Below are 54,116 nucleotides of genomic sequence, written 5' to 3'. Positions count from 1 at the left end.
CCGGGACCCGACATCGCCCAGGCGAGCCAAAGCCGTGGGGAGGGGACCGAGAAGGGGCATGCGCATGACGGCGCTGACCCGGACGATCACCCGCACGGCTCCGGTCAGGCGGATCACGACCATGCCGGCCATGATCATGCCGGCCAAGACCTTGCCGGCCAAGACCATGCCGGCCATGACCATGGTTCGGCGGAAGGCGTCATCACCCTGACGCCGCAGCAGATCGAATCCGCCGGCATCCGGGTGGCGCCCGTGAGCGCTGGGGTTCTGAGCCGCCGCCTCGTCGTCCCGGGGGTCGTGACGCCGGATGCCGAAAGGGTTGCGCGGGTCGCCGCCAAGGTCGTCGGCACGGTGGCCGAACTGCGCAAGCGCCTCGGCGAGAGCGTCCGGAAGGGCGATGTGGTCGCGGTCATCGACAGCCGCGAGGTGGCGGACGCCAAGAACGACTACATCGCGGCCCTTGTCGGCCTCGACCTGCAGGAGATGCTGTTCGCGCGCGACCACGCCCTCTGGGACAGGAAGATCTCCGCCGAGCAGCAATTCCTGCGCGCGCGCACCTCCCTGGTCGAGGCGCAGCTCAAGGTGAACCTCGCACGCCAGAAGCTCTCGGCTCTCGGCGTTCCCGAAGCGGAGGTCGCCGCCCTTGCGGAGACGCCCACCACGAAGCTCGCCGCCGGCGAGGACGAGCATATGGCCGGTCTGCGCCGGGCGCCCCTGGACGGTCTCCAGCGCTACAACCTGCGCGCGCCGATCTCCGGGCAGATCATCGAGCGGCGCGTCGATCTCGGTGCGCCAGTCAATGACGAGGGGCAGGAGAAGGAGATCTACACGATCGCGGACCTGTCGCAGGTCTGGGTGGAACTCGCGGTTCCGGTCTCCGACCTCGGCGCCATCGCGGAAGGGCAATCGGTTGCTCTGACGCGATCAGGATCCGCGACGGCGACCCCGGGACGTATCGTCTTCGTCAGCCCGATGCTCGATCCGCAGACGCGCGCCGCGAAGGTGATCGCCGTCATCGCGAATCCGGACCTCGCGTGGCGGCCCGGTTCCTTCGCGACGGTCGAGGTCGCGGTCGGCGCCGAAGCCGCGCGCGTGCGCGTGCCGCGGGAAGCGATTCAGACTGTCGAGGGCGAGAGCGTCGTCTTCGTGCGGAGGCCGGATGGTTTCGCCAAGCGCGTCGTAAGCCTCGGCCAGGGCGACCGTGAGGCGGTCGCGATCGTGTCCGGGCTCATGCCCGGAGAAGTCGTGGCGATTGCGGGCAGTTTCATCCTCAAGGCCGAGCTCGGCAAAGCCGAAGCCGAGCACGCTCACTGAGGGGGCCGCACCATGATCGAGACCATCCTCGCCTTCTCCATCCGCCAGCGCTGGCTCGTGCTCCTGGCGTCGCTCGCGGCCGCGGCCTTCGGATTGTTCGCTGCCCTTCGCCTGCCGATCGATGCGGTTCCGGACATCACCAACAATCAGGTTCAGGTGAACGCGGTGGTGCCGCAACTCTCGCCCTTCGATGTCGAGAACCAGGTCACCTACCCGATCGAGACCGCGCTGGCCGGCATCCGTGGCCTTGAGGTGACCCGCTCGCTCTCCCGCAACGGCTTCGCTCAGGTCACGGCGATCTTCAACGATGCGACCGACGTCTACTTCGCGCGCCAGCAGGTGAGCGAACGACTCGGCGAGGTGAAGACCCGCCTGCCGCCCGGAACCGACGTGCATCTCGGGCCGATCTCGACCGGTCTCGGTGAGGTCACGATGTGGAGCGTTGCCTTCACCACGCCCCATCAGACGGTTCCGGCCGGGCAGCCCGGCTTCCAGCCGGATGGCAGCTATCTGACGGCCGAGGGGCAGCGTCTCCGGCCCGGCTTCGAGCAGGCCGCCTACCTGCGGACCCTTCAGGACTGGGTCATCGGCCCCCAGCTCAGAACCGTGCCGGGCGTGGCCGGCGTGGACGTCATCGGGGGCTACCGCAAGCAGTACCAGATCGAGCCCGACCCCGCGAAGCTGATCGGCCTCGGGCTCACGCTCGGCGACATTGCCGAGGCCCTGGAGCAGAACAACCAGAATCGCGGCGCGGCTTACATCGAGCGCAACGGCGAGGGGACCGTCGTTCGTTCGAGCGGCCGCATCGAGAGCATGGAGGAGATCGGTCGTGTCGTCGTCGCCACGCGGGGCGGCGTGCCGGTTCGGGTGGCCGACCTTGCGCAGGTGAAGATCGGGCGGGAATTGCGCACCGGTTCGGCGAGCGCGAACGGGGAGGAGACCGTCATCGGCACGGCTCTGATGCGGATCGGCGCCAACAGCCGCACGGTTGCGGCAGCCGTCGATGGGCGGTTGCGGGAGGTGGCCCGGACCCTGCCTCCGGGCATCGTCGTGCACACGGTCCTCGACCGTACGATCCTGGTCGATGCCACGATCCGGACCGTCGCGACGAACCTCGCCGAGGGAGCGCTTCTCGTCGTCGTCGTGCTGTTCCTGCTCCTCGGCAACCTGCGTGGTGCCCTGATCTGTGCCCTCGTCATCCCGGTCGCCATGCTGATGACGATCGCCGGCATGGTGCAGGGCCGGATCAGCGCGAACCTGATGAGCCTCGGGGCCCTCGATTTCGGCCTCATCGTGGACGGCGCCGTCATCATCACCGAGAACGCCCTGCGCCACCTCGCCGAGCGGCAGGCTATCCTCGGCCGCGTGCTCCGAACGGAGGAGCGTCTCGAGGCCGTTCGCAGCTCCGCCGAGGAGATGATCCGACCGACGGTCTACGGGCAGGCGATCATCATGCTGGTCTACCTGCCGTTGCTCACCTTCTCGGGCATCGAGGGCAAGATGTTCGCCCCGATGGCCCTGACGGTGCTCATCGCGCTGGCCAGCGCCTTCCTCCTCTCCCTCACCTTCGTGCCGGCTCTGATCGCGATCCTGATCACGGGGCGCGTGGCGGAGGGCGAGAACCGTCTGATCCGTGGGCTGAAGGCGCTCTACCGGCCAATCCTCGCGGGAGCCTTGCGGTGGCCGTCCGCGGTCATCGGCCTCGCGATTCTGCTCGTCCTGGCCAGTCTCGTGCTGGCCGATCGGCTCGGACAGGAATTCATGCCGCAACTCGACGAGAAGAATGTCGCGATGCACGCCATGCGCATTCCCTCGACGAGCCTCACCCAGTCGCAGGAGATGCAGATCGCGGTCGAGAAGGCCGTCCTGGGCTTCCCGGAAGTGGCCTTCGTCTTCTCGAAGACGGGGACAGCCGAGATCGCCTCCGACCCGATGCCCGTCAACGTCTCCGATACCTTCATCATGCTGAGGCCGCCATCGGAATGGCCCGACCCCCGACTGACGAAGGAGGCGCTCGTCGCGAAGCTTCAGACGGCGGTCAACGGCGTGCCCGGGAACGCCTACGAGTTCACGCAACCGATCCAGATGCGCTTCAACGAGTTGCTGGCCGGAACCCGCGGCGACCTCGCCGTCAAGGTCTTCGGCGAGCGTTTCGAGACGATGATGCCTCTGGCCAACCGGGTGGCCGCGGTCCTGCGGAGCACGCCCGGCGCGGAGGACGTGAAGGTGGAGCAGGTCGAGGGGCTGCCGACCCTCGACATTCGCATCGACAAAGGTGAGATCGCGCGTCTCGGCCTGCATCATCGGACCGTGCAGGACGTGATCGGTGCGGCGATCGGAGGACGGGACGTCGGCGTCGTCTTCGAGGGGGACCGCCGGTTCGACATCGTCCTGCGCCTCGCGGACGGGACACGCGACGACATCGACGGCCTGACGATGCTTCCCGTTCCGCTCACGCCTGGTCCGGGAGGACGGGCCGCCTTGGTGCCGCTCCGACAGGTCGCGAGCTTCGTCCTGGAGGAGGGGCCGAACCAGATCTCTCGCGAGAACGGGAAACGACGCGTCGTCGTGACCGCCAACGTGCGCGGGCGCGACATCGCTTCCGTGGTCGCGGCGGCCAGGTCGCGCGTCGACGCCCTTCAGCTGCCGGCCGGCTCCTGGATCACCTGGGGCGGACAGTTCGAGAATCTCGCGGCGGCCCGTGATCGCCTGAGCCTCGTGGTGCCCGGCTGCTTCGCCCTGATTTTCCTCCTGCTCTACGCGGCCCTCGGCTCCGCGCGCGATGCCCTCCTGGTGTTCAGTGCCGTGCCGATGGCTCTGACGGGGGGCGTTCTCGCCCTCTGGCTGCGGGGCATGCCGATCTCCGTCCCGGCGGCCGTCGGCTTCATCGCCCTCTCGGGCGTCGCGGTCTTGAACGGCCTCGTGATGCTGAGCGCGATCCGGCATCGGATCGAGACCGGTGTCCCGGTCAAGGAGGCTGTCCGTGCCGGTGCATGCGCACGATTGCGGCCGGTCATGATGACGGCCCTCGTCGCAGCCCTCGGCTTCGTGCCGATGGCGCTCGCGACCGGCACGGGCGCCGAGATCCAGCGCCCTCTCGCCACCGTGGTGATCGGCGGCCTCCTGAGCGCAACGCTCCTGACCCTCTGTGTTCTCCCGGCACTCTTCGCGCGCTTCTCGGTATCGCCTGTCCACCGGGCCGCTCCGAAACCGGCATCCGCAAGCGTCGCGGCGGCCGAGTGAGGATGCGATGGCGGAGGAGGCCGGGACGCTGGAGGCCGCGACCGCTGAACCGGAGGAAGGATCACGCAGGCTGCCCAGTGCCGGGAGGATCATCCTGCGACCGTCTCCGAACCCGGGAGACCGGTGTTAGGCGACATCCCGCACACGATGCTAGAAGGCCCGCCATGCCTCGGCCCCGGGCCGGGCATGACCGGGAGGACGTACATGGCCGATGTCATTCAGGCGGATTTCGGCGGTGCCCCGGCAGCCGAGGGCCTCGAGCGCGTCTTCGGGGAAGCGTCGGGTCTGCGGGTTGGCCTGCGGCGCATCGCGGCTCCTTACGGCGACGAGTTGCAGGTGACGGTCAGTGCCGAGGCTCTCGCGGTGCCGAGGGCCGTGGCGGTCGTTCTGGCCAATCCCGCGGGAGAAGATGAGGCCGATCGCATCGGGAAGGCGGTGCTCGAAGCGCTGCAATTTGCGCAAGGTCTCGGCAGAGCCGGCGCATAGGCCTTTCGGTGGCCGGCCTCTCCTGCCAGACAGGACATTCGACGCGGCGACGATGCGCGATCGCGACGACCTGCCGACACGGTCGCGGCGTTGATGCGGCCGCGATGAACAGCGCAAGGTCGCGGTCGTGCCTTGCTGATCGGATTTCTCGCGTAAACACGGTTCGGGGCTGAGTCGCCCGTGAGGTCGATATTCCGGCACCTTCTGATCGTGATCGTATTGCTCTGTGCTGTTTGGATTGCCTATCGGCTCAGATGAGGCGCTGCCAGGATTGATTGTTGCCCTCTCGGACGCATGAGCAACTTGCACAGACAGTGAGTCGCCTCTGTGCCGAACGGAATGCGTCGTTGCGCCTGTTTCACCCTCGAAGGGACGGATAACACCTATGACCGCACACGAGATCGTCGACCTGAACCGCGCGCGTGCGGCGTTGGCGAGGCAATGTCACGCCATTACGAAGCGCATGGGGGCCATCGACCTTGCCCCGGTCTCGATGGCGGAAGATCTAACGCGCATCCTGCTCGCGATCGAGGCCGTCGATCGCGCGCTCGTGGTCGCAGGACATCCGTATCTTCCGCCGGAGCTGCAGGCGGGAACATGAACGTTCAGGCTTTCGCGGGGCGGGCGACGAACCGCGATCGATCGGGTCTCGCTCGGCTCAAGGGCCATCGATCCCTGTCTCAGGGGCGAGGTTTGCCGGACTCACCCGTGAGAATGCCGTCGGCGCTGCACTAGCGCCCGTAACCGCATGACGGCTGGCCGTGGGCGAGAAGTTGGAACAGATCGTAGCTGTAGGTGCAGAGCGCGTATCGCTGCCGGGTGGAGGTCCGTACCGGCGTGTTGCGGCCCCGCTCCATCGCCCTGCTTCCCCGGAGGGAGACGAAATTCGCCTTGGCGGTGATCCTGAGCCGCGCCGCCGGCAGGCTCGGAAGAGCCCGCGCCATCCTGCGGATCGTGCGAAGATGGGCGCGTGCGTAATGCTTACGCCGCCACGCTCGAGACTGGGCCGTGTGGGCGCGGCGGCGGATGGCGGCATCTGCCAATCGCGTCTGGCGCAGGAGTTGCCGCCGCAATTTCACGTAGCGGACCTTCGGGCGTAGGACGCTTGCGACCAGGGTCGGCCGCGAAGCCTCCGCTTGCGCAACCGTCCGCGCCTCGCTGACCTGGTTTCGACTCGGCATCGAGGATTTCGCGAGCACGTCGCCGGGGGTCACGCGCCCCTGCCCGGAGGAATGGGACGGGAGCCCGCATCCCGCGCAGATCGAACTGGTTAGCCGTTTCCAGTTTCGCTCGTCCTGCTCGATCTTCTGGCTCAGCCTGTGTTGCTTCTCGGAGAGCGCGTTTTCCGTGACGAGGGACCGATACCGCTCAAGCGGATCGTCCTTCCCCTGGCCACCGAGTGCGGGCCCATTCTCGGATGGCGTCGGAGTTTGCCCTTCGGCGCGCAACGGCAAAGCCTGTGCCGTGAGCCAGACGGGCAGAGCGGCGACCAGAAGCGCTCGAACGATCTTACACATGGGCCCTCCAGAGCGCATGTTGGTCTGCCATCACGACACGAAGCTACCGCTGTCGCTTTGTCAGCGTTATCGCATCAGGGCCCGAATTGCGAATTCGTAACAGGAGTAATACTAAATGATTAGACGCCTCCCTGTCGAATTATCCCATTCGTGTGGCGTAATATTTAGTCATTAAGCTGATAATTATGCTTTTAGTAAAGATAAGTATTTCAAAATTACTCTCTTGATATCTGGAAGTACGAAAATTTTATCTGATTTACTGTTTCGTTGAACGCTTGTTTATTGAAAACCATGCGTGCTGAATAGTTGCGGTTCACAGCCTATTGAGAAGCGGGCCCAACTTCATCAATGCCCGGGATCAGGAATGTCAACGCCTGAAATATGCGCCAAGTCGGCATTACCCAGAAGCGCAATGGTCCGGCAGCCCTGACGGCGAACGCCGCTCGGGGTCTCGCGAGGCATTGGCGAGGATGGACCGCTCATGCGCCCGCGTCAGGGCTTATCGGGGGCTTCGTTTCGCGCCACGCGTCTGAGGCGCCCTTTGCGTTTCTCGTAGTGAAAAATAGAGGCGAGCGATGCGCCGTCGGTTTGTTCGGCCGGATCGACCCGGGTCGTCGCCTGGATTTCGGACGCGTCGCTGAGGGGCGCTTCCGGGTTTCCTGGGTTGATGAGCCCACGCGATCGCGCCTGCTGCACCACTTCGCGATCATTGCAGATGAGGTGGAAGACGCTCGCACTGGTCGAGATGACGATCTGGGTGCCGTCGTCGAAGCCGGCGTCCAGGATGGCTTCCGTCCGAATGGCGCGGTCAATCAGGCCGAGGCCCCTGCTGGCGCCGATGGCGGCAAGGCGCAGGGGCAACGGGAGATGGACCGTGGCATCGACGGCGCCGCGGATTCCTCCGACGATCTCGCCCGCCCACCGACCTTCGAGCGCCATCGCGTTGCGAATGACGAAGGTTTCGAGACGTTCCACCCCAATCTCGCGGCCGTCGGGCAACGTGAACAGGCCGGCCTCATAGCGACCGAATCCTGCGCCGCACGCCCCCTCGATAATGCGAATCTCTGCCACGTCCTACGACCGTTCACGCCGCAATTGCCCGATTGATCAGGTGCAATCTTCGTGTGTCTGAAACAGGGCCGGTCAACGAGACCTGGTTGAGAGGAGCAGGCCGGGCCGCGGACATTCGATCTGGCGCGAGATCGGAGAACGAGGGCGGGCCTACTCCGGGTTTCACCGATATGGGATTTGAGTGCGACGCCGAGGCCGGAAACATCCTCCGAAACGCCGCACGTTCGGGAATGCGTTGAGGATCGGGGCCGCTCTCCGGGTCAGGCAACACAGGCTGAGCGTCGCACAGCCGGCACGTTAGGTCGGGCAGAGGACAGCAGGCTTTGCTGTTGTCCTAGCCCTCTGCGATCATTGGATGTTTTGGGAGGCGGTTTAGCTGGCGGAGGGAGCGGGATTCGAACCCGCGATACCGTTTCCGGTATACACACTTTCCAGGCGTGCGCCTTCAACCACTCGGCCACCCCTCCGGACCCGGACAAGATCGGCAGGCGCCTGCGCGCCTTGTCCGATCCGGACGTTCCGGGTGGCGTGCTGTACTCGCCCGACTCGCGCTGTGCAAGGCGTCAGCGGGCGTCACAGCGCCCAAAATTCGTCGGCGTGGCTGTGACGCCGCGTCGAATGCGGAAGGATGCAGTGGCGGGCGTCAAAACTGGGGTGGGACGAGATCGAGCGGCTGGTCGATCCTGGCTGCGCAAGATCGCATCAGGTTGAGGCAGCGCAACCGATCCCGCGGGTCCCGGATCCGGATCCAGAGATCCAACATCTCGCGGGCGCCCTGGTCCGCTGCGGGCGAGATCGAGGGATCGGTGTCATCGCCGAAGAAATCGGACACCGGAACGCCCAGATACCACGCGATCTGCTGGAGATGAGCCTCGGTATGGCCGTTCATCAAGGCAGCCTCGTTGTGCATCTCAGCGCAGGTCAGACGAATCCCGCTCGAACGCGCGGACGTCCGGTGATCGGGTCGGATCCCTATGAGTGAAGGCACGGTGTTGGCAATCAAAATCGAGGCTGTCTGTCGTCAAGCACCATCCTTGGCTTGGCATCAGGACTTTCGTGACGGGCAACAGGACAGCGCCTATCGTTCGATTGAACCCGTTGCACGCCTGTCCAGCACCACCCGGTCTCCCGCGAGCTTTGCGATGCCCCGCTACACCTTCACGGTCGTTTTCGGAACGGAGGCTGTCGAGCAGCCCTTTGTCCGATCCCTCGGCGACGCGGATGCGGCGTGGCAGGCGGCCCGCGTCATGATCCGTGAATTGATGACGGCAACCGCTGACGCGCGGCTCATCTCGGCCGCGATGATCGTGACGGATGCGGCCGGTGAGATCGTCTTCGAGTTGCCGTTCGCCGAAGTGATGACGTGACGGATTACAGAGGCGCATGGGCGCGTCAATTCGGGTGTCGCGTCCTATCCGGTCCCAACCGGCGCGACAGGCGGGCTGGCCGGTTTCCCCCCGATCCTGGCCAGCCCGCTCTCTCGCCCCGGCTTGCCGGGCGCGACGCCTCGGCCGTCGCGGCGACGTTGAGGCGGGGTGCGCACGATTTGTGATGGACCGCACCGATCCCGCGGGCCGCCGCTGCGACGGCGCGCGGGTGACGGTGTCGCTCCGGTCGATGGTCCTGGTCTCGCGTCGAGCCGGCCCCTCTCTTTTGACGACCCCCTTGCGCATGGTATCTCGTGCCGCCGCCCGTCCTCGGCCGCGCAACGATGGTCCCCATCCGCCCCTGCCTCTTGGCCCGCCATGCGCCCGAGGGACCGGATCGCCGGGCCCTGGATCACGCGGGAGGCCCTGAGAGGCGACGAGGCAAGGGTGCCGCACCAGATGGACGACCAGTGACCGTCAGCGAACGATTATCCAGCGATCTCAACGGGTGGCGGTTCAGCGTTGCGCCCATGATGGACTGGACCGACCGGCATTGCCGGGCATTCCATCGCGTCCTGTCGCGGCGCGCCCGCCTCTACACCGAGATGGTGACGACGGGCGCGGTGCTGCACGGGCCGCGCGAGCGCCTGCTCGGCTTCTCGGATCGCGAGCATCCGGTGGCGGTGCAGCTCGGCGGCTCGAACCCGGGCGACCTCGCCGCGGCGGCGCGGATCGCCGAGGAATACGGCTACGACGAGATCAACCTCAATGTCGGCTGCCCCTCCGACCGGGTGCAGGAGGGGCGCTTCGGCGCCTGCCTGATGCGCGAGCCTGCGCTGGTCGGCGATTGCGTCGCGGCCATGAAGGCGGCCGTGTCGGTGCCGGTGACGGTGAAGTGCCGCATCGGCGTCGACAATCAGGACGCCGAGACGGCCCTCGACTGCCTCGCCGACACGGTGGTGCGGGCCGGAGCCGACGGGCTCGTGGTCCACGCGCGCAAGGCCTGGCTGCAGGGCCTGTCGCCGAAGGAGAACCGCGACGTGCCGCCCCTCGATTACGGGCGGGTGGTGCGCCTCAAACGCGCCCGGCCGGATCTGCCGATCGCCGTCAACGGCGGCATCGCCACGGTGGCGCAGGCCCGCGCGCATCTCGACGCCGTCGACGGCGTGATGATGGGCCGCGCCGCCTACGGCGAGCCGGCTTGCCTCATCGCGGTAGACCCTGAGCTTTTCGGCGTGCCGGCCCCGGTCGCCGACGCCTTCGAGGCGATCGAGGCCTACGCGCCCTACATCGCCGAGGCCTTGGCCGGAGGCACCCGCCTGCACAGCCTGACCCGGCACATGCTCGGCCTGTTCAACGGCCGACCCGGCGCCCGGGCCTATCGGCGCCATCTCGCCACCCACGGCATTCGGGCGGAGGCCGGCCTCGCGACCCTGCGGGAGGCCGTGTCGCTGGTCTCGCGCGAGATGCCGGAGGCGGCCTGATCCGGGGACCCGACGGGGCGCTCAGCGCCCCTGCAGGATCAGCCGGTCGCCGCGCACCTCGTAGGAGGGCAGGCGGCTCAGGAAGCTCTGGCCGAGGAGATTGTCCGAGAGGGCGCCGGGCCGGCTCACCATGGCGGCGACGCGCCGCTCGGTGATCGGCCCGATCCGGAGGCTGTCGAGGTAGATCGGCGCCGCGAAGGTGACGCCGTTGGCGGTCGTGACCCGGGTCGAGAAGTCACGCTCGGCCGGGCGGATGCCGAGCGCGGCCGCGTTCTCGGCGGTGAGCACCACGGCGCTCGCCCCCGTGTCGAAGGTGAAGCTCTGGGCCTGCCCGTTCACCTCGGCCCGGACCGCGAAGGGCCCGTCCGCGCGCCGCGTGATCGTGACGGTGCCGCCCGGGCCGACCGACGCGAAGCCGGGCCGCAACTCGCCCATGACGCGGGCCCCGACCTCCCGGAACTGGTCGCGGTAGGAATAGGCGGCCAGGCAGGCGAGGCCGAGGAGCGCCCAGATCAGCAGGTATCGCAGGTTTTGGCCCATCCGGTCGCGGAACTGGTGCCAGAATCCCGCCACCACGAGGGCCAGGATGGTGCCGCCCCAGGCGAGTCCGGCGAGCTGGTCGGGTTCGATCACGCCTCCGATGCGGCTGCTCCCGTCCATGGCGACCAGGATGACGAGCACCAGAGCGAGAGCGATGAGCCCGAGATACATCATGTGGCCGCCGGCACCTCCGCACCTTCGAGATAGGCACGCTGCAGCCGCGCTTCGAGGCCCGCCATGATGCTGCGGCGCTGCGCCTCGGACAGCGATCCCCAGAGGGCGATCTCGTCGCGGGTGCGTCCGCAGCCTTCGCAGAGGCCGGTGGCCGCGTCGAGGACGCAGACCTTGGTGCAGGGGCTGGATGGTTTCGGGCGTGGCGGCAGGTTCATAATGCTCGTCCATGCCCGCAACGCCGCATCCCGATCAAGCCCACCGCGAGCGGACGCGTCATGTCGGAACGGCCAGGATCAGCCCGAGCAGGGCCGCGATCTCGGCGACCTGCTGGCAGGCGCCGATCACGTCGCCGGTCTGGCCGCCGATCTTGGCCTGGGCGATCCCGCTCAGGACGAGGGACGCGGTGAGCGCCAGGAGCGGCATCAGCACGAGCCCCGCGAGCGGCAGACCGACAGGAAGGCCGAGGAGCGCCAGGGCGAGGCCGATCCCGGCCGCGATCCCGACACTGGCCTTGCTGGGCCGCCCCACGGCGGCACTCGCGCCCCCGGGCCGGGCCGGCGCGAGGAGCACCATCGGGGCGAGGGCCGCGACCCGCGACAGACTCGCGGCCAGGACGAGCGCGACGGCCGACGAGACGGCGCCGGTCCGGTCGAGGAGCGTCGCCAGGGCGCCGATGCGCAGGGCCAGGCTCAGAACCAGCGCGACGCCCCCGTAGCTCCCGATGCGGCTGTCGCGCATGATCTCGAGGCGCCGCTCGCGGGTTGTCCCGCCCCCGAACCCGTCGGCGAGGTCGGCCAGCCCATCCTCGTGCAGCGCGCCGGTGACGAGGGCCGCAAAGGTCACCGCGAGGGTGGCGGCCAGGAACGGTCCGAGGCCCAGCCCCTTGGCGGCGACGAGGACGAGGGCCGCCGGCAGCGCGAGGATCACCCCCGCGACCGGCAGCATCCGGGGCACCCTGCGGAAATCCGGGGTCGCGTGCGGGTCGGGCTCGCCGGGGAGCCGGGGCACGGGCAGCCGCGAGTAGAAGCGCAGGCAGGCGGCGAGGTCGTAGGCGAGGTCGATGCCCGGCAGGTTGCCGTCGCCCGGGCCGCCCGAACTCTCGCCCATCACGCCTCGCCTTCACCCCTGTCGCCGGCCCCGTTATAGCTCCCGTCCGGGGCGGCCCTCGATCGGGGCGGCGATGCCCACAGGTTTGTTCGGGCATCGTCGCCCCCAAGCCGACCCTGAACCCTTACGATCCCATGACCCAGAGAGCGCCATGACCGAGGAGAGCCCGTTCGCCGACATCCGCCGCCTGATCGCGTCGATGCCCGGACCGGATCGCGCGGCGGCGGAGATGATCGCCGAGCGCGAGGCGAGCCTGACGAAACCCGCCGGCGCGCTCGGGCGCCTCGAGCACCTCGTCGCGTGGCTCGGCGCCTGGCAGGGCAAGGGCGGCCCGAGCCTCGATCGGCCGCTGGTCTGCGTCTTCGCGGGAAGCCACGGCGTCACGGCGCGGGGCGTCTCGGCCTTTCCGGACGCGGTGAACCGCCAGATGCTCGAGAATTTCGCGGCCGGGGGCGCTGCGATCAACCAGATCTGCGCCGCCTACGGCCTCGGCTTCAAAGTGTTCGACCTCGCCATCGACCTGCCGACGGGCGACATCACGCTGGGGCCGGCCTTCGACGAGAAGGCCTGCGTCGCCACCATGGCCTTCGGCATGGAGGCGGTGGCGGCCGGCACCGATTGCCTCGCCGTCGGCGAGATGGGCATCGGCAACACCACCATCGCGGCGGCGATCTACGCGGCCCTGTTCGGGGGCGAGGCCGCGCACTGGGTCGGCCGCGGCACCGGCGTCGACGCGGCCGGCATCGGCCGCAAGGTCGCGGCCGTCGAGGCGGCGCTCGCCCATCATGCGGGCCATCTCGACGATCCGCTGGAGGTGCTGGCCCGCCTCGGCGGGCGCGAGATCGCCGCGATGGCGGGCGCGATCCTGGCCGCGCGCCTCCAGCGCGTGCCGGTGGTCCTCGACGGCTACGTCGCGACCGCGGCCGCCGCGATCCTGCACGCGATCGACCCGTCCGCCCTCGACCATTGCCTCGCGGGCCACGTCTCGGCCGAGGGCGCGCATGCGGACGTGCTGGAGCGCCTCGGCCTCGTGCCGCTCCTGGCGCTCGGCATGCGCCTCGGCGAGGGGTCGGGCGCCGCGATGGCGCTCGGCCTCCTCAAGGGGGCGCTGGCCTGCCACCGCGACATGGCGACCTTCGCGCAGGCCGGAATTTCCGGCCGATCGGAGGGATGAGGCACGCCGCGGCCCGGAGCGCCGATAGGGCGGCCGGGCGGCGGATCAGGCGCCGATCAAGCCGCCTTGGCGGCGGCCTTTGCCGGGAGGTTGCCGGGCTCGACGCTCATCGCCGGCAAGGTGTCCATCACGCGGGTCGCCGGCAAGGTGACGATCACCTCGGTGCCCTCGCGCGGCTTCGACTTGAGCTGGAACTGGCCGCCGTGGAGATCGACCAGGCCCTTGACGATGGGCAGCCCGAGCCCGGAGCCCTGTTCGGCGGTCTTGATGGCCAGCGAGCCGCGTCCGAAGGAGGACATCACGGTGCCGAGCTCGTCCTCGGGGATGCCCGGCCCGCTATCCTTCACCGCCACGTACTGGCCGCCCGAGCTGGTCCAGCCGACCTTGATGGTGATCTCGCCGCCCGGCGGCGTGAACTTCACGGCATTCGACAGGAGGTTCAGGACGATCTGGCGCAGCGCGCGCTCGTCGGCCCAGAGGCGCGGCAGCGAATCGTCCACGAAGTCGAGGAAGATCTGGCCCTTCTGGCGGGCGCGCAGGCCCATCATGTGGCGGCATTCCTCGACGATATGAGCGAGCTGCAGCGCCTCCTCGTTGAGCTCGTAGCGCCCGGCCTCGATGCGCGAGAGGTCCAGGATCTCGTTGATCAGGTTGAGGAGGTGCATCCCGCTGTCGTGGATGTCGTTGGAATATTCCTGGTAGCTCAGGGCGGTGTGGGGCCCGAACACCTCGTTCTTCATCACCTCGGAGAAGCCCAGGATCGCGTTGAGCGGCGTGCGCAGCTCGTGGCTCATCGTGGCGAGGAAGCGGGACTTGGCGAGGTTCGCCTCCTCCGCCCGCCGCCGCGCCTCGTCGGAATTCGCCTTGGCCTGCTCCAGCTCCCCGAAGATCGCGTCCTTCTCGGCCCGGGATTGGAGGGCCCCGACCGTCGAGGTGTAGAGCCGGCGGGCGAGACCCATGAAGAAGAGCTGCGAGCCGAGCGCCATCGCGACGAGCAGGATCGCGTCCGGCTCGCGCGAGAACAGGAGGAGCGAGAGGGTGGCGAGCACGAGGGGGCCGAGGCCCGCCACCGCCGCCGCCGGCACGGTGGCGCCCAGCATGGTGGCGACCGCCGCCGCGATGACGAGGCCGAACAGCGCGAAGATGCGCCCCCCCGTGGCGCCGAGGCCGATCATCAAGGACCAGCACAGGCTCTGCATGCCCTCGCTGAGGACGAAGAGCCGGCGCCAGCGCGCGAGCGAGACATCCCCGGGATTCTGTCGCAGGAAGTGCCGGCTCAGGGTGGTGATCAGCGTGATGGTGGCGAAAACGCACAGCGCCCAGACCGCCGCCACCACCGGAGGAACCCAGAAGACCGAGGCCGCCGCCAGGGCGACGGCGAAGAGCCCGAGGGGGATGCCCGCCCCGACCCGGTACTGGGCATAGAGACGCAGCAGCTCGTAGTCGAAGGCGCGCTCGAGACCCGTCGTCGAGGTCAGCTTCTCCCGGGCCGAGCGGATCTCGCGGGCGATCCCGCGACGCCGGTTCGCCTCCTGCGTCGAGGGCCCGCGCCCCCGCTGCACCATCTCCACAGTCAGGTCGGACATCAGGTCAGGATGCTACGCGTGAGGAACCTGGGATCGGGCAATCGCAGAGGTGTCGAGGCGCGACACCGTTCAGGATGGGACGGATGTGTTAAGAACGGCCTGCCGGGATCGGCGGCATTCTCAACAGTTTCGTCACCGATGCGCGCCGGCCACGATCCTGGGCGTGCAAGGTGCGACGACGCACATCTTCAACTTGCGTCGCGGGACTAGCGCTGATCGGTCAAGGCTCGATCCGGAGGGGCATGCGATGCTGAAGCTGACCGTCAACGGGGTCTCTCACGAGGTCGATGCCGACCCCGAGACGCCGCTCCTCTGGGTCCTGCGCGACCACCTCGACAAGACGGGCACCAAGTATGGCTGCGGCATCGCCCAGTGCGGCGCCTGCACGGTCCATCTGGACGGGCAGCCGGTGCGCTCCTGCCAGACCGCGATCAAGGATGTCGGCGAGGCCAAGGTCACGACGATCGAGGGCGTGTCTGGTCGGGTTGCCGAGGCGGTCCAGGGCGCGTGGCGCAAGCTCGACGTGGTGCAGTGCGGCTACTGCCAATCCGGCCAGATCATGTCGGCCATCGGCCTCCTGAGCGACAACCCGAAGCCGACCGACGCCGATATCGAGGGGGCCATGGACGGCAATATCTGCCGCTGCGGCACCTACCAGCGCATCCGCGCGGCGATCCACGAAGCCGCGCGCACCCTCGCCTGATCCCCGCATTCGCCCTGACTGGAGCAACCCCATGCTGACACTCGGTCGGTCGAAGGCCGGAGCGCGCACACCGCGCGTCTCCCGCCGCAGCTTCCTCGGTGGTGCCGCCGCCGCGACGGGCGCCATCGTCATCGGCTTCCGCCTCGATCTGAAGAATCCGGCCCGGGCGGCCGGAGCGCCCGATCTGTCGAGCGTCAAGGCGATGCCGAACGCCTTCGTGCGGATCGCCGCCGACGACACCGTCACGGTGATCATCAAGCATCTCGACATGGGCCAGGGCAACACGACCGGCCTCGCGGCGATCCTGGCCGACGAACTCGACGCCGATTGGTCTCGCGTCCGCACCGAATTCGCGCCCGCCGATGCGGCGCTCTACAACAACCTGCTGATGGGGCCCGTCCAGGGCACCGGCGGCTCGACCGCCATCGCCAATTCCTGGTTCCAGCTGCGCAAGGCGGGCGCCGCCGCCCGCGAGATGCTGGTGGCGGCCGCGAGCTTCCAGTGGAAGGTTCCGGTCTCCGAGATCGTGGTGGTGCGGGGCGTGGTGCGCCACGCCGCCTCGCAGCGCGAGGCCCGCTTCGGGGCGCTCGCGGTCTCGGCCGCGACCCTGCCGGTGCCGCAGGAGCCGCGCCTCAAGGACCCGAGCCAGTGGCGCCTGATCGGCACGAAGGTCGCGCGCCTCGACTCGGTCGCCAAGACCGATGGCAGCGCGATCTATTCCCTCGACATCCGCCGCCCCGGCCAGGTCACCGCGCTGGTGGCCCACCCGCCGCGCTTCGGCGGCACCGTGAAGAGCGTCGACGACAAGGCCGCGCGGGCCGTGAAGGGCGTCCTCGACGTCGTGACGATCCCGAGCGGCGTCGCGGTGATCGCCAAGGACACCTGGACCGCGCGCAAGGGCCGCGACGCCCTCGTGGTCACGTGGGACGATGGGGCGGCCGAGGCGCGCTCCTCCGACGCGATCCTGGCCGAGTATCGCGAGACGGCCAAGCGCCCCGGTCTCGTCGCCTCCGAGCGGGGGGATCCGGAGGCCGGCATCAAGGGGGCCGCCAAGGTGCTGGAGGCGGAGTTCAGCTTCCCGTACCTCGCCCACGCGGCGATGGAGCCCCTCAACGCCACGATCGAGCGGGCGGCGGACGGCAGCTACGACGTCTTCGCCGGCTGCCAGCTCCAGACCATCGAGCAGGCCGTGGTGGCGGCGATCCTCGGCGTCACCACCGACAAGGTCCGGCTGCACACCCAATGGGCGGGCGGCTCCTTCGGCCGCCGCGCGACGCCGACCGCCGATTACCTCGCCGAGGCGGCGCACATCATGAAGGCGACGGGCGGCAAGGCGCCGGTCCACCTCGTCTGGACCCGCGAGGACGACATGACGGGCGGCTATTACCGCCCGACCGTCTTCCACAAGCTGCGCGCCGGCCTCGATGCCAAGGGGGCGATCACGGGCTGGCAGCACGTGGTCGTCGGCAAGTCGATCATGATCGGCTCGCCCTTCGAGGCGATGATCGTCAAGAACGGCATCGACGGCACCACCGTCGAGGGCGCCTCGGACACCCCCTATGCCCTGCCGGCCTACCGCTTCGAGGTGCACAATGCCCGCGAGGGCGTGCCGGTTCTGTGGTGGCGCTCGGTCGGGCACACCCACACGGCGCAGGCCATGGAGGTGTTCATCGACGAGCTCGCCCACGCGGCAAGCGTCGACCCCCTGGCCTACCGGCTGTCCCTGCTGGCCTCGGCGCCCCGGCTCTCCGGCGTCCTGAAGCTCGCCGCCGAGAAGGCGAACTGGGACGCCGTCAAGGCCGACAAGGGCCGGGCGCTCGGCATCGCCGCGCACGAATCCTTCGGCTCCTATGTCGCCATGGTGGCCGACGTCTCGGTGGAGACCGGCAAGATCAAGGTGAACCGCATCGTCGCGGCGGTCGATGTCGGCATCGCGGTGACGCCGGACGTGGTCCGGGCGCAGGTCGAGGGTGCGGTCGGGTTCGCGCTCTCGGCGGTTCTGCGCAACCGCGTCACCCTCACGGACGGCGTGGTGCAGGAGCGCAACTTCGACACCTACGAGCCGACCCGGATGAGCGAGATGCCGGTGGTCGAGGTCCACATCATGCCCTCGCAGGCCGCGCCCACCGGCATCGGCGAGCCCGGCGTGCCGACGCTCGCGCCCGCGATCTCGAACGCGATCTACGCCGCCACCGGTCAGCGCCTGCGCTCGCTTCCCCTCGATCTCGCGAGCCTCCGGGGCGTGTGAGGAAACGCACAGACGCCTGGGCGCGCCGGGCGCAGGTTCGGGGTTCCCCAAAGGTTTCGACCCAACTCACGACGGCGCGGCTTCCACCGCGCCGTCTTTTCGTTCGGGGGCGGCGAAACGCGCCGTGGGCAGGGGGGGCCCCGCGCCCCATCTCAGGCGGACATGCCCGCCCTCGGAACATCCTTCGACGACACCGCCGCCCGCCTGCGGGCCTGCCGCCTCTGTCGGGATGCGCCGCGCTACGGCGCAGCTCTGCCGCAGGAGCCGCGCCCGATCGTGCAGGGAAGCGCCACGGCGCGCCTCTGCATCGCCAGCCAGGCGCCGGGCACGCGGGCGCATCGCAGCGGCACGCCCTTCATGGACCCGTCCGGCATGCGCCTGCGCGCCTGGCTCGGCCTCGACGAGCCCGCCTTCTACGATGCGGCCCGCGTCGCCATCGTGCCGATGGGCGCCTGCTTTCCCGGCCTCGACGCGAAGGGCGGCGACAAGCCGCCGCGGCGCGAATGCGCGGAAACCTGGCGCGGCGCGCTGTTTGCCGGGTTGCCGAACCTCGATCTGATCCTCGTCATCGGGCAATACGCTCAGGCTTGGCATCTCGGCCGCCGCCAGGACGGTCTCACCGGCACGGTCCTGCATTGGCGGGAGATCCTGCGCGAGGAGCGGCGCCCGCGCATCCTGCCGCTGCCCCATCCGTCCTGGCGCAACAATGGCTGGCTCAAGCGGCACCCCTGGTTCGAGGCCGAGCTGCTCCCGGTGCTGAAGGGCGAGGTGGCGCGGGTGATGGAGCCGCAGGCCCCTGAACTCCCCCGCGGCCGCGCATTGACACCGGCGCGCTGCGCGTGAATCGGTGCCCGGCGTTTCCCGGAGCTTGCCCATGACCGATCCCCGCGACCGCCTCATCGTCGCCCTCGACCTCGGCGACCCGCGGGAGGCGGAGGCCCTGGTCGAGCGGATCGGCGACGGCGCGACCTTCTACAAGATCGGCTACCGGCTGGCCTATGCGGGCGGCCTCGCGCTGGTGCCGAAGCTCGCCGCCCGCGGCCTCAAGGTCTTCCTCGATCTCAAGCTCCACGACATCGGCAACACGGTCGAGGAGGGCGTGCGCGCGCTCACCGATCTCGGCGCGACCTTCCTCACCGTGCATGCCTACCCGCAGACCATGCGGGCCGCCGTGCGGGGACGCGGCGCGGCCGGCCCCAAGATCCTGGCCGTCACGGTTCTGACCTCCTACGACGCCGCGGATGCGCGCGAGGCGGGATACGCCCTGCCGGTGCCGGACCTCGTGGCGCAGCGCGCGCGTCAGGCGATGGAGGCCGGCATCGACGGCATCGTCTGCAGCGCCATCGAGGCCGGTTCCGTCCGGAGCGTGATCGGTCCGGAACGGCTCATCGTCACGCCGGGCATCCGCCCTGCCGGCGCCGAGACCGGCGACCAGAAACGCGTGATGACGCCGGGCCAAGCCCGCGCGGCGGGAATCGACCACGTGGTCGTCGGTCGCCCGATCACGGGCGCGGCCGATCCGCGGGCCGTGGCGCAACGCATCGTCGCCGAGATGGCGTGATCAGGAGGGAAACGAGATGGCGCGAGGCTACTGGATCGTTCGGGTCGATGTGCGCGACGCGGAGGCCTACAAGGATTACGCGGCGGCGAACGGCGCCGCCTTCCAGGCGTTCGGCGGGCGCTTCCTCGTGCGCGGCGGCCCGTTCGAGGCGGTGTCGGGCGGATCCCGGGCCCGCAACGTCGTGATCGAGTTCCCGACCTACGCGGATGCCCTGGCCTGCTGGCACTCGGAGGCCTACCAGGCCGCCCGCGCCAAGCAGAAGGGCGGGGCCGAGACCGACCTCATCGTGATCGAGGGCTATGACGGCCCGCAGCCGAGCGAGGGCGTGCCGCCGCAGCCGGCAAACCCCGCATCGGAGTAGCGCCGGATCCGGCCAGGGCCGGCAGCCCGTGATCCCCCGATCACAGGATCATGGGGTGCCGGCGCGTCCGGGATCGCGGGCGCCGAGCGCGCGCTGCAGGAAGGCGATCATCGTCTCCAGCGGCGGGGCCGGCGCGTTCGGGTACTGGCTCACCAGGACCGGGTGGCAGTAGCGCACGATCGCCACATGGACGCATTGCGCCGCCATGTCCGGATCCTCGACTACGAACTCGCCGGTGCGCGCGCCCTCCGTCACCACGCGCACCAGCACGTCGCTGATCCGCTCCACATGGTGGCGGCAGACGTTCCAGCTCTCGGTCATCGCCGCTTCCACCATCTCGTGGATGCGCGGATTGTCCTGGCAGCGCTCGAGGCAATCGTGGTGAAGCGCCCGCACGATCTCGGCGAGGCGCGCGGAGGCAGTCATGCCGGTGCGAGCCGCGATGCTGGCGATCAGCGCCTCGATGTCGCGCGTCACCCGCTCGACCACCGCCTCGTTGATCGCCTTCTTCGACTCGAAGAAGCGATAGACGTTCGCCGGGCTCATCCGCAGCGTCTTGGCGATGTCGGCCACGGTGGTCTTCTGGTAGCCGATCTCCCGGAAGAACCGCTCCGCCGTTTCCAGAATGCGGCAGCGTGTGGTGGGAGCATTCTCCTCGACGAGGACGAGGGCCTGATCGGCGTGTTGGTTCATGGCCGGAACCTAAGCCGGGGTGGACCCGGCGTCAAAACGATCTCATGTCGAATTCAACGCACGAAGCCGCCCGATCGGCCACTTCATCGACCGATGCGTGTGATCCGCGGAACAACGCGACCGGGGCGGGATTGGCTGAGGAAACGGGGCTCTGCGCCCGTCCGTCCCGACCCTTCCGCGGACACGAGAATCCATGAAGCTGCAAGGCAAGCGGGCGCTGATCACGGGCGCCGATTCCGGCATCGGCCAGGCGACCGCCGAGCTCTTCGCCCGCGAGGGCGCGGATGTCGCCATCACGTATCACACCGACGAGGCCGGCGCGGCCGAGACGGCGCGCCGGGTCGAGGCCGCGGGCCGAAAGGCCATCGTGACGCAGACCGATGTCGGAGATCCGGCCTCGGTCGCGGCGACCTTCGACCGGATCGCCAGCGCGCTTGGTCCCCTCGACATCCTCGTTAACAATGCCGGGCAGGCGATGAGCGGCATGGCGGTGGCGGACATGGAGGATGCCAAGCTGGAGCAGATTCTGCGGGTGAACCTGATGGGCCCGCTCTTCTGCTGCAGGCCCTTCATCAAGCTCCGGCGGGCCCAGGGCGGGCGCGGTCGCATCGTCACGATCTCGTCAGTGGCGCAGCACCTGCCGACCCCCGAGAGCGCGCCCTACGGCATGTCGAAGGCGGGCGTCGGATCCCTGACCCGCAGCCTCGCGCGGGAACTGGCCGAAGACCGGATCAACGTGAACAACATCGCCCCGGGACTGATCCAGACTCCCATGACGCAGGAACGCTTCGAGCATCCGGAGAAGATCGAGGCGTCCCTCGAGAAAATCCCGTGGCACCGCGCCGGCCAGCCCGAAGAGATCGCCAAGGTCGCGCTGTTCCTCGCTTCCGACGATGCTGATTACGTGACCGGCCAGACCTGGGTCGTCGATGGTGGTCTGACCATGCAGTGGGGCGGCGCCTGAGAGGTCAGTCCTCGTTCGGGTAACCTTCGTGGAGGGATGTCGACCTCCCCGAATGACCTTCGTTTTAACGCGATCTTAGGCGTCGGGGCGGCTTGATCATCGCCATGATTTTCGCCCTATCCCCCCGGTCGCAATCGCTTGCCGTGCCACCGGCGGCCACCGTCGCGGTTCCGGCCGGAGAGCCGAGCGCGGTGGCTGTCCCGATCGCGCGCACCCCGAACCCTGACATCCTCGATGGGATCGAGGAGGACGTGTCGGCCGCGATCGGCGGCGTGGGGGCCTCCATTGCGGCGGCACGCGGCGAGGTCGTGGAGATGCAGGCGGGGCTTGCGGGCATCCGCGCGCAGATGCGGGAGCTCGCGTCCGCCGCCGAATCCGCCGCGAGCGCCAGCACCGGGCTCGCCGAGCGGACCGGCCTTCTGTCCGCCACTTCCGCCCGCATCGCCGGGGCGATGAGCGAGGCCGGCGGCCATCTCGACCGGGCGGGCAGCCGCGGCGACGAAGCCCGCGCCCTGGTGGCGGCGCTCGCCGAGGCGGGCAACGAGATCGCCGGCATCGTCGAGACGATCTCCGCCGTGGCGCGCCAGACCAACCTTCTCGCCCTCAACGCCACCATTGAGGCGGCGCGAGCCGGCGAGGCGGGGCGCGGCTTTGCCGTGGTGGCGAACGAGGTCAAGGCGCTCTCCGTCGAGACCGCGCGCGCCGCCAACGAGGTCCGTACCCGGATCACGCGCCTGCGCGAGGGCGCGATCGCGTCCGGCCGGGCAATCGAGTCGGTGGCCGGGGCGATCGAGGCCATCCGACCGGCTTTCTCCACCGTCCGGACCATCGCCGACGAGCAGGCCGAGACCGTGTCGGGCGTCGTCTCGGAGGCGGCCCGCACCTCCGATCTCGTCGCGACGGTGAGCACGGAGGCCGGAGAGGTCAGCCTCGCGACGGTCGCCCTCGACGGACAGGCGGAGGCCATGGAGGCCGCAGCCGGCCGCGCGGCCGAGCAGGCGGAGGGCCTCGGTCGCCGCTTCGTCGCGGTGATTCGCCAAAGTGAGATCGGGGACCGGCGCCGGTTCGACCGTTATCCCGTGGATCTCGCGGTCGATCTCGCCGGCGGGCATCGCACCCGCACCATGGATATCAGCGAGGGCGGCGTGCTGCTCGCGACCCCGGATGGCGGCGTGCCGCAGCCGGGGCAAACCCTCACCCTCGCGATCGAAGAAATCGGACGGCTGCCCGTCACCGTCGCGGCCGTCAGCCCGATGGGCGTTCACTGCGCCTTCGGGGCCCTGGACGCCGGGGCCCAGGAGCGCCTGCGGGCCAAGCTCAGCGAGGTCCAGACGGCCTACGCGCCCCTCGTCAACAAGGCGCAGGCACTGGCCCAGCGCATCGGTCAGCTCATGGAGGCCGAGCTCGCCGCCGGCCGCATCAGCGCGACGGACCTGTTCGACACGGATTACCGGCCGATCGCCGGGACCAATCCGCAGCAATACCGCACCAACTCCGTCCCCCCCCTTCGAGGCCCTGCTCCCGGAGATCCTCGAGCCCGAGCTCGTGCGCGACAACGGCATGCTGTTCTGCATCGTCACCGACCGGAACGGCTTCCTGCCCGTGCATAATCGACGCGTGTCGCAGCCGCAGCGTCCGGACGATCCGGTCTGGAACAACGCGAATTGCCGGAACCTGCGCATCTTCGACGACCGCACCGGGATCACGGCGGCCCGCTCGACGCGGCCTGCCACGGTGCAGGTCTATCGTCGCGAGGTCGGCGGACAGATCGTCATGGTCCGGGAAGTCGATGCGCCCATCCGCGTCGGGGGCCGCCACTGGGGCGCCTGCCGCACCGCCTACCGCCTCTGACCAAGAGAAAACCCTCCCGGTCCCGAGCGGGACGGAGAGGGTTGATCAGCCTTGGCCGATGAAGCGGCTCAGGAGCCGAATTGCGAGCCGAGCTGTTCCAGATATTCCGCGAGATCGACGCCGCCGATGCGCTTGCCGTAATCGAAGCGCATGCCCTGGCGGATATCGACGCTGGCGCTCTTCGTGGTGAGCGTGAAGGGCTTCACGCAAATCCAGGCGCCGTCCCGGCGATGCTCGAAGAAGCCGAGAATCTCGTGCTTGGCCATGTGCGCCTCCGAATGAACCTGAGCTTATAACGGCGCTCCGCAAGAACGGTTCACCGCTGCCCAAGCTTTTCGGTCAGATTTCGACCAAGCTTGGCCGTAGAGGGCCGGGCCCCGACTACTTTGCACTGCAAAACAGTAGGTTTCGCGGGAGCGTCCGGCTCCGTCGTCAGTCGCTGCGCCGCTGGGCGGATCCGTTCCGATCCGCCACTCCCGACCGGCCGAATGGGCTCGAAGGACGACTCCGGCATCCTGCGGGATGTCCGGAGTTCGCCTTCCAACCAGCCGCTTGGCCTCAGGCGGCGCTCTTCAGCGCTCCGGTTCCGTCGTGGAAATCCGGGCCGTTGGTGGTCCGGGCCACGTAGCCGGCACGGATCAGGAAGTCGCCGAAGCGCTCGCCCGCGCTCTTGCCCTTCGCGTAGGCGCCGAAGAGCGGGTCGAGCACGGTCTTGATCTCGGCGGCCGTCACGTCCTCGGCGTAGAGCTTGCCGAGGCGCGAGCCGTCGAAGGCGGCGCCGAGATAGAGGTGATAGCGCTCGGGGCCGCGACCGACGAGACCGATCTCGGCGATGTAGGGACGGGCGCAGCCATTGGGGCAGCCCGTCATCCGGATCGTGATCTCGTCGTCCTGGAGCCCGTGGCGGGCGAGGCTCTCCTCAAGCTCGGTCAGGAGATCGGGCAGGTAGCGCTCGCTCTCGGCGAGCGCGAGGCCGCAGGTCGGCAGCGCCACGCAGGCCATCGAATTGCGCCGCAGGGCGCCCGCGCCCTCGGTCAGTTCATATTCGGCGACGAGCGCCTCGATCTCGGGCCGCTTCGCGGCGGGCACGTTGGCGATGATCACGTTCTGGTTGCCGGTGAGGCGGAAATCGCCCTCGTGCACCTCGGCGATGCGGCGCAGCCCCGACAGGAATCGCGGGCCGTCCGGGATGTCCTTGATCCGGCCCGACGGCACGTAGAGCGTCAGGTGATGGCGCCCGTCCTCGCCCGCCACCCAGCCGTAGCGGTCGCCGTTGCCGGTGAACTTGAAGGGCTTCGGCTCGGCGAAGCTCTTGCCGACCCGCTTCTCGACCTCGGCCCGGAACGCCGCCAGGCCGTAGCGCTCGATCGTGTACTTGAGGCGCGCGTTCTTGCGGCTCTTGCGGTTGCCCCAGTCGCGCTGGACCGTCATCACGGCCTCGGCCACCCGCACGGCGTCGTCGGGTTCGCAGAACAGCATCAGGTCGGCGGTGCGCGGGAAGGTGTCGGTCTCGCCATGGGTCATGCCCATGCCGCCGCCCACCGTGACGTTCCAGCCGGTCACGCGGTTCTTCTTGTCGAGAATCGCGATGAAGCCGAGATCGTGGGCGAAGATGTCGACCTCGTTCGAGGGCGGCACCGCGATCACGATCTTGAATTTCCGCGGCAGGTAGGTCTTGCCGTAGACCGGCTCGACGAAGCTCTCTTCCTCGCCGCCGACGACGCGCTCGCCGTCGAGCCAGATCTCGCGCCAGGCGCCGGTCTTGGGCAGCAGCGTGTCCGAGATGGTCCGGGCGAGGTCGTAGGCGGCCTTGTGGGCGCCGGTCTGGGCCGGGTTCGTGGCCGCCATCACGTTTCGGTTCACGTCGCCGCAGGCCGCGATCGTGTCGAGAAGCGCCCCGTCGATCGCCGCCATGGTCCGGCGCAGGTTCGACTTGATGACGCCGTGATACTGGAAGGTCTGGCGCGTCGTCGCCCGCAGGGTGCCGTTGGCGTAAGTCGTCGCGATATCGTCGAGGGTCAGCCACTGCTTCGGCGTCACGACGCCGCCCGCGATGCGCAGGCGGATCATGAAGCTGTAGGCCTTGTCGAGCTTCTTCTTGGTGCGCTCGGGGCGAAGGTCGCGGTCGTCCTGCAGGTACATCCCGTGGAATTTCACGAGCTGGCCGTCATCGTCCGAGATCGCGCCAGTGGCGTGCTTCAGGAGCCCGTCCGCCAGCGTCCCCCGGAGATAGCCGCTGGCGATCTTCAGGTGCTCGTTGTGTGCGAGCCCGGCGGCGCGGGCCGCCTCGGCCTCGTCGATGGGGCGTTCGGTCGGCGGCGTCTCGTAGACGCGCCCGGGATTCGGCTTGCGGTCGTCCATGGTGGTGATCCGGTCTTCTCTTGGGGCAACCGGGCCTTGCGGCCCGTCGCGCCCGGATTGCATCAGCCTGCGCTGTGTCCTGGTCCGCGTTGGGGGCGTCCCCTCATCCATCCTGGCCCCCCATCCTGAGGTGCCGGGCGCGGCCCCTTGCGGAGCCTGCCTGCGCGGCCCGCCCGATCTCGGATCGCGGGCCTGCTCCTCAGGGTCGAGGGGGAGAGGGGGGCGCCTGCCGTCTCAGTAAACGTCCTGCTGGTAGCGATGGGCCTGTTCGAGCGCGGCCACCGCGGCCTCGGCATCGGCCTCCGACAGGCCCTTCACGTCCTGGTAGGCGCGCACGACCGCGCCGCGGACATCCTTGGCCATCGCCTTGGCGTCACCGCAGACATAGAGATGCGCGCCGCCGTCGAGCCATTCCACGAGATCCCGACGGCGCTCGTAGAGGCGGTCCTGCACGTAGATCTTCTCGGGCTGGTCGCGGGAGAAGGCGACGTCGATCTGCGTCAGCGCGCGCTCCTCCAGGGCCTCCTGCCATTCGAGCTGGTACAGGAAGTCGTGGGTGAAGTGCCGGTCGCCGAAGAACAGCCAGGATCGGCCCGGGGCCTCGGTGGCGCGGCGCTCCTGCACGAAGGCCCGGAACGGCGCCACGCCGGTTCCCGGCCCCACCATGATGATGTCGGTGGCCGGATCCTGCGGCAGGCGGAAATGGCGGTTCGGCTTCAGCTTCACCCGGAGCTTGGCGCCGTTGCGGATGCGGTCGGCCACATGCGTCGAGGCGACGCCCGCGCGGGCGCGCCCATGGGTCTCGTAGCGCACCGCCGCGATCACGAGGTGGACCTCGTCGCCGACTTCCCGGCGCGACGAGGCGATCGAGTAGGCGCGGGGCGGCAGCGGGCGCGTGATGGTGTTCAGGTGCTCGGCCGAGAGCGCGGCCGGGTAGGTCTCGATCAGGTCGATGAAATGGCGGCCCTCGATCCAGGCGCGGACCTCGCCGCTCTCGATCAGGCGCTTGGCCTCGGCATGCCCGGTCGCCTTGGCGAAGCGCTCGACGGTGGTGGCCGACAGGGTGGTGATGTCGCGCTCGGCGAGCAGCGCCCGGCGCAGGGCCTCGTCGCCCGTGAACCCCGTGGCCTTCAGGATTTCCTCGACGAGCTGCGGGTCATTCTCGGGGTAGATCTCCAGCGAATCGCCCGGCTCGTAGGCCGGGGCGCCGTCCTCGAAGGCGAGGGCGAGGTGGATGGTCTCCTTGTCGGAGCGCGAGGAATTCAAGTTCACGTGATCGACCACCTCGACCACGACGGGGTCGCGACTCGGCTCGGCATCCTCGTCGGCAGCAAGGCCGCGGGCGAAATCCACCGCCACCACGTTGTCGGCCGCGGAAGCCGGCGGGGCGAGCGCCTCAAGGGCGCCCTTGATCCAATCGGCCGCCGGCTTGTCGAAGTCGAGGTCGAGGTCGGCCCGGTCATAGGCGCGCTTGCCGCCGAGTGCCTCGAGCCGGGCGTCGATCGCCTTCCCGATGGCGCAGAACTCCGCGTAGCTCGTGTCGCCGAGCGCCAGGACGCCGAACTCGACGCCGTCGAGACGCGGTGCCCCGTCCGCCATCAGCGCGTTGTAGCTCCGCACGGCGCGGGCCGGGGGCTCGCCCTCGCCCCAGGTCGCCGCGATCACCACGAGGCGCTTGTCCTTGCCCAGCGTCGACAGGTCGAGATCGGCGAAATCCACGACCTTCGGCTTGAAGCCGCTCTTGCGCGCCCGCTTGGCGACGTCGCCCGCCAGCTTCTCCGAGTTCCCCGATTCGCTGGCGTACAGGATGGTGAGCGGCTCCGCAGCCTTCGGGGGCGCGGCCGGCAGGGCGGCCGGCTGGCCACCGGCGGCGTCGAGGCCCGCCAGGAAGCCGGCGAGCCAGGCGCGCTGGATCGGCGTCGCCGTTCCCAGGACGGCATCGAGGCTTGCCCGTTCGGTCTCTCCGAATGGCGCGGTGCGGGGGAGGAGTGCGTGTCGTGACATCAAGGGACCATGTCGTCTCGGGCGAACCTCCTGTCAACGGGGGAATGTTCTTTTTACAGAACGCCGTCTCGGGAGAAGGAGCTGCCTGCTGTTGCAGTGCAAAAGAGAAAACTATTCTCCGACCACGGCCAGGGTCGGCATGTGACGGCCGTTGGTGGGCGGCGCGGGAAGCGGGAGCGCGGTGGTGGACTTCACCTTCTCCATGGCAAATCGCGACGTGACGTTCTTCAGCGGCAGCGTCGCGATGAGTTGCTTGTAGAAGGTGTCGTAGGCCCGCATGTCCGCCACCACGACGCGGAGCATGTAATCGACGTCACCGGCCATGCGGTAGAATTCCAGCACCTCCGGCATGGCCGCCACCGTGGCGGCGAAGCGCTCCAGCCACTCGCGCGAGTGGTCGGCGGTCTCGATGGAGACGAACACCGTCAGGCCGAGGCCGAGCTTGACCGGATCGAGCACGGCGACGCGGCGGTCGATCACGCCATCGGCCTCGAGGCGCTGGATGCGCTTCCAGCAGGGCGTCTGCGAGAGGCCGACCTTCTCGCCGATGGCCGCGATGGAGAGGGTTGCGTCGTGCTGCAGCAGCGCGAGGATCTTCAGATCGATCGAATCCAAGCCGGACCTCGTAACGTTCGGGGCGCGGAAAACGGGCTGCCGAGCGCCCCGATCGCATGAGAAGGATTTTCCTTCCGCGCGCAACCGGCCCGGCGCTTCGTCAGTTGCCGATCCACCCTTTGACGCAATGCCGGAATGCTCCGGCCGGGTGGCCCCCGCCTTGACACCGTTCGTTATAGCGAACATTTCAGGGGTCCGACAAGCAGGTATCCATCACCACCCATGACCCTCGAACTCGCAAAGGCTGCGGAGGCGCTCGCCGCGGCGATGGCAGGCTTGGATCTCCGGCAGCGCATCGCCCTTGTCGAGGCCGAGATCCCCGGCCGCCTCGTCTTCACCACGAGCCTCGGCATCGAGGACCAGGCCCTGACGCATGCGCTCGCGCTCGCGAAGTCGCGCACCGAGATCGTCACCCTCGATACCGGTCGCCTGTTCCCCGAGACCTACGACGTATGGGCCGAGACCGAATCGGCCTACGGCATCCGCATCCAGGCCTACGCGCCGGAGCGCGAGGCCGAGGAGCGATTCGTGCGGGAGGAGGGGATCAACGGTTTCCGGCATTCCGTGGCCGCACGGCAGGCCTGCTGCGGCTTCCGCAAGGTCGAGCCGCTGGGCCGCGCGCTGAACGGGGCGTCCGTCTGGTTCACGGGCCTGCGCGCCGGGCAATCGGCGAATCGCGCCGAGACCCCGCTCGCCGAGGCCGACGAGGCCCGCGGCCTCATCAAGGTGAACCCGCTCGCGGACTGGACGCGGGCCGATGTGGATCACTTCGTGCGGGACAACTTCATCCCCTACAACGCGCTGCACGATCGCGGCTTCCCGTCGATCGGCTGCGCGCCCTGCACCCGCGCCATCCGGGTCGGCGAGTCCGAGCGCGCCGGACGCTGGTGGTGGGAGCAGGAATCCAAGAAGGAATGCGGCCTGCACGTGCACGTGCCCGATTCCAGCGTGCAGCCCGGCCAGGAAGCGGCCGCCTTCGAGACGACGCAACACAAGACCCCGGAGCTGGCCCGATGAGCGCCTCCCCCGCGACCACGGCCGCCCTGACCGGCACCGATCGCATGACCCACCTCCAGCGCCTCGAGGCGGAGAGCATCCACATCCTGCGGGAGACGGTCGCCGAGACCGAGAACCCGGTGATGCTCTACTCGATCGGCAAGGATTCCTCCGTCCTGCTGCACCTCGCCCTGAAGGCGTTCGCGCCGGGGCGGCTGCCGTTCCCGCTGATGCACATCGACACGACCTGGAAGTTCCGCGAGATGATCGCCTTCCGCGACAGGCGGGCGGCCGAGATCGGCGCCGAACTCATCGTGCACACGAACCAGGAGGGGCTGGCCAAGGGCATCGGTCCGATCAGCCACGGCTCGGAAGTCCACACCGACGTGATGAAGACGCAGGCCCTACGCCAGGCGCTCGACAGGCACAAGTTCGACGCGGCCTTCGGCGGCGCGCGCCGCGACGAGGAAGCCTCCCGCGCCAAGGAGCGCATCGTGTCGCTGCGCACCGCGCAGCACCGCTGGGATCCCAAGCGCCAGCGCGCCGAGCCCTGGCACCTCTACAACATGAAGAAGAAGCGCGGCGAGAGCTTGCGCGTCTTCCCGCTCTCGAATTGGACCGAGCTCGATATCTGGCTCTACATCGAGCAGGAGCAGATCCCGATCGTGCCGCTCTACTTCGCCAAGCCGCGTCCCGTCGTCGAGCGCGACGGTCAGCTCATCATGGTCGATGACGAGCGCCTGCCGCTCGAGCCCGGCGAGACCCCGCGCAATCTGCAGGTGCGCTTCCGGACGCTCGGCGATTACCCGCTCACCGGGGCCGTGGAGAGCCCCGCCGCGACGCTGCCCGAGATCATCGGCGAGACGCTCGCGGCCCGCACCTCCGAGCGTCAGGGGCGCGTGATCGACAAGGACGGCGCCGGCGCCATGGAGCGCAAGAAGCAGGAGGGCTACTTCTGATGACGATCCATCAGTCACCCGAGGCATTCGGCTACGAGGCCTTCCTGGCCGCGCACCAGAGCAAGGAAGTCTTGCGCTTCATCGCCTGCGGCTCCGTCGATGACGGCAAGTCGACCCTGATCGGGCGCCTCCTGCACGACACCAAGCAGATCTTCGACGACCAGATCACGGCCCTGCAGCGGGATTCGCGCAAGCACGGCACGCAGGGCGGCGAGGTCGATCTGGCGCTCCTCGTCGACGGTCTGCAGGCCGAGCGCGAGCAGGGCATCACCATCGACGTCGCCTACCGGTTCTTCTCGACCGACAAGCGCTCCTTCATCGTGGCCGACACCCCCGGCCACGAGCAATATACCCGCAACATGGCGACCGGTGCCTCCACGGCCGACGTCGCGGTGATCCTCGTCGATGCGCGCCTGGGCCTGACCCGCCAGACCCGCCGCCACGCGCTTCTCGTCTCGATGCTCGGCATCAAGCGCGTCGCGCTCGCGGTGAACAAGATGGATCTCGTCGGCTGGTCTCAGGACAAGTTCGACGCGATCCTGGCCGGGTTCCACGCCTTCACGGCGCGCTTCGGCTTCACCGAGGTGCAGGCCATCCCGCTCTCGGCCAAGAACGGCGACAACGTCGTGCTGCCGGGCGCCGCCGCCCCCTGGTATACCGGCACGCCGCTGCTGCAATATCTCGAGGCGGTGCCGGTCCACGTGGAAGCGCAGGCCGCGCCCTTCCGGATGGCCGTGCAATGGGTCAACCGACCGAATTCGGAGTTCCGCGGCTTCTCGGGCCTGATCGCCAGCGGCCGGGTTCGCCCGGGCGATGCCGTGACGATCGCGCCCTCCGGCCGCAGCTCGACCATCGCCCGCATCTACACCGCGGACGGTGATCTCGGCGAGGCGATCGCGGGGCAATCCGTGACGCTGGTGCTTTCCGACGAGGTCGATGCCTCGCGCGGCTCCGTGATCGCGGCCTCGGATGCGCCGATCCGGGTCACCGACACCCTCGAGACCCGCCTGTTCTGGGCGGCCGAGACCGATCTGACCCCCGGCTCCGCGCTGCTCGCCAAGGTCGGGACCGTGACGGTGAACGCCATCGTGACGACGATCCGCACCCGCATCGATCCCGAGACCGGGCAGCCCGGCCCGGCCGAGCGCCTCGCGGCGAACGATATCGGCGACGTGGTGCTGAGCCTCGACCGGTCCGTCCCGGTCGATCCCTACGCGGAGAATCGCGACACGGGCGGGCTCATTCTCATCGACCGGGAGACCACCGATACGGCCGCCCTCGGCCTCGTCCAGGCCCCGCAGGCGGCAGCGCTGACGCCGGCGGCGACGATCGCAGAGCAGCCGACTCCGCCTCAGGGCGGATTCCTGGCCGGCCTGCGCCGCCTGTTCGGCGGGGCGTGAGCCCCGCCGCGACGGTGGCGCGCCGCAGAGGGCGCGATCATGCGATGAGCTGAGGGCCTGCTGCTCCTGGGAGCGGCAGGCCCTCGTCGTTTCGGCCGACAGATCAGTCAGTCACAGGAGGCCGTGGCCAGTTCCGGGCTCACCACGAAGTCGCGATCCCGGCACCAATGCGTCCGGATCGTCATCGAGACCGTGCAGAGCGGCTTGCCGTTCTCATTGCGCACCACGGCGCTCAAGGGCGCCTCCCGCCCCTCGGCGGTCGCGATGCGTGCGAGGTCGTGCAGGGTTGCGACGGCGAATTCATGCGCGCTCAGGTCGTCGAGAACGATCACGCCTTCCGCGTCCTGATGATGTCGGGATCCGACGGAAGCGTCGATGAAGTAACGGGGCATGGTCTCTCCCACTCGCGTTACCCAACGAGCTAACACCCCGCGGCCGGCGGCCGCATTAACGTGTGTGCCATGGAAACGTTCGATGCCGCCTCTCGACCGGGTGGAGGCGCGCCCCCGACCTCGCCCCCACGCGCGAGGCCGTGGGCCCTCGCGCGGCCCGCGCATCGAGGTCGCGCAAAGGCCTGCGGCCGCCCCGTCTCAGGCCGCATCCCGCGCCGCGCCGAGACCGCAAGCCTCGGCGATCAGCGCATAGGATCTCTGCCGCGCCGCCTGATCGTGGATCGCGGAGAAGATCATGATCTCGTCGGCCTGCGTTGCCCGCGCGAGCGCATCGAGGCTGGCGCGCAGGGTCCCCGGTCCGCCGACATGGAGCTTGGCGCGGCCCCGCGCGATGCGGGCCCGCTCGGCCTCCGAATACGGGTAGGCCTCGGCCGCGGCGAGGCTCGGGAGCGGCGCGTACTCGCCCCGCTCCCGCCGCAGGGTCGCGAGCTGCGAGCTCAGGGCCAGGCGCTCGGCCTCGGCGTCATCGGGCGCGCAGACCGCCGCGATCGCCAGGATCGCGTGCGGGCGCTCCCGCCAGCGCGAGGGCCGAAACAGGCGCCGGTAGGCCAGCATCGCCTGCTCCGCGTCGAAGGCGGCGAAATGCTGCGCGAAGGCGAAGCCCATCCCGATCTCGGCGCTCAGATGCGCGCTGTAATCGGACGAGCCGAGGAGGAAGAGCGGCGGCAGCGGCACGCCCGCGGGCATCACTTCGACGCTGCGGAACGGGTGGCCCTCGGGGAATCCCCCCGTCTCCCACGCCAACAATTCCTGCAGGCGCTCCAGGAAGTCGTCACCCCCGCGCGGAACCTCCCGGCGGCGGAGCGCCTGCGCGGTGATCCCGTCGGTGCCGAGCGCCCGACCGAGCCCGAGATCGATCCGGCCCGGGAAGAGGGCCTCCAGCACCTTGAAGCGCTCGGCCACCATCAGGGGCGCGTGGTTGGGCAGCATGATGCCGCCGGAGCCGACCCGGATCCGGCGCGTCGCCGCCGCGATCTGCCCGATCATGATCTCCGGCGCGGGACTCGCGACGGAGGGCAGCGCGTGATGCTCGGCGAGCCAGTAGCGGCTGTAGCCGAGCCCGTCGACGTGGCGGGCGAGGCTCAGGGAATCCTGCAGCGCCTGCGCGGGGCTCGCGCCGGCATTCACGAAGGACAGATCGAGGACGGAGAGGGGAAGCATGACGCTCAGGTGGGGATCGGGCGATGCCGACGCGAGGCTCCGCGGCACGCTGCGGCATGCGCGGGGTGCAACCTTGCGCCCTGCGCACGGGCCCGCCGCGGCGCGCCACCGTCACGCATGACAAAGCGCCGATTCCCCGTGGCCCGCACCTTGCCCGCATGGATTGCCGCGACTAGGGTCCGCGCCGCCTCGAACAAGGCACATCTCATCACATTTGATCGGAGTACCACCCCATGGGCTTTCTCGCCGACGCCCTCTCCCGCGTGAAGCCATCCGCGACCATCGCGATGACGCAGAAGGCGCGCGAGCTGAAAGCGCAGGGGATGGACGTGATCAGCCTGTCGGTCGGCGAGCCCGATTTCGACACGCCGGACCACATCAAGGAAGCGGCGACCGAGGCGATCCGGCGCGGCGAGACGAAGTACCCGCCCGTTTCCGGCATCAACCCGCTGCGCGAGGCCATCGTCAAGAAGTTCAAGCGCGAGAACGGCCTCGACTACAAGGTCTCGCAGACCATCGTGGGCACCGGCGGCAAGCACGTCATCTACAACGCGCTGCTCGCCACCCTGAACCCGGGCGACGAGGTCGTGATCCCGCGTCCCTACTGGGTTTCCTACCCGGAGATGGTGATCCTGTGCGGCGCGACGCCGGTCTTCGCCGAGACCGACATGGCGCATGATTTCAAGCTCCAGCCGGAGGAGCTCGAGCGGGTCATCACGCCCAAGACCAAGTGGATCATCCTCAACTCGCCGTCGAACCCCTCGGGCGCCGCCTATTCGCGCGATGAGCTGAAGAAGATCACCGACGTGCTGATGCGCCATCCGCATGTCTGGGTGCTCACCGACGACATGTACGAGCACCTGACCTACGGCGACTTCGAGTTCGTGACCCCGGCCCAGATCGAGCCCGGCCTCTACGAGCGCACGCTGACCATGAACGGCGTCTCGAAGGCCTACGCGATGACGGGCTGGCGCATCGGCTACGCGGCCGGTCCCGAGACGCTGATCAAGGCGATGGACTTCGTCCAGGGCCAGCAGACCTCGGGCGCCTCGTCCATCTCTCAATGGGCGGCGGTGGCGGCGCTCGACGGCACGCAGGAGCACCTCAAGCGCTTCAAGGCGGCCTTCCAGGAGCGGCGCGACCTCGTGGTCTCGATGCTGAACCAGACCAAGGGGCTGCAATGCCCGACGCCGGAGGGGGCCTTCTACGTCTACCCGTCCTGCGCCGAGACGATCGGGCGCAAGGCCCCGTCCGGCAAGACCATCGAGACGGACGAGGATTTCGTCACGGAATTGCTGCAGGCGGAGGGCGTCGCCGCCGTCCACGGCTCGGCCTTCGGCCTCGGCCCGAACCTGCGCATCTCCTACGCGACCTCGAACAAGACGCTCGAGGAGGCCTGCAACCGGATCCAGCGCTTCTGCGGCTCGCTTCGCTGAGGCACCGAATCCGCCCCTCTGACCGATCGTAAAAGCCCGGCGCGGATCGCGCCGGGCTTTTTCGCGCCAGCGCCTCGGACCGGACTTCGCGCAGGCGGATCGTCACAGCACCGCTGAATTCTCCGTGATCGGTTGCCGGCTCGCCCGGAGACCCCTACATCGGCTCTCCCCGGCCACCGATGCGCCCGATGGTTTCGCGAGCCCTCTCGGGCCTGCGTGGTGGCGGGGCCGGCAGTGACGGGACGGCGCGGACCAGTTCTCTGCGCTCCTCCTGTGAGGCTTAGTGGGCCGAGCAGCTGCAGGCGTGTCGTGATCGCGGGGAACAGGAACCGCGGGTCTCGGCGCATGGCCCACATCGTTTTCCGCATTGCCCGGCCGCAGGGCCGCCTCCGGCTCCTGCCTCATTCCGGGACCCGCGACCGCCCGGCCGGTAGCGACATCATTCACGATCCTGCGTGAAGATTGCGAAGGCCGGGAAACCGGCCGCGTACCCCTCGCGTTCTCTCGGGTCTGACCACCATGCGGCGCCTCCTCTCGGGTGGCATCAAGGCGATCCTGGCGATTGCCGCCCTCTCCACCGCGGCCCATTGGGCCATGCGCGTCCAGCGCGCCCCGAACGGGTCGGCGTCGACGGTCGCCGCTCTGCCGGACCCCGTCACGACGGGCTCGATCGAGCCGCGACGGGTCGAGCGTGCCGCCGAGGCCGCGCGGCCCGTCATTGCCGCGCGCGGGCTCGACCAGGACCACCTTTCGGCCCTGATCGCCAGCACGACGGGCGACAAGGCGAAGCCCCAGAAGGCCGTCGCCAAGCGCTGAAGGCCGCGCCCGTCCCGGAGGACGCCCGTCCTCGCCGGAGGCCGGACGGCTCAGACCGCCTCTTAGGCGGCGAGCTGGCGCGGTGCGTGGCCGCCTTCCTGCACCTCCTCGATGATCTTGGCCGAGAAGGCGTCGAGATCGCCCGGGTTGCGGCTCGTGATGATGCCGTGATCGGTCACGACGGCCTCGTCGCGCCAATTCCCGCCCGCATTGATCACGTCGGTCTTGATCGAGGCGTAGGAGGTCAGGTCCCGGCCCTTGGCCGCCCCGACCTCGACCAGGAGCCAGGGGGCGTGGCAGATCGCGGCCACGACCTTGCCGGAGGTCAGGAAGGTCCGGATCACCGCCAGGGCCGTCTGCTCCAGGCGCAGCTTGTCGGGGTTGATCTGGCCACCGGGCAGCACGAGGGCGTCGTAATCGGCAGGGTCGATGCTCTCGAGATCCTTGTCGACCGCGACGTTCTTGCCCCAATCGGTCTTGTCCCAGCCGCGGATCGATTCCCGCGCCTCGCGGGATTTCGGCGCCACCACGTGGACCGTGGCGCCCGCCTCCCGCAGCTTGCTCTGCGGCACCGTCAGCTCGGTCTCCTCGAAACCGTCGGTCGCGAGAATCAGGATCTTCGCCTGCTTGATGTCGGCCATGGCCGTTCCTCCGGAACATGTTGATCTGCAGGCGCAACAGGGCGGACTCGCCGAGGTTCCGGCAGGGCAGGGCTGCCCGATGCCGCACGGAACCTTGGGAGTGGGGCGTGGTTTGTCCCACATACCCCCACATCTGAGAGGAGGCTTCGCATGGCCAATCCAGGCCTTCCGACCCCCGAACCCACGCCCGGCGGCGGCATTCCGGGCGATCTCCCGCCCCCGCCCCCGCCCGATGAGCTGCCGGATACCGGCCCGACCGGTCCGCGCACGCCCTATCCGGTCAACGATCCCGGCATCGACGAGCCCGCCGGTCCCGGCTCGGAGCCGGATTACCTGCCCGGCACCCCGACCGATCCCGGCGTGCGGATGTAGCCGTTCGCCCTAATGGCCCCCGTGCGAGGCGCGCACGTCGCGCGGGGCGTTGAGGATCTCGGAGAGGCTCGTCGCCACGTGGCGGGCCTCTTCGTCCGTCAGGCGCAGCTGAAACGGCGGAAGCGCCCCGGCCTGGAGGGCGACCACGGCCTGGCCCTGCTCGTCCGTTCCGACCTCGATCGCCGAGGAGGTGACGTCGAGCATGGCGATCTCCTCATCGGTGAGGTCATCCGGCAATTCGCCGTCATCGGGCTCGTCGATCGCGGTAAGCAACTGGCCCACGGCACGCACGAGGGCGCGGGCAGCCCGGGCATCCATCACGACGGCGGTCGCCTGATCGTCCTTCTGAAACGAGAGCTGAATGTTCGCGCCTTCGAGAGAAACCGAAATACCCGCCATGGATCGCCTAAATGCCTCAAACCGAATTCTTATATGTACCTCAGACCGAGAAAATCACAGAGCGCGCCAATGCGTTCCCCAGCCTTGCCGCACCCTCGATGCGAGCCCGGCGATAGGCTGAGGCGGGGCCAGACCCGCGAGTTTCGACACCCCCGCCTTGTTGCCGCCGCACGAAGAGCCTACATAAGGATCCGGGGGGCAAACAGCTGAGACGGACGCTCGATGGTCCCGTGTCTCACGCCCCGCCATCCGTCAGATAACGGAAGAAGCCGTGGCGCTCGCGTCGAGCAGACGAGAGCCCGTGGCCATTGGACGATACGAGGTTCTATTCGTGAATACCGGCACTGTTAAGTGGTTCAATGAGACCAAGGGCTACGGCTTCATTCAGCCCGATGACGGCGGCAAGGATGTGTTCGTGCACATCTCGGCTGTCGAGCGCGCTGGGATGCGCAATCTCGTCGAAGGTCAGAAGGTCTCCTACGAGATCCTGACCGACAAGCGCAGCGGCAAGGACGCGGCAGGCAACCTGCAGGCGGCCTGAGGCCCCCGGCGCCAGCCCTTCCGGGGCTGGCGTCACCAGCGGCCGTCGCCCGAACGGCTCACACCTTCCGACGCTGGTCCTTCCTCACGGAGGCTCGCGCCGGATGGCCAACGCCATCACAATAACCAGAAACGACGTCGGACTCCGCCATCGCGCGGATATCCGAACGAAGAGAAGACAAGAAGAAAAGACATGTTGTTCGAGTACACCCGGCGCCGCGGCGCCCGCTCGCCCGTCACCGACGCGGCGACCTTCAAGGTGGATCGCCTGAAGCAGGCCTCGACGTCCGGAAATCCGCACGTCGATCTCAGCCACCTCATCGATCGTTCCTACAATTACCATTCCCCCCGCGAGCTGCGCTGGCATCTCGCCGACCGGCTCGGGCTGACGCCCAAAGCGGTCGCGCTTCGCGAGGCGGGACACGCCTGATCGTTCGAACCGGCATCCCGGCCTCGCTGATGCGAGGAGCCGGGAGGCCCAGACGGGCCAAGGGCCCGCGAATGGCCTGGGAGCGACAATTCCGGGAGTTCGCCCCTATGCCAGCGCGGCGACGGCCGCGGGGCGCAGAGCCGTCGGCAACGCGAGCAATTCGCCGTGCACCGGCTCCGGGCGGTTATACGTCGTCGGGTGCCCGGCGAGGTCGCAGACCGTGCCGCCCGCCTCGCGCAGGATCAGGTCGGCGGCCGCCAGATCCCAGTCCCGTGCATCCTTCGAGACGAGGCCGATATCGATCGAGCCCTCGGCCACCCGCGCGACGCGAAGCGCCAGGGACGGTACCCGCTCGATCTGCACGAAGGCCGGATCCACGCCGTCGCGCGCGACGCCGCGCGTCAGCCGGTCGAGCATCGGCTTCGGCCCCGTCACCCGCGCCTCGCTGAGCCCGGCCCGGGTCGAGACCGCGATCGGCGCCCCGTTGCAGGTGGCACCAAATCCCGCCACAGCCTCGTAGAAGCGCGCGCCCGCGGGCGCGTGCACGAAGCCGACCAGCGGCGCTCCGCCCGACAGCAGGGCCACCGCGATCGACCAGTCGGGATGCCCCGACAGGAAGGCCCGGGTGCCGTCGATCGGGTCGACGATCCAGACGAGGTCGTGGCCGAGCCGGACCGGGTCATCCCGCGTCTCCTCCGAGAGCCAGGCGGCATTCGGCACGAACTGGCTCAGGCGGACCTTCAGGAAGGCGTCGACCGTGACGTCGGCCTCCGTCACAGGCGATCCGCCGGCCTTCGACCAGATGCGCGCCTTCGTCTGCCCGCCCGCCCGGAAGTAGGGGAGGGCGAGGGAGGCCGCTTCGCGGATCGTCTCGCGCAGGGCAGGCATCAGCGCCTGCACGGCCTCGGGGGACAGGGTGTCGGGCATGGAATTCCGGTCTTCGAGAGTCACGGGCTGTCGCGAGGGGACGGGAGGTAAAGCGGGCTTGGACGGAATCGTTGCGGGCAGATCGAGCGGGATAAGCCGTACGGCGCAGAGCCGTTCCTGGCCATCCGCCCGAACTCGAGCTTAAGCTTCAGCCTGATTCGTCACAAGGATTCGTCCGCAGAGTCGGATACGCCCGTCTTGTCGCAATCCCGGCAAGGAAGTGTTGAGCATTCCCGCCACAAACCCGGCATCCACTTTCGCTTAACGCTCACTCTTAAGCTGGTCTGAGGGGGTTAGACGCGATTTTGCTTGGCATAACGGACGGCCTGACAGAGGCCGCCACTTGCAACAGGGCGTCAGGCAGATGAACACTTATCAGACCATGAACGCACATGTTCCTGCGGAGGTCGCGCTGAGCCACTTCGCCGTCATCCCCTCGCCGCTCCCCGTGATCGGCGCCGCGGCCCACGCCAGCAAGGCGGCCGGCATCGCCCTCGCCTTCGCCAACGAAGCCGCGGAGAGCTGCGGCGAGGACCGCTTCTCCCTGATCCTGGTGGATGCCGAGGGCGAGGCGCTCTCCCGCCTCGGTCCCTTCGCGGAGGAGGATGTGGTTGCGATCTGGCGCGACCTTGCCGCCAAGACCGGCCTGCCGCGCATGATCGTCCGGGAGGACGGGGTTCTGAGCCTCGTCTCGCAGCAGCTCGGCCGCGTCGCCCTCGGCACCACGCGCCTGCGCCGCCGCCACGGGCTCCTGGGCGATCGCCGCCCGCGCTTCCTGACGCGCCGCAAGACCGGCCGCCTTCCGGTTCGCCCCCAGATCCACCGGGGCGAGAACGAGATCATCGCCCGCAGCTGAGGCGGATCAGGCGGCCCAGCCCTGGCTGAGGGTGTCGGCAACAAGCCCGAGGAACAGGATCAGCCCGGCATCCCGGTTCGAGCGGAACAGCGCGAGGGCGCCTTGGCCGTCGCGCTCCCGGAGCCTCAGGACCTGGCGCCCCAGATGGGCGGCAAACAGCGCGACCCCGATAAACCCGATCGGCCCGACGCCGGCGCCCCGCGCGGCGAGCGCGATGCACAGAACCGCGGCCCCGTAGCAGAACCCGACCGCGAGGCGCAGGCGCCCCCCGAACAGCCGGGCCGAGGACCGGATCCCGGCGATCTCGTCATCCTCGATATCCTGCACGGCGTAGATCGTGTCGTAGCCGATGACCCACGCGATGGCGCCCGCGTAGAGCCAGCAGGCCGGCGCGGCGAGCGCGCCGAACACCGCGACCCAGCCCATCAGCGCGCCCCAGGCGAAGGCGAGGCCGAGCACCAGTTGCGGCATCGACATCACCCGCTTCATGAACGGGTAGATCGCCACCGGCAGGAGCGAGGCGATGCCCACGAGGATCGCCGTGGCGTTGAATTGCAGCAGCACCGCGAGCCCCACCAGGGCCTGAAGCACGAGGAAGCCGGCCGCGGCCCTGGTGCTCACCTGCCCCGAGGGCAGGGGCCGCGAGCGGGTGCGCGCCACCTGCGCGTCGAGGTCGCGGTCCGCGATGTCGTTGTAGGTCGAGCCCGCCCCCCGCATGGCGACGGCGCCGATCAGGAAGAGGAGCAGGTGCCCAGGATGGGGATAGGGCGCGCCCGCCTTCGTGGCCGCGAGCGCGGCCGACCACCAGCAGGGCAGCAGGAGGAGCCACCAGCCGATCGGCCGGTCGACGCGGGCGAGGCGCAGAAAGGGCCGCAGCCGCCGCGGTGCGAGACGATCGACCCAATGTCCCGAGACTGCGTCCGCAACGCGCCGGTCCTCAGCCATCCCGCCGCTCACGCGAGGCACCGGGCGGCGGGACGGGACGAGCGGATCGGGATCATGGCAGGACCACAGGATTCACGGACGGCGCCGGACGCCGCTGTCCGGCTCCGCCATCCGTCGAGGCGAGGCGCAAGCCTCGGGGCCCAGGATGGGTACCGCGTTTTCGGCGACGCCGCATCCGCGACCGAGCCCGGGAGAGGCGGGTCAGAGCGCGCCCTGCGGCATCTTGAAGGAGCCGGTGAGACCCGGGCCGCCGAGCAGGCCGCCGCCGCCGCCGCCGTTCTGGGCCTGGGCGCGAGCCTGCGCTTCCATCTTGGTCGCCTGGGCCGCGACCGAACAGATCTTGGTGCGGATGCCCGACACCTTGACGTGGTCCGTCTTGAATCCCTCGGCGAAGGAATCGGGGATCGAGCACCATTCCTTGTTGGCGGCGATCCACTTCACGCCCTCTGCGCCGTTCGCCTGGAGCTTGCCGAACAGGGCGCAGGCCTCCTGCGGGGTCATCTTCTTCTTGGAGTTCGTGGCCGAGTTCGCCTTGGCGACGAGGTCCTTGCGCGCCTGCAGGGTCTTCTGGATCTCGCCGCACTCGGCCGTCTGCGCGAAGGCGGACGTGCTGATCAGGAGGATCCCGGCGATCGCGCCGGCCGCCGTCGCGATGGTTTTCGTGAGCATTGCGTCGATTCCTCTCTCGCCACTCGCAGCGGCCGCGCCATGTGCAGGGACCGGGCCGCGCGCGGAACCCGAAATCCACCGCCCATCGGGCGTGGAGTCCGATTCCGATTTCCGCGGGGCGCGAGACCCGTTCTGCTGTCCCGTTGTCCTGGGGCCCGGTTCTGCATAGGAATGTGGCGTCATTCGAGCCGCAAACCGGCAGCTCTCATCCCCGGTGGGAAGAAGCCCAAAAACCCGCGTCCGTAACGTTTTTGCAACGTTCCGGCGGGCGCTCGTGGAACCCGGCCGGTTCGCGCGTTGACAGGCCCGGCAACGCGCGCGACGAGACCGCCATGGCCGCCTACGATTTCACCGCGCCGCGCCTCTTCGTCGAGGCGGATCTCGCTGCCGGCGCGCGCCTGCCCCTCGACCGGGCGCAGGCGAACTACCTCCTCAACGTCCTGCGCCGGAAACCGGAGGATCCGGTCCTGCTGTTCAACGGCCGGGACGGCGAGTGGCGCGCCCATCTCGACCCGACGGGACGCAAGAGCGCGGATCTCGTCCTGGCCGCACGCACGCGTCCGCAGCCGGCCCGCGCCGACCTGCATTACCTGTTCGCGCCCCTGAAGAGCGCCCGCCTCGATTACCTCGCGCAGAAGGCCGTCGAGATGGGGGCGGGCACGATCCGCCCGGTCCTCACCCGCTACACACAGGGCGAGCGGCTGAAGCCCGAGCGCCTGCGCGCCAACGCGATCGAGGCGGCCGAGCAATGCGGCATCCTGGCGATCCCGTCCTTGCCGGAGGCCGCGCGGCTGCCGGCCGCGCTCGCCGATCTCGAGCCGGAGCGCCTCCTCGTCTTCTGCGACGAGGCGGCGGCCGTCGCCGATCCGGTGGCGGCCCTGCGCGCGGCCGCGGATCCGGACGCGCCCCCGCCGCTCGCCGTCCTGATCGGTCCAGAAGGCGGGTTCGCGCCGGAGGAGCGCGCGATGATTCAGGAGCGCCCGAATTCTGTCGGGCTCTCCCTCGGGCCGCGCATCCTGCGGGCCGACACGGCGGCCGTGGCGGCGCTCGCCCTCGTCCAGGCCGTCCTCGGTGACGCGCGCTGAAGAGGGCGGAGCGGCGTGCGTCCGCGCACATCGGGCGCCGCGGGCCGGGGTTGCGCCGTGCACGGTGGAGCTCCGCGCGACAGGTCCGCGCTCGGCCCGCGTTGTCGCGCCTTGCGGGGTGGATTAAGGACACGACATCCCGCTGAGAGGGGCTCAACCGTACCGAGAATCTTTCGCGAAACTACCCGTGCACTGGCCGCATCTACAGATGAGGCCGCGTGGGCGGAGGTTTGGCGAGGCTTCTGAGGTCGATGTCGCCTCGGCTTCCGCCCATCGATTCCGCAGACGAGGCAGCGCATGGCGCGCGATACGTCCGACACGACCCCGCTGACCAGGCGCGCCGAGCTGATCGCCTGGTTCGCCGCCGGCGAGAAACCGCGCGAGAGCTTCGCGATCGGCACCGAGCACGAGAAGATTCCCTTCTATCGCGAGACCCACGCCCCCGTGCCCTATGCGGGCGAGACCGGGATCCGCGCCCTCCTCGAAGGCCTTGCCCGCGAGACGGGCTGGGCCCCGATCCTGGATGCCGGCAACGTCATCGGCCTCGCGGCCGAGGCGGGCGGCGCCATCTCAATCGAGCCGGGCGGCCAGTTCGAGCTCTCCGGGGCCCCGCTCCCGGATGTTCATGCCACGGTGCGGGAACTCGGCGAGCACCTGAGCGCCACGGCGCGCGCCGCCGACCCCCTCGGCATCGGCTTCCTCGATCTCGGCATGAGCCCGAAATGGACGCGGGAAGAAACCCCCGTGATGCCCAAGAGCCGCTACAAGATCATGGCGGGCTACATGCCGAAGGTCGGCAGCCTCGGCCTCGACATGATGCTGCGCACCGCCACCGTTCAGGTGAACGTCGATTTCTGCTCGGAGGCCGACATGGTGCGCAAGATGCGCGCGTCGCTCGCCCTCCAGCCCGTCGCCACCGCGCTCTTTGCCAATTCTCCCTTCACGGACGGCCGCCCGAACGGCTTCCTGTCACGCCGCTCCGAGATCTGGCGCGACACCGACGCCGACCGCACCGGCATGCTGCCCGAGGCGTTCGAGTCCGGCTTCGGCTACGAGACCTATGTCGACTGGCTGCTCGACATGCCGATGTACTTCGTCAAGCGCGGCGACACCTACCACGACGTCTCGGGCGCCTCCTTCCGCGACCTGATGGCCGGCAAGCTGGCGCAGCTCCCGGGCGAGTACGCGACCGTCTCGGATTGGGCCAACCACGCCTCGACGGCCTTCCCGGAGGTGCGCCTCAAGCGCTTCCTCGAGATGCGCGGCGCCGATGTCGGCGGCCCCGAGATGATCGCCGCGCAGGCCGCCTTCTGGACCGGCCTGCTCTACGATGAGGTTGCGCTCGACGGGGCCCTCGACCTCGTGAAGGGCTGGAGCGCCGCCGAGCGCGAGGCGGTGCGGGCCACGGTGCCGCGCCTCGGCCTCGCGACGCCGGTCGCCGGCCGCAGCATCGGCGCGGTGGCGGCGGAGGCCCTTGCGCTGGCGCGGGCGGGTCTGCAGCGGCGTGGCCGGCGCGACGCGTCGGGCCGCGACGAGACGATCTACCTGCAGCCCCTGGAGGCGATCGTCGCGGCCGGGCGCTCGCGGGCCGAGGAGCGGCTCGCCGATTACGAGGGGGCGTGGCAGCGTTCGGTCGAGCCGACCTTCGCCGACTGCGTGTTCTGACCCTTCGACGGGCGTTGCGAATCCTGCGAGCGTGCCGGCACCGGAAGCCGTGAGGCCCGGCGAGTCGGATCGGCCGCCCCCGCGCGGGGCGCGATCCGGCGGCCTGGCGATTGGCTGACGCATCCCTCGAGCCTTTCGCACGGAGCCATCCTCTCATGTCGCGTCTCGCGAGCACCACCCTGGCGGCCGCCGCCATCCTCTGCGCCTCGTCCGTCGTCTCGGCGCAAGCCGCGCCGCTTCCCGCGCTCAACGGGGTGCAGGTCGCCGGCCCGAAGGTCCAACTCGAACAGGTCGATTGGCACGGCGGCCGCGGCTACGCGCGCGGCGGCTACGGCCATGGCGCCGGCGGGTTCGGACGCGGTTACGGCGGGCGCGCCTTCGCGGGGCAGGGCCGCTACGGCGCCCATGCGGGCCGCGGCTACGGCGGCTACGGCCGGGGCGGCTTCGGATATCGGGGCGGCTACGGGGGCTACGCCGCACGGGGCGGCTACGGGTACCGGGGCGGCTGGGGCGGCGCCGTCGCGGGCGCGGCCGCCGGCACGGCGCTCGGCCTGATCGGCGGCGGCATCGCGGCGGCCTCGGCCGCACCGGTTTACGACGGCGGCTACGGTTACGGCGGCTACGGGTATGGCGGCTATTCCGGCGTGGGCTACGGCTATGGTACCTCTGGCTACGGCACCTCCGGCTACGGGTACGCGGCCCCGGCCTACGGCTACGCCTATCCGAGTTGCGGCTGCGGCTATTGAGCCTTCATCGCGGCCGGCCGCGTGGCAGCCGGCCCGCCCCGATCCTGCGGCATCGGCGGCAGCAGGCGCCGCGCATCGGTGCGTGAGCGCACCCGCAACGTGGCCGGTCCGCGACGCAAGCGGAACGGAAGGCCGGTTGCGCCGTTCCTAGGGGCACGATGACATCCATCCTGGAGATCACGCCCATGTCGCGCATCCTGTCCCTGGCCCTGGCGGGCACCGCCGCCGTCGGCCTCTCGGCTGCCTCCTTCACCCCCGCCGAGGCGGCGCCCCTCCCGGCCCTGAACGCGGCCCAGGTCGGCGGCCCGGCCTCCCATGTCGATCAGGTCCGCTGGCGCGGCGGCTACGGCTACGGCGGTTACCGTGGCGGCTATCGCGGCTACGGCTATCGCCGCAATGTCGGCGGCGCCCTGGCGGCGGGTGCGGCTTTGGGCATCATCGGCGGTGCAATCGCGGCGAGCTCCGCCCCGCGCTACGGCTACTACGACGGCTATTACGGCGCGGGCTACGGCGGCTACGGCTACCCGGCCTATGGCTACAGCTATCCCGCCTACGGCTACGGTGGCGGCGGCTACGGGTACGGCTACCCGGCCTACGGCTACGGCTACTGAGCCGACCGGACCGGCCGGGGCCTGACAGGCACCGGCCGCATCGTCTACAAGCCCCGTCGCCGGCAGGCGCCGTCGGCGGGGTTTTCACATTCCGGTGAGGCGGCGGGGATGATCGAACTCGACCTCAGCGGTTTGAAATGCCCCTTGCCGGTCCTGCGCACCCGCAAGGCGCTGCGAACGCTCGCGCCGGGCGCCGGCCTGATCGTGACCTGCACCGATCCGATGTCGGCGATCGACATCCCGAACCTCGTGCGCGAGGAGGGGGACCGCGTCGAGGCGCAGGAGCGCCGCGCCGAGGCTGTCCGCTTCACCATCCGGCGGGCCGGCGGGCCGGCCTGATCGCGGGTTTCCGGCGCCGCGCCGAATCCACCGGTCTTCCGCCTCATTCATGCGCCATCTCGCCGCTAAAGCCCGGCGCGATCGGGCTCCGGACGCGCCGCGGCCCTCGCGACACCGCCGGCGGGAGACTGGCCATGGCACCCATCATCCGCGGCACCCGCATCGTGCATGACGGCTGGAGTCGCTTCCTCGTCGCGGACGTGACGATGCCGGACGGCACGCGCCTCAAGCGCGAGATCGAGGATCACGGCCGCGCGGTGGCGGTGCTGCCCTACGACCCGGACCGTCGCCTCGCGATCCTGATCTCGCAGTTTCGCGCCCCGGCCTTCTACGCCGACGGCACCACGGAGATGCTGGAGGCCCCGGCCGGCCTTCTCGACGAATCCGAGCCGGAGGAGGGCGCCCGGCGCGAGGCCTACGAGGAGACCGGGCTCAAGCTCGGCGCCCTCGAGAGCGTCGCGCGCGCCTGGAGCATGCCGGGCATCTCCACCGAGCAGATGGATCTCTACCTCGCGCCCTTCGCGGAGGCCGATCGGTCAGGGCCGGGCGGCGGGCTCGCCGACGAGCACGAGGCCATCACGGTGCACGAGGTCCCGTTGGCGCGGCTGGCGGCCATGAGCGACCGGGGCGAGATCACGGACATGAAGACGCTGCTCCTCGTGCTGGCCCTGCGCCTGCGCCGTCCCGGCCTGTTCCCGGAGGCCTGAGCGCGCAATCTGCGCGGACGACATCCTCCAGATCAGCGCTAGCATTCGTGGCGATGTCTCAATTGAGGATTGTCGTTGTGTTGGCAAGCATGGCAACGCGGGCGCTGCACGAAGGGTTTCGGCAACATTCATCGCGCATGGTCGTGCGCCATGAACCGCGATCGCGATCACGCCCCGAGACCAGGACGCGGCCTAGCGGGCGGCGCTGTCGCGGGCGTTGGCCAGGATCCAGACGAAGCGCCAGGATCGCACGAAGTAGCGGTGGAACAGGCGCTGCGGCGCGTGCAGGAAGCGGAACAGCCATTCCAGGCCAGCACGCTGCATGAGGCGCGGGGCCCGGGGTGCGAGGCCCGCCGCCACCGTCAGCGCATCGCCGACCGAGAGCACCACGGGGGCGCCGAGCGCCGCGCCCTGCCGGTCGACCCAGATCTCGGATTTCGGGGCGCCGACGCCCATCAGCAGGAGGGTGGTGCCGTGGCTGCGCACGGCGTCCGCGAGGGCGCAACTGTAGGCGGCATCCGTCTCGAAGCCGAAGGGCGGCGCCGCGACGGCGACATCCTCGGGGGCGAGGCCCGCGCGCACGAACAGCGCGCGGATCCGGTCGCCCACCCGGGTGCTGGCGCAGAGCACGAAGACGCGCCGGCCCGGAACCTGCGGCGCCGCGACGGCGCAGGCCAGGAGGTCGTGCCCCGTCACCCGGATGGCGTCGTAGCACCCGCCGAGCCGCGCGAGCCAGACCAGCGGCATCCCGTCGAGGGTTCGGGCCGCCGCCCCCTGATAGGCCTTCCTGAAACCGGGGTTTTCGGACAGAACGATGATGTGATCGACATTCGCCGTCACCACGAGGCGGGGCAGCGTGCAGGGCTTGGCCTCCGCCTCAGCGAGCACCTCGGCTGCCGTGCCGGTGGAAAAGACGTGTCCAAACAGCCTGACGCTCATGCCGCGACTTTCGTGGAGACCCGTGCGGGACTGGGAGCGATGACGGTCGTGGCCGGCGGGATGGGAGTGGTCGCGTGACCGATGGTGCCGCGCCCAGCATCGAGCAGGGCTGGTCCACCGGCTTCGACCGGTTGCTGTCGCGGTTCCTGGCGCGCTGCGTTCCGGCGCGTCAGGTGCTCCTGACCGGACCGGGCCCGGTGGCGAGCATCACCTTCGACGACGTCTCGGATTCGGCCGCCACGGTCGGCGCCCCGCTTCTGGAGCGCGACGGCCTGCGGGGGACCTTCTACGTTGCGGCGGAATGGTGCGGGCTGCAGGACCGTTACTGGCGCGTCGCCGGCCGGTCCGAGATCCGCGCCATCGCGCAGGCCGGTCACGAGATCGGTTGCCACACGGCCCGGCACGTGAACGTGCAATCCCTCGCCCTGCGGGACCTCGCCCGCGAATGCGACCGCAGCCGCGATCTCCTGGGCGAGATCTGCGACGTCGATCCCCGCCATTTCTGCTATCCGTTCGGTGATATCGGGCTTGCCCAGAAGCGCTACCTCGCGAGCCGTTTCGTCACCTGCCGCTCCATCTACGAGCGCCTCAATGTCGGCCAGGTCGATCCCGCGCTGCTCGGTGCCGTCGGGCTGTTCGATGCGAGCTATCGGCGCGAACGGCTCCTTGCCCTGGTCCGCCGGACCGTGGCCACCCGCGGCTGGCTGATCCTCTATACCCACGACGTCTCCCCCGATCCAACCCGAATCGGCACCTCGCCGCGCCTCCTCGCGGAAGCGCTCGCCGTCCTGGCCGATCACGGCGTGCCCGTCCTCACCATGTCGGAGGCGGCACGCCATCACGGTCTCCCGGCCGCCTGACGTCGTTCAGGCGTCGGCGGCGCGAAAGCTGCGGGCCGCCCGCTCCGGCACCCGGGCGGCGCGACGACGGTCGCGGTCGGCGCCGAGCATCAGGGCGATCGCGGCTCCGAGCGCCATCCCGAGGAACAGGGCGATGGGCAGCACGATCTTCGGCGAGGGCGGCCAGTTGCGCAACCGCGCGGGCGTGGCGGGCGAGATGATGCGCACGTTGGTGGTGTTCAGCCGCTCCTGCTCGCTCGCCTCCCGGGTCCGGCGCAGGAAGGCCTCGTAGACGCCGCGGCGCGCTTCCACCACGCGCTCCAGCTCGCGCAGGCCGACATTGGCGCGGTCGCTCGTGGCGGTCTCGGTCTTGACCCGCCCGAGATTGTTGCGGATCGCCGCCTCGCTCGCGGCGGCGCGGTCGTAATCCTTCTGCGTGGTCTCGATGATCCGCTCCTTCTCGCGCTGGATCAGGCGCTGGAGGTCGCGCTGCTGGGCGTATTGCTCGGCCATGGCGGGATGGCGCTCGCCGAGGCGGGTGGCGAGCTCAGCGGTGTTGCGCGAGAGGGTGGCGTATTGCTGGCGCAGGGCCTGCATCTCGAGGGATTGGAGCATCTCGGGCAGCGCGGTCCCGGCGTCGCCGTTCTTCATCTTGCGGGCCTGATCGAGGCGGGCGCGGGCCTCCGCGGCCTTGATCGAGGCGGTGACGAGCTGCTGGTTCAGGTCGCCGAGCTGCTGGTCAGTGAGCAGGCGGCCGCTGGAGGAGACGAGCTTGTTGTCCTCCCGGTACTTCACGGCGCGGCTCTCGGCCTCCTCCACGCCCTGGCGAAGGGTGGCGAGGCGGGCATTCAGGTTGTCGAAGGCGCGCTTGGCGGCCTCGGTGCGGGCACCGGCCTCCTCCGCGAAATACGCCTCGCCGATGGCGTTGGCGATGCGCGCCGCCTTCTCGGGATCCTGCGACTGGAAGAAGACGTCGATCACGAAGGTGCGCTCGGCCCGGCGGACGCCGAGCTTCTGGCGCAGGTTGTCGAGGGCGATGTTGATCGGATCGCGACTGGAGGGCGGCGGCACCATCCCGAGGGCGCGCTTGACCGCCAGGATGGCCGGATTGGCCGAGTCCGGGCGGGCGAACTCGTCGTCCTTGTCGAGGCCGAGCCTCACCACCACCCGGCGCAGCACGTTGTCGGATTGGACCACGCGCACCTGGCTCTCGACGATGGAGACGCCGCTATCGGCCTGGGGTGTGCGGGCCGTCACGTCGTTGTCCACGAGGCGCAGGTCCGACGGGTCGATCAGGATCTGGATGCTGGACGTGTAGGTCGGCGTCAGCAGGCCCAGACCCGCCACCGCCACCGCCACCATGAACAGGCCGCCGAGCAGGATGAAGCTGCTGCCGCGCCAGAGACGCCGGAGGATGACGCGCGGGCTCGGGCGCTGGGCCGGCGGGACTGCCTTCGGCAGCACCACCTCCACAGGCTCGCCGCGCGTGGGCGTCGTGAAATCGAACATCTGGCTCGTTCCCTGACCTGGACACCGCCGGGACGGTCCGGCCGCTGCGTCGTCCCGTTCCGCCCTGTCGCGATTCCGTGCCGGGCTGGCACAGGGTTCGAGGGGGCGGCATCGGTCGTTCGACGCATCGCAACCGTCATGCCGGAAAGTTAGACCACTTTACGACAGGCGTGTCTTCCGTATTGGTCCGGAAAACGGTGTACATTCCCATAGGTGCCCATTAGTCGGTCGTTAAGACTAACATTGGGTCGGTCGATTTGTATGGTCGCGCTACATTCAATCTGGGGCTGTGGTCTTGTGCCGCGGGCAAAAGTGTTTCCCAACCGCGCGTAACCCTCCGCGCTGCCGGTTTGTCTCAGCCCGGCGGAACGGTGCCGCCCGCCGCGTAGGCGCCGGGCCCCTCGCTCAGGAAGCTCCGGAAGCGCTCCGCATCCGCCTCCGCCAGGGCGTTCCAGCGCACGACGTTGGCGCGCGCCGCCTCGGCCGCGCGCCCGAGATCGCCGCCGCGGATCCAGGCGCCCACCCGCGCGGCGGAATCCGCCGGGGCTTCGGGGCGGATGAAGAGGCCGGACCGGCCCAGCACCTCGCGGAAGACCGGCCCTTCCGGGGCGATCACCGGAAGGCCGCCATGCTGCACCTCGAGCAGGGGAAGCCCCAGCCCCTCCGCCTTCGAGGTCGAGATGAGGGCGTGGCAGCCTTCGGCGAGGCGGCGCAGGCCCTCATCGTTGACGTAGCCGTGCAGGGTCAGGAAGGGCGGCGGCGCGTCCAGGAAGGCGTGCCGGCCCCAGCCGACCCGCCCGACGAGGTGCAGCTCCGTCGGCAGGCCGGCGGCGTTCAGGGCCCCCGCCAGCGCGAGCGCCGCCGGGTAATCCTTGCGCGGCTCGATCGTCCCGATGGCGAGGAGCCGCAGGGGCCGGCCCGGCGCGAAGGCGGCCGGCCCCGCCGAGGCGCCGAGCCCGAACACGTCCGGGACGGCCGGCCTCAGGAGCACCACCAGGGCGCCAGGCGCGCAGACCGCGCGCAGGGCCTCCCCGGTGGTCCGGGAATTCACCAGGAACCGGCGGCCGTAGCGCATCGCCAGGCGGAAGCTCGGGGCCATGTAGAGCCGGCTCTTCCAGCTCAGATCCTGCGGCCGGGTGATCAGGAAGGTGTCGTGGACGTAGAGGAGGCAGCGCTCCCCGAGCAGGGCGCAGAGGGGCCCGGGCGGGAAGCCGGGCAGCAGGAACAGGGCGGAGCGGTCGGCGAGGCCGCGCAGCGGAAGGCCGAATTGCTGCGCGGCGATCATTCCGGGCAGGCTGGCGCTGCGCAGGAGGCGCACGGCGTGGGGCTGCAAGCGCTCCGGCGCGAACAGGTCTCTGGCGACCCGCTCGATGCCCGTGACGTGGCCGCGCAGGTGGGTCTGGTCGACGTAGATCCGGCGGGATCGCCCGGGCGCCGTCATCGTCCGCTCCCGGCCGGGCGCAGGCCGCGGTTCAGCCCGCGCCCGAGGCTGCGGCGCAGGCTCACCGAGACGAAGCGCGCGCGCCGGATCCAGAGGGGGAGGTTGCGGCCGAACACCGCCTTCTTGGCGCGCCTCAGGCGGCGCACCAGGGCGGAGGAGGGGGCCTGCACGGTCCCGGCCGCCCCCGGATGGCGTTCCACCGCGAAGGCGAAGCGGCCGAGCATCGCGGGAACGAAGCGCGGGCGAAGCTGGGATTCGGGCAGGAGGCCGCGCCCCGCCAAAGCGGCGTGGAGGGTCAGGGCCGAGGCCGCGTGGCTGAAGCGGTTCTCGAGGGCGATGCGCGCGAAGGCGCCGAGACGGCGGCGGGCGGGCTCGTCGCGGATCAGCTCCGCGAGCGCGCGGGCCAGGGCGCCGGGCTCGGGCGGCACCAGCCGGCCGCTCACCCCGTCGATCACCGCTTGGGTCAGGCCGCTCACCGCGTAGGCGAGGGTCGGCGTGCCGCACAGGCCGGCCTCGACCGGGACCTGCCCCAGCGTCTCGACGCGGCTCGCGCTGACATGGAGGTCGCAGGCGCCGTACCACGCGGCGAGCCGGGCCTCGTCCGCGATCAGCCCGGGCGCGAACAGGTTGGGCAATCCGAGACGGGCCGGATCGTCGAGCCGCCCGATCCCCACGAAGCCGACGCCCGGGCCGGCGACGCTGCGCAGCGCCGCCAGGAGGTCGGCGAAGCCCTTGCTGGGCGCGTCCACGATGACGGCGGAGAACAGGATCAGGCAATCGCCGTCCGGCAGCCCGAGCGTGCGGCGCAGGGCCCCGCGATCGCCCGGGCGGAACACGCCGCTCGGGAAGGCGAGGGTGATCTCGGCGATGTCCGTGCCGGCCGGCGCGTGGAGCCGGGCCTGCCGCGCCGTCCAGGCGGAATTCGCGAGGAGCAGCGGGGCCCGCATCCCCGCGAGCAGCCGGCGCTTCGCCGCGTGGACGGCGCCGATACGGGACCGGGCGAGCTCCGGATACTGGTCCGGGGTCGGGCAGCCCGCATCGCAGCCCGTCGCGAGGCGGGGGCAATCGCCCGGGCTGGCGCAGCGCCCGGTGAGCGGGAAGAAATCGTGCAGGACCTGCGCGACCGGGAGCCGCGCGCCCAGCGCATCGAGGATGTCGAGGCTGCGCGTCGCCCCGTGCAGGTTGCCGGCGATGACGAGATCGTGGTGCCCGCCCAGGATCGCGGCCTCGGTCCGCGGAAAGCGGTCGGTCCATTCGGCTGCCGCCGCCGGGGATTCGTCGGTGAGCCGGAACGCACTGACGCGATGGCCCGAGAGCGCGAGGGCCTCCGCCAGCCGGCGCTGCCCGATGCCGGCGCCGCCCTCGGAGCCGGCTCCGGTGAGCGAGACGATCGACAGGCCGGGCGGCGCGGGTTCCGCCTCGGGCGCGCGCTGCAGCAGGACCGGCCGGCCGATCCGCCGGCGCGGCTCCGGCGCGGGGTCGGCGGCCAGCCGGCCCCAGAGCTCCGCGGCGCGCCCATCCGGGGCGAGCCCGCCGGCCCGCAGGACGGCGTCGCGCGCGAACAGCATCTCGCCGCCGGTGAAGGGCAGGCCCGCATCGTCCCCGGACAAGGCGGGCACGTCGAGGCCGGAGACGTCGCGGTCGTAGAGCACGCGCAGGCCCGCGACGGCGGCGGCTCCGGTGAGCGCCGCTTCGAGGCAGAGGGCCACGAGGGCGCCGGGCGCCAGCATGTCGCCGGCGCGCAGGAACAGGAGGTAGTCGGTTGCCGCGTCATTCAGCGCCGCCGCGAGGGCGTCCTGGCCCCGCGGGCCCGCCGGTGCGAGGTCGTGGCGGGCTTCGCCGTAGCCCTGGGCCAGGACCGACGCGACGGTGTCCGCGAGGTATGGCGCTTCGCCCTCGACCCGGGTGATCACCCGCACCCGGGGCCAGGGGCGGCCGTCCGGCAGGGTGGCGGGCCGCGTCAGGCGCGACGCATCCGACCGGCCGGGCCACCCAGACACGCCGTGCGCCGGCCGGGAGGCGGGGCCGGCCGGGTCGTCGGTGGGCGGATCGTCGGGCGAGCGCATCGAGGCCGTGGCGGGACCGGGGCAGGGGGTCGCGATCGCCAATACCTTGCGCAGGAGAGATGAAGAAGCCCTTCCGCCCTCCGCGAAGGCCGCGTCCGCGCCGGGAGGCGACATCGGGCGCCCGCAGGGCCATATGCAGGCGACGCGACGCATCCGCCGAGGTTCCCATGGCCGCCGACACGACCCGCAGCTTCATCCCGCTCTCGATCGCCGTGCTGACGGTCTCGGACACGCGCCGACCGGAGGACGACCGCTCGGGCGACACCCTGGTCCAGCGCCTGACGGAGGCGGGCCACGGCCTCGCGGCCCGCGCCATCGTGCCCGACGAGGTCGCGGCGATCCGCGGGCAGGTCGAGGCCTGGGTGCGTGATCCCGCGATCGACGCGGTGATCACCACCGGCGGCACCGGCTTCACCGGCCGCGACGTCACCCCGGAGGCGCTGGAGCCCCTGTTCGAGAAGCGCATGGACGGCTTCTCGGCGGTGTTCCACCGGATCTCCTACGACAAGATCGGCACCTCGACCCTGCAATCGCGCGCCACCGCCGGGGTGATGGGCGCCACCTACGTGTTCGTGCTGCCGGGCTCGCCGGGCGCCTGCAAGGATGCCTGGGACGGGATCCTGCGCCAGCAGCTCGATTACCGCCACCGGCCCTGCAACTTCGTCGAGATCATGCCCCGCCTCGACGAGCACCTGCGGCGCGGCGCTTCCGTGACGGCGTAAGGCCCCCCGTGACGGCGTAAGCCC

Annotated in this window: 55 protein-coding genes and 1 tRNA gene (1 of these 56 only partly in view); 32 read left to right on the top strand and 24 right to left on the bottom strand. The window is 69.9% G+C overall.

The genetic code is table 11. The features are described from left to right. The 4 genes from F6X53_RS03450 to F6X53_RS03435 all read left to right on the top strand — a co-directional run. Nucleotides 1–1,314 carry the 3' portion of an efflux RND transporter periplasmic adaptor subunit gene (locus tag F6X53_RS03450; RefSeq protein ID WP_150997256.1) on the top strand. 138 nt of this gene lie to the left of the window's left edge, so only the last 1,314 of its 1,452 coding nucleotides appear in the window; its start codon lies off the left edge, out of view; it ends in the stop codon at nt 1,312–1,314. Between the two features lie 12 nt (nt 1,315–1,326). Next, nucleotides 1,327–4,557, top strand: a complete 3,231-nt coding sequence (locus F6X53_RS03445) for an efflux RND transporter permease subunit (protein ID WP_150997254.1) — start codon at nt 1,327–1,329, stop codon at nt 4,555–4,557. 204 nt (nt 4,558–4,761) lie between these two features. Beyond that, nucleotides 4,762–5,043, top strand: a complete 282-nt coding sequence (locus tag F6X53_RS03440; protein WP_150997252.1) for a hypothetical protein — start codon at nt 4,762–4,764, stop codon at nt 5,041–5,043. Between the two features lie 385 nt (nt 5,044–5,428). After that, the gene (locus tag F6X53_RS03435) at nt 5,429–5,644 is read left to right on the top strand and encodes a hypothetical protein (protein WP_150997250.1); all 216 of its coding nucleotides are present in this window, start codon (nt 5,429–5,431) and stop codon (nt 5,642–5,644) included. Nucleotides 5,645–5,774: 130 nt separating this feature from the next. Here F6X53_RS03435 and F6X53_RS03430 read toward each other — a convergent pair whose 3' ends face one another. The 4 genes from F6X53_RS03430 to F6X53_RS03415 form a co-directional block, all read right to left on the bottom strand. After that, nucleotides 5,775–5,987 carry a hypothetical protein gene (locus F6X53_RS03430; protein WP_150997248.1) on the bottom strand — a complete coding sequence of 71 codons (213 nt, stop codon included), beginning with the start codon at nt 5,985–5,987 and terminating at the stop codon, nt 5,775–5,777. Nucleotides 5,988–7,052: 1,065 nt separating this feature from the next. After that, entirely contained in the window at nt 7,053–7,631 is a 579-nt protein-coding gene (locus F6X53_RS03425) for a hypothetical protein (RefSeq protein ID WP_150997246.1), read from the bottom strand. A 377-nt stretch (nt 7,632–8,008) separates the two neighbouring features. Continuing rightward, nucleotides 8,009–8,098, bottom strand: a tRNA-Ser gene (locus F6X53_RS03420). Between the two features lie 176 nt (nt 8,099–8,274). Next, the gene (locus F6X53_RS03415; RefSeq protein ID WP_191970671.1) at nt 8,275–8,541 is read right to left on the bottom strand and encodes a hypothetical protein; all 267 of its coding nucleotides are present in this window, start codon (nt 8,539–8,541) and stop codon (nt 8,275–8,277) included. 64 nt (nt 8,542–8,605) lie between these two features. Here F6X53_RS03415 and F6X53_RS33010 point away from each other — a divergent pair, with 64 nt between their 5' ends. Then, on the top strand, nt 8,606–8,998 hold the full coding sequence (locus tag F6X53_RS33010; RefSeq protein WP_244965514.1) for a DUF6894 family protein: 393 nt from the start codon (nt 8,606–8,608) through the stop codon (nt 8,996–8,998). A gap of 470 nt (nt 8,999–9,468) precedes the next feature. After that, on the top strand, nt 9,469–10,482 hold the full coding sequence (dusA, locus tag F6X53_RS03405; RefSeq protein ID WP_280525991.1) for a tRNA dihydrouridine(20/20a) synthase DusA: 1,014 nt from the start codon (nt 9,469–9,471) through the stop codon (nt 10,480–10,482). A gap of 21 nt (nt 10,483–10,503) precedes the next feature. Here the strand turns inward: dusA and F6X53_RS03400 are convergent, their stop codons facing one another. The 3 genes from F6X53_RS03400 to cobS are packed head-to-tail and all read right to left on the bottom strand — an operon-like array spanning nt 10,504 to nt 12,303. Continuing rightward, entirely contained in the window at nt 10,504–11,196 is a 693-nt protein-coding gene (locus tag F6X53_RS03400; RefSeq protein ID WP_150997238.1) for a retropepsin-like aspartic protease family protein, read from the bottom strand. Further along, complete coding sequence (locus F6X53_RS03395; protein ID WP_150997236.1) at nt 11,193–11,411, bottom strand: DUF1289 domain-containing protein; 219 nt, start codon at nt 11,409–11,411, stop codon at nt 11,193–11,195. Before F6X53_RS03395 ends, F6X53_RS03400 begins: the two co-directional genes overlap by 4 nt. A gap of 58 nt (nt 11,412–11,469) precedes the next feature. After that, nucleotides 11,470–12,303: an adenosylcobinamide-GDP ribazoletransferase gene (cobS, locus tag F6X53_RS03390; RefSeq protein ID WP_150997234.1), complete on the bottom strand. Its 834-nt coding sequence runs from the start codon at nt 12,301–12,303 to the stop codon at nt 11,470–11,472. 151 nt (nt 12,304–12,454) lie between these two features. On the opposite strand from cobS, the gene cobT reads away from it, so the two are divergent. Continuing rightward, the gene (cobT, locus tag F6X53_RS03385) at nt 12,455–13,477 is read left to right on the top strand and encodes a nicotinate-nucleotide--dimethylbenzimidazole phosphoribosyltransferase (RefSeq protein WP_150997232.1); all 1,023 of its coding nucleotides are present in this window, start codon (nt 12,455–12,457) and stop codon (nt 13,475–13,477) included. Nucleotides 13,478–13,533: 56 nt separating this feature from the next. Here the strand turns inward: cobT and F6X53_RS03380 are convergent, their stop codons facing one another. Then, entirely contained in the window at nt 13,534–15,063 is a 1,530-nt protein-coding gene (locus F6X53_RS03380; protein ID WP_150997230.1) for a sensor histidine kinase, read from the bottom strand. Between the two features lie 247 nt (nt 15,064–15,310). On the opposite strand from F6X53_RS03380, the gene F6X53_RS03375 reads away from it, so the two are divergent. From F6X53_RS03375 to F6X53_RS03355, 5 genes are all read left to right on the top strand, one after another. Then, the gene (locus F6X53_RS03375) at nt 15,311–15,766 is read left to right on the top strand and encodes a (2Fe-2S)-binding protein (protein WP_150997227.1); all 456 of its coding nucleotides are present in this window, start codon (nt 15,311–15,313) and stop codon (nt 15,764–15,766) included. Nucleotides 15,767–15,797: 31 nt separating this feature from the next. Continuing rightward, entirely contained in the window at nt 15,798–18,014 is a 2,217-nt protein-coding gene (locus F6X53_RS03370) for a xanthine dehydrogenase family protein molybdopterin-binding subunit (RefSeq protein WP_150997225.1), read from the top strand. Nucleotides 18,015–18,176: 162 nt separating this feature from the next. Continuing rightward, the gene (locus tag F6X53_RS03365; RefSeq protein WP_150997223.1) at nt 18,177–18,857 is read left to right on the top strand and encodes a uracil-DNA glycosylase family protein; all 681 of its coding nucleotides are present in this window, start codon (nt 18,177–18,179) and stop codon (nt 18,855–18,857) included. A 31-nt stretch (nt 18,858–18,888) separates the two neighbouring features. Beyond that, on the top strand, nt 18,889–19,575 hold the full coding sequence (pyrF, locus tag F6X53_RS03360; RefSeq protein WP_150997220.1) for an orotidine-5'-phosphate decarboxylase: 687 nt from the start codon (nt 18,889–18,891) through the stop codon (nt 19,573–19,575). 16 nt (nt 19,576–19,591) lie between these two features. Beyond that, entirely contained in the window at nt 19,592–19,936 is a 345-nt protein-coding gene (locus tag F6X53_RS03355; RefSeq protein ID WP_150997219.1) for a DUF1330 domain-containing protein, read from the top strand. A gap of 48 nt (nt 19,937–19,984) precedes the next feature. Here the strand turns inward: F6X53_RS03355 and F6X53_RS03350 are convergent, their stop codons facing one another. Then, nucleotides 19,985–20,629 (bottom strand): TetR/AcrR family transcriptional regulator, encoded by a 645-nt coding sequence (locus F6X53_RS03350; protein WP_150997217.1) that lies wholly within the window; start codon nt 20,627–20,629, stop codon nt 19,985–19,987. Between the two features lie 193 nt (nt 20,630–20,822). Between F6X53_RS03350 and F6X53_RS03345 the strand changes: the two genes are divergently transcribed. The 3 genes from F6X53_RS03345 (at nt 20,823) to F6X53_RS03335 (ending at nt 23,444) form a co-directional block, all read left to right on the top strand. Then, nucleotides 20,823–21,593, top strand: a complete 771-nt coding sequence (locus F6X53_RS03345; protein ID WP_150997215.1) for an SDR family NAD(P)-dependent oxidoreductase — start codon at nt 20,823–20,825, stop codon at nt 21,591–21,593. A gap of 191 nt (nt 21,594–21,784) precedes the next feature. Then, nucleotides 21,785–23,203: a methyl-accepting chemotaxis protein gene (locus F6X53_RS03340; protein WP_150997213.1), complete on the top strand. Its 1,419-nt coding sequence runs from the start codon at nt 21,785–21,787 to the stop codon at nt 23,201–23,203. Beyond that, a complete protein-coding gene (locus F6X53_RS03335; RefSeq protein ID WP_191970670.1) occupies nt 23,154–23,444 on the top strand; it encodes an ACT domain-containing protein in 291 nt (96 codons plus the stop codon). Before F6X53_RS03340 ends, F6X53_RS03335 begins: the two co-directional genes overlap by 50 nt. 68 nt (nt 23,445–23,512) lie before the next feature. On the opposite strand, the gene F6X53_RS03330 is transcribed toward F6X53_RS03335, so the two are convergent. From F6X53_RS03330 to F6X53_RS03315, 4 genes are all read right to left on the bottom strand, one after another. After that, nucleotides 23,513–23,710, bottom strand: coding sequence for a hypothetical protein (locus F6X53_RS03330; RefSeq protein ID WP_150997209.1), 198 nt, complete (start codon nt 23,708–23,710; stop codon nt 23,513–23,515). A 292-nt stretch (nt 23,711–24,002) separates the two neighbouring features. After that, entirely contained in the window at nt 24,003–25,805 is a 1,803-nt protein-coding gene (locus F6X53_RS03325; protein ID WP_150997206.1) for an NADPH-dependent assimilatory sulfite reductase hemoprotein subunit, read from the bottom strand. A 234-nt stretch (nt 25,806–26,039) separates the two neighbouring features. Next, complete coding sequence (locus F6X53_RS03320; RefSeq protein WP_150997204.1) at nt 26,040–27,809, bottom strand: diflavin oxidoreductase; 1,770 nt, start codon at nt 27,807–27,809, stop codon at nt 26,040–26,042. Between the two features lie 111 nt (nt 27,810–27,920). Beyond that, nucleotides 27,921–28,424 carry an Lrp/AsnC family transcriptional regulator gene (locus F6X53_RS03315; RefSeq protein ID WP_150997202.1) on the bottom strand — a complete coding sequence of 168 codons (504 nt, stop codon included), beginning with the start codon at nt 28,422–28,424 and terminating at the stop codon, nt 27,921–27,923. Between the two features lie 222 nt (nt 28,425–28,646). On the opposite strand from F6X53_RS03315, the gene F6X53_RS03310 reads away from it, so the two are divergent. Genes F6X53_RS03310 through cysN form a run of 3 tightly spaced genes read left to right on the top strand, consistent with a single transcriptional unit; the run spans nt 28,647 to nt 31,779 of the window. Next, complete coding sequence (locus F6X53_RS03310; RefSeq protein ID WP_150997200.1) at nt 28,647–29,441, top strand: phosphoadenylyl-sulfate reductase; 795 nt, start codon at nt 28,647–28,649, stop codon at nt 29,439–29,441. Further along, nucleotides 29,438–30,379 carry a sulfate adenylyltransferase subunit CysD gene (gene cysD / locus F6X53_RS03305; RefSeq protein ID WP_150997198.1) on the top strand — a complete coding sequence of 314 codons (942 nt, stop codon included), beginning with the start codon at nt 29,438–29,440 and terminating at the stop codon, nt 30,377–30,379. The genes F6X53_RS03310 and cysD overlap by 4 nt, the downstream gene beginning before the upstream one ends. After that, nucleotides 30,379–31,779: a sulfate adenylyltransferase subunit CysN gene (cysN, locus tag F6X53_RS03300; RefSeq protein ID WP_150997196.1), complete on the top strand. Its 1,401-nt coding sequence runs from the start codon at nt 30,379–30,381 to the stop codon at nt 31,777–31,779. Before cysD ends, cysN begins: the two co-directional genes overlap by 1 nt. A 107-nt stretch (nt 31,780–31,886) precedes the next feature. Here cysN and F6X53_RS03295 read toward each other — a convergent pair whose 3' ends face one another. Further along, the gene (locus F6X53_RS03295; protein WP_150997194.1) at nt 31,887–32,171 is read right to left on the bottom strand and encodes a DUF6894 family protein; all 285 of its coding nucleotides are present in this window, start codon (nt 32,169–32,171) and stop codon (nt 31,887–31,889) included. A 198-nt stretch (nt 32,172–32,369) separates the two neighbouring features. After that, nucleotides 32,370–33,392 (bottom strand): LLM class flavin-dependent oxidoreductase, encoded by a 1,023-nt coding sequence (locus F6X53_RS03290; RefSeq protein WP_150997192.1) that lies wholly within the window; start codon nt 33,390–33,392, stop codon nt 32,370–32,372. Nucleotides 33,393–33,625: 233 nt separating this feature from the next. On the opposite strand from F6X53_RS03290, the gene F6X53_RS03285 reads away from it, so the two are divergent. Both F6X53_RS03285 and F6X53_RS03280 read left to right on the top strand, forming a co-directional pair. Further along, complete coding sequence (locus F6X53_RS03285; protein WP_150997190.1) at nt 33,626–34,828, top strand: pyridoxal phosphate-dependent aminotransferase; 1,203 nt, start codon at nt 33,626–33,628, stop codon at nt 34,826–34,828. Between the two features lie 519 nt (nt 34,829–35,347). Further along, nucleotides 35,348–35,644, top strand: coding sequence for a hypothetical protein (locus F6X53_RS03280; RefSeq protein WP_150997188.1), 297 nt, complete (start codon nt 35,348–35,350; stop codon nt 35,642–35,644). Nucleotides 35,645–35,706: 62 nt separating this feature from the next. On the opposite strand, the gene F6X53_RS03275 is transcribed toward F6X53_RS03280, so the two are convergent. After that, nucleotides 35,707–36,285, bottom strand: coding sequence for a type 1 glutamine amidotransferase domain-containing protein (locus F6X53_RS03275; RefSeq protein WP_150997187.1), 579 nt, complete (start codon nt 36,283–36,285; stop codon nt 35,707–35,709). Between the two features lie 150 nt (nt 36,286–36,435). Here F6X53_RS03275 and F6X53_RS03270 point away from each other — a divergent pair, with 150 nt between their 5' ends. Continuing rightward, the gene (locus F6X53_RS03270) at nt 36,436–36,657 is read left to right on the top strand and encodes a hypothetical protein (RefSeq protein ID WP_150997185.1); all 222 of its coding nucleotides are present in this window, start codon (nt 36,436–36,438) and stop codon (nt 36,655–36,657) included. Nucleotides 36,658–36,666: 9 nt separating this feature from the next. Here the strand turns inward: F6X53_RS03270 and F6X53_RS03265 are convergent, their stop codons facing one another. Beyond that, a complete protein-coding gene (locus F6X53_RS03265) occupies nt 36,667–37,056 on the bottom strand; it encodes a hypothetical protein (RefSeq protein ID WP_150997183.1) in 390 nt (129 codons plus the stop codon). Nucleotides 37,057–37,387: 331 nt separating this feature from the next. On the opposite strand from F6X53_RS03265, the gene F6X53_RS03260 reads away from it, so the two are divergent. Both F6X53_RS03260 and F6X53_RS03255 read left to right on the top strand, forming a co-directional pair. Next, entirely contained in the window at nt 37,388–37,597 is a 210-nt protein-coding gene (locus F6X53_RS03260) for a cold-shock protein (RefSeq protein ID WP_150997391.1), read from the top strand. Nucleotides 37,598–37,789: 192 nt separating this feature from the next. Continuing rightward, nucleotides 37,790–38,026, top strand: a complete 237-nt coding sequence (locus F6X53_RS03255; protein ID WP_150997181.1) for an AsnC family transcriptional regulator — start codon at nt 37,790–37,792, stop codon at nt 38,024–38,026. 105 nt (nt 38,027–38,131) lie between these two features. On the opposite strand, the gene F6X53_RS03250 is transcribed toward F6X53_RS03255, so the two are convergent. Further along, nucleotides 38,132–38,953, bottom strand: coding sequence for an inositol monophosphatase family protein (locus F6X53_RS03250; protein ID WP_150997178.1), 822 nt, complete (start codon nt 38,951–38,953; stop codon nt 38,132–38,134). Nucleotides 38,954–39,335: 382 nt separating this feature from the next. Between F6X53_RS03250 and F6X53_RS03245 the strand changes: the two genes are divergently transcribed. Continuing rightward, complete coding sequence (locus F6X53_RS03245) at nt 39,336–39,809, top strand: DUF6101 family protein (protein WP_150997177.1); 474 nt, start codon at nt 39,336–39,338, stop codon at nt 39,807–39,809. 6 nt (nt 39,810–39,815) lie between these two features. On the opposite strand, the gene ubiA is transcribed toward F6X53_RS03245, so the two are convergent. Beyond that, entirely contained in the window at nt 39,816–40,754 is a 939-nt protein-coding gene (ubiA, locus tag F6X53_RS03240) for a 4-hydroxybenzoate octaprenyltransferase (protein WP_150997175.1), read from the bottom strand. A 201-nt stretch (nt 40,755–40,955) separates the two neighbouring features. Further along, nucleotides 40,956–41,423 carry a hypothetical protein gene (locus F6X53_RS03235; protein WP_150997173.1) on the bottom strand — a complete coding sequence of 156 codons (468 nt, stop codon included), beginning with the start codon at nt 41,421–41,423 and terminating at the stop codon, nt 40,956–40,958. Between the two features lie 332 nt (nt 41,424–41,755). Between F6X53_RS03235 and F6X53_RS03230 the strand changes: the two genes are divergently transcribed. The 6 genes from F6X53_RS03230 (at nt 41,756) to F6X53_RS03205 (ending at nt 46,576) form a co-directional block, all read left to right on the top strand. Next, on the top strand, nt 41,756–42,508 hold the full coding sequence (locus tag F6X53_RS03230; protein WP_150997171.1) for a 16S rRNA (uracil(1498)-N(3))-methyltransferase: 753 nt from the start codon (nt 41,756–41,758) through the stop codon (nt 42,506–42,508). A gap of 297 nt (nt 42,509–42,805) precedes the next feature. Further along, nucleotides 42,806–44,173, top strand: coding sequence for a glutamate--cysteine ligase (locus F6X53_RS03225; protein ID WP_150997169.1), 1,368 nt, complete (start codon nt 42,806–42,808; stop codon nt 44,171–44,173). A gap of 155 nt (nt 44,174–44,328) precedes the next feature. Continuing rightward, on the top strand, nt 44,329–44,919 hold the full coding sequence (locus F6X53_RS03220; RefSeq protein WP_150997167.1) for a hypothetical protein: 591 nt from the start codon (nt 44,329–44,331) through the stop codon (nt 44,917–44,919). 185 nt (nt 44,920–45,104) lie between these two features. Then, the gene (locus F6X53_RS03215) at nt 45,105–45,530 is read left to right on the top strand and encodes a hypothetical protein (RefSeq protein ID WP_150997389.1); all 426 of its coding nucleotides are present in this window, start codon (nt 45,105–45,107) and stop codon (nt 45,528–45,530) included. Between the two features lie 108 nt (nt 45,531–45,638). Beyond that, nucleotides 45,639–45,869, top strand: coding sequence for a sulfurtransferase TusA family protein (locus tag F6X53_RS03210; protein ID WP_150997165.1), 231 nt, complete (start codon nt 45,639–45,641; stop codon nt 45,867–45,869). Between the two features lie 134 nt (nt 45,870–46,003). After that, the gene (locus F6X53_RS03205; RefSeq protein ID WP_150997162.1) at nt 46,004–46,576 is read left to right on the top strand and encodes an NUDIX domain-containing protein; all 573 of its coding nucleotides are present in this window, start codon (nt 46,004–46,006) and stop codon (nt 46,574–46,576) included. Between the two features lie 192 nt (nt 46,577–46,768). Here F6X53_RS03205 and F6X53_RS03200 read toward each other — a convergent pair whose 3' ends face one another. Continuing rightward, entirely contained in the window at nt 46,769–47,515 is a 747-nt protein-coding gene (locus F6X53_RS03200) for a WecB/TagA/CpsF family glycosyltransferase (protein WP_150997160.1), read from the bottom strand. A 74-nt stretch (nt 47,516–47,589) separates the two neighbouring features. Between F6X53_RS03200 and F6X53_RS03195 the strand changes: the two genes are divergently transcribed. Continuing rightward, nucleotides 47,590–48,375 carry a polysaccharide deacetylase family protein gene (locus F6X53_RS03195; RefSeq protein ID WP_150997158.1) on the top strand — a complete coding sequence of 262 codons (786 nt, stop codon included), beginning with the start codon at nt 47,590–47,592 and terminating at the stop codon, nt 48,373–48,375. Between the two features lie 6 nt (nt 48,376–48,381). Here the strand turns inward: F6X53_RS03195 and F6X53_RS03190 are convergent, their stop codons facing one another. The 3 genes from F6X53_RS03190 to F6X53_RS03180 form a co-directional block, all read right to left on the bottom strand. Further along, a complete protein-coding gene (locus tag F6X53_RS03190) occupies nt 48,382–49,863 on the bottom strand; it encodes a GumC family protein (protein ID WP_150997156.1) in 1,482 nt (493 codons plus the stop codon). 355 nt (nt 49,864–50,218) lie between these two features. Continuing rightward, nucleotides 50,219–51,304 carry a glycosyltransferase gene (locus tag F6X53_RS03185; RefSeq protein WP_150997154.1) on the bottom strand — a complete coding sequence of 362 codons (1,086 nt, stop codon included), beginning with the start codon at nt 51,302–51,304 and terminating at the stop codon, nt 50,219–50,221. Continuing rightward, nucleotides 51,301–53,484, bottom strand: a complete 2,184-nt coding sequence (locus tag F6X53_RS03180; protein ID WP_244965512.1) for a glycosyltransferase — start codon at nt 53,482–53,484, stop codon at nt 51,301–51,303. The genes F6X53_RS03185 and F6X53_RS03180 overlap by 4 nt, the downstream gene beginning before the upstream one ends. Nucleotides 53,485–53,537: 53 nt before the next feature. On the opposite strand from F6X53_RS03180, the gene moaB reads away from it, so the two are divergent. Further along, the gene (gene moaB / locus F6X53_RS03175; protein WP_150997152.1) at nt 53,538–54,092 is read left to right on the top strand and encodes a molybdenum cofactor biosynthesis protein B; all 555 of its coding nucleotides are present in this window, start codon (nt 53,538–53,540) and stop codon (nt 54,090–54,092) included. The last annotated feature ends 24 nt before the right edge of the window (nt 54,093–54,116 follow it).

It is taken from the genome of Methylobacterium soli (genome assembly GCF_008806385.1).
Classification (GTDB): Bacteria; Pseudomonadota; Alphaproteobacteria; order Rhizobiales; family Beijerinckiaceae; genus Methylobacterium; species Methylobacterium soli.
Note: the sequence above shows the minus strand (reverse complement) of the source record. Positions and strands in the feature narration are given on the sequence as shown.

Excerpts from the sequence above, each read along its gene's own strand:
- F6X53_RS03445 (WP_150997254.1), top strand. The coding sequence starts at position 1,327 with ATGATCGAGACCATCCTCGCCTTCTCCATCCGCCAGCGCTGGCTCGTG.
- F6X53_RS03440 (WP_150997252.1), top strand. The coding sequence starts at position 4,762 with ATGGCCGATGTCATTCAGGCGGATTTCGGCGGTGCCCCGGCAGCCGAG.
- F6X53_RS03435 (WP_150997250.1), top strand. The coding sequence starts at position 5,429 with ATGACCGCACACGAGATCGTCGACCTGAACCGCGCGCGTGCGGCGTTG.
- F6X53_RS03430 (WP_150997248.1), bottom strand. The coding sequence starts at position 5,987 with ATGGCGCGGGCTCTTCCGAGCCTGCCGGCGGCGCGGCTCAGGATCACC.
- F6X53_RS03415 (WP_191970671.1), bottom strand. The coding sequence starts at position 8,541 with ATGCACAACGAGGCTGCCTTGATGAACGGCCATACCGAGGCTCATCTC.
- F6X53_RS33010 (WP_244965514.1), top strand. The coding sequence starts at position 8,606 with ATGAGTGAAGGCACGGTGTTGGCAATCAAAATCGAGGCTGTCTGTCGT.
- F6X53_RS03400 (WP_150997238.1), bottom strand. The coding sequence starts at position 11,196 with ATGATGTATCTCGGGCTCATCGCTCTCGCTCTGGTGCTCGTCATCCTG.
- F6X53_RS03395 (WP_150997236.1), bottom strand. The coding sequence starts at position 11,411 with ATGAACCTGCCGCCACGCCCGAAACCATCCAGCCCCTGCACCAAGGTC.
- cobS (WP_150997234.1), bottom strand. The coding sequence starts at position 12,303 with ATGGGCGAGAGTTCGGGCGGCCCGGGCGACGGCAACCTGCCGGGCATC.
- cobT (WP_150997232.1), top strand. The coding sequence starts at position 12,455 with ATGACCGAGGAGAGCCCGTTCGCCGACATCCGCCGCCTGATCGCGTCG.
- F6X53_RS03380 (WP_150997230.1), bottom strand. The coding sequence starts at position 15,063 with ATGTCCGACCTGACTGTGGAGATGGTGCAGCGGGGGCGCGGGCCCTCG.
- F6X53_RS03375 (WP_150997227.1), top strand. The coding sequence starts at position 15,311 with ATGCTGAAGCTGACCGTCAACGGGGTCTCTCACGAGGTCGATGCCGAC.
- F6X53_RS03370 (WP_150997225.1), top strand. The coding sequence starts at position 15,798 with ATGCTGACACTCGGTCGGTCGAAGGCCGGAGCGCGCACACCGCGCGTC.
- F6X53_RS03365 (WP_150997223.1), top strand. The coding sequence starts at position 18,177 with ATGCCCGCCCTCGGAACATCCTTCGACGACACCGCCGCCCGCCTGCGG.
- pyrF (WP_150997220.1), top strand. The coding sequence starts at position 18,889 with ATGACCGATCCCCGCGACCGCCTCATCGTCGCCCTCGACCTCGGCGAC.
- F6X53_RS03355 (WP_150997219.1), top strand. The coding sequence starts at position 19,592 with ATGGCGCGAGGCTACTGGATCGTTCGGGTCGATGTGCGCGACGCGGAG.
- F6X53_RS03350 (WP_150997217.1), bottom strand. The coding sequence starts at position 20,629 with ATGAACCAACACGCCGATCAGGCCCTCGTCCTCGTCGAGGAGAATGCT.
- F6X53_RS03345 (WP_150997215.1), top strand. The coding sequence starts at position 20,823 with ATGAAGCTGCAAGGCAAGCGGGCGCTGATCACGGGCGCCGATTCCGGC.
- F6X53_RS03335 (WP_191970670.1), top strand. The coding sequence starts at position 23,154 with ATGCTGTTCTGCATCGTCACCGACCGGAACGGCTTCCTGCCCGTGCAT.
- F6X53_RS03330 (WP_150997209.1), bottom strand. The coding sequence starts at position 23,710 with ATGGCCAAGCACGAGATTCTCGGCTTCTTCGAGCATCGCCGGGACGGC.
- F6X53_RS03325 (WP_150997206.1), bottom strand. The coding sequence starts at position 25,805 with ATGGACGACCGCAAGCCGAATCCCGGGCGCGTCTACGAGACGCCGCCG.
- F6X53_RS03320 (WP_150997204.1), bottom strand. The coding sequence starts at position 27,809 with ATGTCACGACACGCACTCCTCCCCCGCACCGCGCCATTCGGAGAGACC.
- F6X53_RS03310 (WP_150997200.1), top strand. The coding sequence starts at position 28,647 with ATGACCCTCGAACTCGCAAAGGCTGCGGAGGCGCTCGCCGCGGCGATG.
- cysD (WP_150997198.1), top strand. The coding sequence starts at position 29,438 with ATGAGCGCCTCCCCCGCGACCACGGCCGCCCTGACCGGCACCGATCGC.
- cysN (WP_150997196.1), top strand. The coding sequence starts at position 30,379 with ATGACGATCCATCAGTCACCCGAGGCATTCGGCTACGAGGCCTTCCTG.
- F6X53_RS03295 (WP_150997194.1), bottom strand. The coding sequence starts at position 32,171 with ATGCCCCGTTACTTCATCGACGCTTCCGTCGGATCCCGACATCATCAG.
- F6X53_RS03290 (WP_150997192.1), bottom strand. The coding sequence starts at position 33,392 with ATGCTTCCCCTCTCCGTCCTCGATCTGTCCTTCGTGAATGCCGGCGCG.
- F6X53_RS03285 (WP_150997190.1), top strand. The coding sequence starts at position 33,626 with ATGGGCTTTCTCGCCGACGCCCTCTCCCGCGTGAAGCCATCCGCGACC.
- F6X53_RS03280 (WP_150997188.1), top strand. The coding sequence starts at position 35,348 with ATGCGGCGCCTCCTCTCGGGTGGCATCAAGGCGATCCTGGCGATTGCC.
- F6X53_RS03275 (WP_150997187.1), bottom strand. The coding sequence starts at position 36,285 with ATGGCCGACATCAAGCAGGCGAAGATCCTGATTCTCGCGACCGACGGT.
- F6X53_RS03270 (WP_150997185.1), top strand. The coding sequence starts at position 36,436 with ATGGCCAATCCAGGCCTTCCGACCCCCGAACCCACGCCCGGCGGCGGC.
- F6X53_RS03265 (WP_150997183.1), bottom strand. The coding sequence starts at position 37,056 with ATGGCGGGTATTTCGGTTTCTCTCGAAGGCGCGAACATTCAGCTCTCG.
- F6X53_RS03255 (WP_150997181.1), top strand. The coding sequence starts at position 37,790 with ATGTTGTTCGAGTACACCCGGCGCCGCGGCGCCCGCTCGCCCGTCACC.
- F6X53_RS03250 (WP_150997178.1), bottom strand. The coding sequence starts at position 38,953 with ATGCCCGACACCCTGTCCCCCGAGGCCGTGCAGGCGCTGATGCCTGCC.
- F6X53_RS03245 (WP_150997177.1), top strand. The coding sequence starts at position 39,336 with ATGAACGCACATGTTCCTGCGGAGGTCGCGCTGAGCCACTTCGCCGTC.
- ubiA (WP_150997175.1), bottom strand. The coding sequence starts at position 40,754 with ATGGCTGAGGACCGGCGCGTTGCGGACGCAGTCTCGGGACATTGGGTC.
- F6X53_RS03235 (WP_150997173.1), bottom strand. The coding sequence starts at position 41,423 with ATGCTCACGAAAACCATCGCGACGGCGGCCGGCGCGATCGCCGGGATC.
- F6X53_RS03230 (WP_150997171.1), top strand. The coding sequence starts at position 41,756 with ATGGCCGCCTACGATTTCACCGCGCCGCGCCTCTTCGTCGAGGCGGAT.
- F6X53_RS03225 (WP_150997169.1), top strand. The coding sequence starts at position 42,806 with ATGGCGCGCGATACGTCCGACACGACCCCGCTGACCAGGCGCGCCGAG.
- F6X53_RS03220 (WP_150997167.1), top strand. The coding sequence starts at position 44,329 with ATGTCGCGTCTCGCGAGCACCACCCTGGCGGCCGCCGCCATCCTCTGC.
- F6X53_RS03215 (WP_150997389.1), top strand. The coding sequence starts at position 45,105 with ATGTCGCGCATCCTGTCCCTGGCCCTGGCGGGCACCGCCGCCGTCGGC.
- F6X53_RS03210 (WP_150997165.1), top strand. The coding sequence starts at position 45,639 with ATGATCGAACTCGACCTCAGCGGTTTGAAATGCCCCTTGCCGGTCCTG.
- F6X53_RS03205 (WP_150997162.1), top strand. The coding sequence starts at position 46,004 with ATGGCACCCATCATCCGCGGCACCCGCATCGTGCATGACGGCTGGAGT.
- F6X53_RS03200 (WP_150997160.1), bottom strand. The coding sequence starts at position 47,515 with ATGAGCGTCAGGCTGTTTGGACACGTCTTTTCCACCGGCACGGCAGCC.
- F6X53_RS03190 (WP_150997156.1), bottom strand. The coding sequence starts at position 49,863 with ATGTTCGATTTCACGACGCCCACGCGCGGCGAGCCTGTGGAGGTGGTG.
- F6X53_RS03185 (WP_150997154.1), bottom strand. The coding sequence starts at position 51,304 with ATGACGGCGCCCGGGCGATCCCGCCGGATCTACGTCGACCAGACCCAC.
- F6X53_RS03180 (WP_244965512.1), bottom strand. The coding sequence starts at position 53,484 with ATGTCGCCTCCCGGCGCGGACGCGGCCTTCGCGGAGGGCGGAAGGGCT.
- moaB (WP_150997152.1), top strand. The coding sequence starts at position 53,538 with ATGGCCGCCGACACGACCCGCAGCTTCATCCCGCTCTCGATCGCCGTG.